This window comes from Bradyrhizobium sp. CCGUVB1N3, assembly GCF_024199925.1.
Classification (GTDB): Bacteria; Pseudomonadota; Alphaproteobacteria; order Rhizobiales; family Xanthobacteraceae; genus Bradyrhizobium.
The window spans coordinates 6525021-6582031 of sequence record NZ_JANADR010000001.1; the positions used below are offsets into that span (position 1 = coordinate 6525021).

At 65.1% G+C, this 57011-nt stretch carries 46 protein-coding genes and 2 pseudogenes (2 of these 48 cut by a window edge); 21 read left to right on the plus strand and 27 right to left on the minus strand.

The window, feature by feature from the left end:
* The 3 genes from NLM33_RS31150 to NLM33_RS31160 all read right to left on the minus strand — a co-directional run.
* Positions 1-51, minus strand: partial view of a hypothetical protein gene (locus tag NLM33_RS31150; protein ID WP_254101922.1) — the beginning only. The gene continues 375 nt to the left of window position 1, outside the view; only the first 51 of its 426 coding nucleotides appear in the window; the start codon lies at positions 49-51; its stop codon lies off the left edge, out of view.
* A gap of 257 nt (positions 52-308) precedes the next feature.
* Positions 309-1640, minus strand: a complete 1332-nt coding sequence (locus NLM33_RS31155) for an MFS transporter (RefSeq protein ID WP_254101923.1) — start codon at positions 1638-1640, stop codon at positions 309-311.
* Positions 1641-1971: 331 nt separating this feature from the next.
* Entirely contained in the window at positions 1972-3135 is a 1164-nt protein-coding gene (locus NLM33_RS31160; RefSeq protein WP_254101924.1) for a hypothetical protein, read from the minus strand.
* Positions 3136-3475: 340 nt separating this feature from the next.
* Between NLM33_RS31160 and NLM33_RS31165 the strand changes: the two genes are divergently transcribed.
* Positions 3476-4090, plus strand: coding sequence for a helix-turn-helix transcriptional regulator (locus NLM33_RS31165; RefSeq protein ID WP_254101925.1), 615 nt, complete (start codon positions 3476-3478; stop codon positions 4088-4090).
* Positions 4091-4133: 43 nt separating this feature from the next.
* Here NLM33_RS31165 and NLM33_RS31170 read toward each other — a convergent pair whose 3' ends face one another.
* The 4 genes from NLM33_RS31170 to NLM33_RS31185 form a co-directional block, all read right to left on the minus strand.
* The gene (locus tag NLM33_RS31170) at positions 4134-4382 is read right to left on the minus strand and encodes a hypothetical protein (RefSeq protein ID WP_254101927.1); all 249 of its coding nucleotides are present in this window, start codon (positions 4380-4382) and stop codon (positions 4134-4136) included.
* A 112-nt stretch (positions 4383-4494) separates the two neighbouring features.
* Positions 4495-4869, minus strand: coding sequence for an Hpt domain-containing protein (locus NLM33_RS31175; protein ID WP_254101929.1), 375 nt, complete (start codon positions 4867-4869; stop codon positions 4495-4497).
* 87 nt (positions 4870-4956) lie between these two features.
* A complete protein-coding gene (locus NLM33_RS31180; RefSeq protein WP_254101931.1) occupies positions 4957-5655 on the minus strand; it encodes a Crp/Fnr family transcriptional regulator in 699 nt (232 codons plus the stop codon).
* 203 nt (positions 5656-5858) lie between these two features.
* Positions 5859-6569 carry a Crp/Fnr family transcriptional regulator gene (locus NLM33_RS31185; protein ID WP_254101932.1) on the minus strand — a complete coding sequence of 237 codons (711 nt, stop codon included), beginning with the start codon at positions 6567-6569 and terminating at the stop codon, positions 5859-5861.
* A gap of 153 nt (positions 6570-6722) precedes the next feature.
* On the opposite strand from NLM33_RS31185, the pseudogene NLM33_RS31190 reads away from it, so the two are divergent.
* From NLM33_RS31190 to NLM33_RS31220, 7 genes and pseudogenes are all read left to right on the plus strand, one after another.
* Positions 6723-6842: pseudogene (locus tag NLM33_RS31190) on the plus strand (response regulator); the annotation flags it as partial.
* Between the two features lie 545 nt (positions 6843-7387).
* Complete coding sequence (locus NLM33_RS31195; RefSeq protein ID WP_254101933.1) at positions 7388-10243, plus strand: hybrid sensor histidine kinase/response regulator; 2856 nt, start codon at positions 7388-7390, stop codon at positions 10241-10243.
* 71 nt (positions 10244-10314) lie between these two features.
* Positions 10315-10788, plus strand: coding sequence for a chemotaxis protein CheW (locus NLM33_RS31200; protein ID WP_254101934.1), 474 nt, complete (start codon positions 10315-10317; stop codon positions 10786-10788).
* Between the two features lie 30 nt (positions 10789-10818).
* Positions 10819-11205 carry a response regulator gene (locus tag NLM33_RS31205; protein ID WP_027526396.1) on the plus strand — a complete coding sequence of 129 codons (387 nt, stop codon included), beginning with the start codon at positions 10819-10821 and terminating at the stop codon, positions 11203-11205.
* 47 nt (positions 11206-11252) lie between these two features.
* Positions 11253-12137, plus strand: a complete 885-nt coding sequence (locus NLM33_RS31210; RefSeq protein WP_254101935.1) for a protein-glutamate O-methyltransferase CheR — start codon at positions 11253-11255, stop codon at positions 12135-12137.
* Positions 12134-12448 (plus strand): PilZ domain-containing protein, encoded by a 315-nt coding sequence (locus NLM33_RS31215; RefSeq protein WP_212402411.1) that lies wholly within the window; start codon positions 12134-12136, stop codon positions 12446-12448. The genes NLM33_RS31210 and NLM33_RS31215 overlap by 4 nt, the downstream gene beginning before the upstream one ends.
* Positions 12449-12591: 143 nt before the next feature.
* Positions 12592-13095, plus strand: a complete 504-nt coding sequence (locus NLM33_RS31220; protein WP_254101936.1) for a response regulator — start codon at positions 12592-12594, stop codon at positions 13093-13095.
* 22 nt (positions 13096-13117) lie between these two features.
* On the opposite strand, the gene NLM33_RS31225 is transcribed toward NLM33_RS31220, so the two are convergent.
* The gene (locus NLM33_RS31225) at positions 13118-13450 is read right to left on the minus strand and encodes a hypothetical protein (protein ID WP_254101938.1); all 333 of its coding nucleotides are present in this window, start codon (positions 13448-13450) and stop codon (positions 13118-13120) included.
* Between the two features lie 151 nt (positions 13451-13601).
* Between NLM33_RS31225 and NLM33_RS31230 the strand changes: the two genes are divergently transcribed.
* Positions 13602-14237 carry a response regulator transcription factor gene (locus NLM33_RS31230; RefSeq protein WP_254101940.1) on the plus strand — a complete coding sequence of 212 codons (636 nt, stop codon included), beginning with the start codon at positions 13602-13604 and terminating at the stop codon, positions 14235-14237.
* Positions 14238-14412: 175 nt separating this feature from the next.
* Here the strand turns inward: NLM33_RS31230 and NLM33_RS31235 are convergent, their stop codons facing one another.
* The 3 genes and pseudogenes from NLM33_RS31235 to NLM33_RS31245 all read right to left on the minus strand — a co-directional run bounded on the left by NLM33_RS31235 (position 14413) and on the right by NLM33_RS31245 (position 19037).
* Positions 14413-17997, minus strand: coding sequence for a PAS domain S-box protein (locus tag NLM33_RS31235; RefSeq protein ID WP_254101942.1), 3585 nt, complete (start codon positions 17995-17997; stop codon positions 14413-14415).
* 31 nt (positions 17998-18028) lie between these two features.
* Positions 18029-18127 (minus strand): annotated as a pseudogene (locus NLM33_RS49735) (response regulator); the annotation flags it as partial.
* 193 nt (positions 18128-18320) lie between these two features.
* Positions 18321-19037 (minus strand): GntR family transcriptional regulator, encoded by a 717-nt coding sequence (locus NLM33_RS31245; protein WP_254101946.1) that lies wholly within the window; start codon positions 19035-19037, stop codon positions 18321-18323.
* 94 nt (positions 19038-19131) lie between these two features.
* Between NLM33_RS31245 and NLM33_RS31250 the strand changes: the two genes are divergently transcribed.
* The 5 genes from NLM33_RS31250 to NLM33_RS31270 all read left to right on the plus strand — a co-directional run bounded on the left by NLM33_RS31250 (position 19132) and on the right by NLM33_RS31270 (position 24368).
* Positions 19132-20151 carry an ABC transporter substrate-binding protein gene (locus NLM33_RS31250; protein WP_254101948.1) on the plus strand — a complete coding sequence of 340 codons (1020 nt, stop codon included), beginning with the start codon at positions 19132-19134 and terminating at the stop codon, positions 20149-20151.
* A 4-nt stretch (positions 20152-20155) separates the two neighbouring features.
* On the plus strand, positions 20156-20917 hold the full coding sequence (locus tag NLM33_RS31255; protein ID WP_254101950.1) for an ABC transporter ATP-binding protein: 762 nt from the start codon (positions 20156-20158) through the stop codon (positions 20915-20917).
* Positions 20918-20928: 11 nt separating this feature from the next.
* Entirely contained in the window at positions 20929-21792 is an 864-nt protein-coding gene (locus tag NLM33_RS31260) for an ABC transporter permease (RefSeq protein ID WP_254101951.1), read from the plus strand.
* On the plus strand, positions 21789-23525 hold the full coding sequence (araD, locus tag NLM33_RS31265) for an L-arabinonate dehydratase (RefSeq protein ID WP_254101952.1): 1737 nt from the start codon (positions 21789-21791) through the stop codon (positions 23523-23525). The genes NLM33_RS31260 and araD overlap by 4 nt, the downstream gene beginning before the upstream one ends.
* A 123-nt stretch (positions 23526-23648) precedes the next feature.
* Positions 23649-24368, plus strand: coding sequence for a ribonuclease activity regulator RraA (locus tag NLM33_RS31270; RefSeq protein WP_254101953.1), 720 nt, complete (start codon positions 23649-23651; stop codon positions 24366-24368).
* A 137-nt stretch (positions 24369-24505) separates the two neighbouring features.
* Here the strand turns inward: NLM33_RS31270 and NLM33_RS31275 are convergent, their stop codons facing one another.
* The 4 genes from NLM33_RS31275 to NLM33_RS31290 all read right to left on the minus strand — a co-directional run bounded on the left by NLM33_RS31275 (position 24506) and on the right by NLM33_RS31290 (position 30931).
* Positions 24506-26659, minus strand: a complete 2154-nt coding sequence (locus NLM33_RS31275; protein ID WP_371930144.1) for a S9 family peptidase — start codon at positions 26657-26659, stop codon at positions 24506-24508.
* A gap of 218 nt (positions 26660-26877) precedes the next feature.
* The gene (locus tag NLM33_RS31280; protein WP_254101955.1) at positions 26878-28065 is read right to left on the minus strand and encodes an alanine--glyoxylate aminotransferase family protein; all 1188 of its coding nucleotides are present in this window, start codon (positions 28063-28065) and stop codon (positions 26878-26880) included.
* Between the two features lie 130 nt (positions 28066-28195).
* Positions 28196-28921: a thermonuclease family protein gene (locus tag NLM33_RS31285; protein ID WP_254101957.1), complete on the minus strand. Its 726-nt coding sequence runs from the start codon at positions 28919-28921 to the stop codon at positions 28196-28198.
* 279 nt (positions 28922-29200) lie between these two features.
* On the minus strand, positions 29201-30931 hold the full coding sequence (locus NLM33_RS31290) for a hypothetical protein (protein WP_254101959.1): 1731 nt from the start codon (positions 30929-30931) through the stop codon (positions 29201-29203).
* 420 nt (positions 30932-31351) lie between these two features.
* Between NLM33_RS31290 and NLM33_RS31295 the strand changes: the two genes are divergently transcribed.
* Positions 31352-32200, plus strand: coding sequence for a caspase family protein (locus tag NLM33_RS31295; protein WP_254101961.1), 849 nt, complete (start codon positions 31352-31354; stop codon positions 32198-32200).
* Positions 32201-32372: 172 nt separating this feature from the next.
* Here NLM33_RS31295 and NLM33_RS31300 read toward each other — a convergent pair whose 3' ends face one another.
* The 4 genes from NLM33_RS31300 to NLM33_RS31315 form a co-directional block, all read right to left on the minus strand.
* Positions 32373-33269, minus strand: coding sequence for an efflux RND transporter periplasmic adaptor subunit (locus NLM33_RS31300; RefSeq protein ID WP_254101963.1), 897 nt, complete (start codon positions 33267-33269; stop codon positions 32373-32375).
* A 164-nt stretch (positions 33270-33433) separates the two neighbouring features.
* Entirely contained in the window at positions 33434-33571 is a 138-nt protein-coding gene (locus NLM33_RS31305; protein WP_254101965.1) for a hypothetical protein, read from the minus strand.
* 116 nt (positions 33572-33687) lie between these two features.
* On the minus strand, positions 33688-34803 hold the full coding sequence (locus tag NLM33_RS31310; protein WP_254101967.1) for a lactonase family protein: 1116 nt from the start codon (positions 34801-34803) through the stop codon (positions 33688-33690).
* A gap of 174 nt (positions 34804-34977) precedes the next feature.
* The gene (locus tag NLM33_RS31315; RefSeq protein WP_254101970.1) at positions 34978-35139 is read right to left on the minus strand and encodes a hypothetical protein; all 162 of its coding nucleotides are present in this window, start codon (positions 35137-35139) and stop codon (positions 34978-34980) included.
* A 339-nt stretch (positions 35140-35478) separates the two neighbouring features.
* Between NLM33_RS31315 and NLM33_RS31320 the strand changes: the two genes are divergently transcribed.
* From NLM33_RS31320 to NLM33_RS31330, 3 genes are all read left to right on the plus strand, one after another.
* Positions 35479-37578, plus strand: a complete 2100-nt coding sequence (locus NLM33_RS31320; protein ID WP_254101972.1) for a methyl-accepting chemotaxis protein — start codon at positions 35479-35481, stop codon at positions 37576-37578.
* A 372-nt stretch (positions 37579-37950) separates the two neighbouring features.
* On the plus strand, positions 37951-38895 hold the full coding sequence (locus NLM33_RS31325; RefSeq protein ID WP_254101973.1) for a LysM peptidoglycan-binding domain-containing protein: 945 nt from the start codon (positions 37951-37953) through the stop codon (positions 38893-38895).
* A gap of 168 nt (positions 38896-39063) precedes the next feature.
* Positions 39064-40320 carry a Spy/CpxP family protein refolding chaperone gene (locus NLM33_RS31330; protein WP_254101974.1) on the plus strand — a complete coding sequence of 419 codons (1257 nt, stop codon included), beginning with the start codon at positions 39064-39066 and terminating at the stop codon, positions 40318-40320.
* Between the two features lie 29 nt (positions 40321-40349).
* Here NLM33_RS31330 and NLM33_RS31335 read toward each other — a convergent pair whose 3' ends face one another.
* The 3 genes from NLM33_RS31335 to NLM33_RS31345 form a co-directional block, all read right to left on the minus strand.
* The gene (locus NLM33_RS31335; protein WP_254101975.1) at positions 40350-41216 is read right to left on the minus strand and encodes a hypothetical protein; all 867 of its coding nucleotides are present in this window, start codon (positions 41214-41216) and stop codon (positions 40350-40352) included.
* Between the two features lie 296 nt (positions 41217-41512).
* A complete protein-coding gene (locus tag NLM33_RS31340) occupies positions 41513-43960 on the minus strand; it encodes an adenylate/guanylate cyclase domain-containing protein (protein ID WP_254101976.1) in 2448 nt (815 codons plus the stop codon).
* A gap of 175 nt (positions 43961-44135) precedes the next feature.
* Positions 44136-46166, minus strand: a complete 2031-nt coding sequence (locus NLM33_RS31345; RefSeq protein WP_254101977.1) for an AsmA family protein — start codon at positions 46164-46166, stop codon at positions 44136-44138.
* 250 nt (positions 46167-46416) lie between these two features.
* On the opposite strand from NLM33_RS31345, the gene NLM33_RS31350 reads away from it, so the two are divergent.
* On the plus strand, positions 46417-47091 hold the full coding sequence (locus NLM33_RS31350; RefSeq protein ID WP_254101979.1) for a Crp/Fnr family transcriptional regulator: 675 nt from the start codon (positions 46417-46419) through the stop codon (positions 47089-47091).
* 13 nt (positions 47092-47104) lie between these two features.
* On the opposite strand, the gene NLM33_RS31355 is transcribed toward NLM33_RS31350, so the two are convergent.
* The 4 genes from NLM33_RS31355 to NLM33_RS31370 all read right to left on the minus strand — a co-directional run bounded on the left by NLM33_RS31355 (position 47105) and on the right by NLM33_RS31370 (position 53744).
* Positions 47105-50266, minus strand: coding sequence for an efflux RND transporter permease subunit (locus NLM33_RS31355; RefSeq protein ID WP_254101981.1), 3162 nt, complete (start codon positions 50264-50266; stop codon positions 47105-47107).
* Positions 50266-51195, minus strand: a complete 930-nt coding sequence (locus NLM33_RS31360; RefSeq protein WP_254101983.1) for an efflux RND transporter periplasmic adaptor subunit — start codon at positions 51193-51195, stop codon at positions 50266-50268. The genes NLM33_RS31355 and NLM33_RS31360 overlap by 1 nt, the downstream gene beginning before the upstream one ends.
* A gap of 158 nt (positions 51196-51353) precedes the next feature.
* Complete coding sequence (locus NLM33_RS31365; protein WP_254101985.1) at positions 51354-52028, minus strand: OmpA family protein; 675 nt, start codon at positions 52026-52028, stop codon at positions 51354-51356.
* Positions 52029-52151: 123 nt separating this feature from the next.
* A complete protein-coding gene (locus tag NLM33_RS31370) occupies positions 52152-53744 on the minus strand; it encodes a caspase family protein (RefSeq protein ID WP_254101987.1) in 1593 nt (530 codons plus the stop codon).
* Positions 53745-54105: 361 nt separating this feature from the next.
* On the opposite strand from NLM33_RS31370, the gene NLM33_RS31375 reads away from it, so the two are divergent.
* Positions 54106-54912, plus strand: coding sequence for an N-acyl homoserine lactonase family protein (locus NLM33_RS31375; protein ID WP_254105983.1), 807 nt, complete (start codon positions 54106-54108; stop codon positions 54910-54912).
* A gap of 112 nt (positions 54913-55024) precedes the next feature.
* Here the strand turns inward: NLM33_RS31375 and NLM33_RS31380 are convergent, their stop codons facing one another.
* On the minus strand, positions 55025-55567 hold the full coding sequence (locus NLM33_RS31380) for a MarR family winged helix-turn-helix transcriptional regulator (protein WP_254101989.1): 543 nt from the start codon (positions 55565-55567) through the stop codon (positions 55025-55027).
* Between the two features lie 109 nt (positions 55568-55676).
* Here NLM33_RS31380 and NLM33_RS31385 point away from each other — a divergent pair, with 109 nt between their 5' ends.
* A protein-coding gene (locus NLM33_RS31385; RefSeq protein WP_254101991.1) for an FAD-dependent oxidoreductase crosses the window boundary here: on the plus strand, positions 55677-57011 show its 5' portion. 279 nt of this gene lie beyond the right edge of the window; the window shows 1335 of its 1614 coding nt (coding positions 1-1335); the start codon lies at positions 55677-55679; the stop codon falls past the right edge of the window.

A 57011-nucleotide genomic window follows, 5' to 3' on the forward strand; every position in this document is an offset into this window, starting at 1 on the left:
AGCGCCGGCCAGCAATGCAGCCGCGGTCAACGTCGTTCGCACTGATCTCATTTGCGAGGTCCTTCCTTCTCACGTGATGTCGTCGCTGAACAGAATCGATTGGGCCGCAGGCTCGCTTTACCTCTCCCGCCTGCGGGGGAGGTCGCGCCGAAGGCGCGGGTGGGGGCTCTCTCCACTCGGGGGCTCTCCCGGTAAGACAGTCGACGCTCTCCTTCGTGGAGGCACCCTCACCCCAGCCCTCTCCCGCAAGCGGGAGAGGGAGCGCAGCTTCGTTCGCGGCTTGCAAAGAAGCTCAATCTCATCATGCCTCAGCCCACCCTATACTCGCCCGAGATGTTCTTGCCAGTGTAGTCGGTCATCGCCGCGGTCGCGATCAGGCTGATCACGGCGCACAGCGCGACATAGGCAGCGATGGCGGTTGCCGACTGGAAGGCGCCGAACAGCCAGGCCGCGATCAGAGGCGCAGGACCTCCGGCGATGACGGAGGCGAGCTGATAGCCGAGCGAGGCGCCGCTGTAGCGCAGGCGTCCGGTGAAGCTTTCAGCGATCAGCGCGGCCTGCGGGCCGTACATCATGTCATGCGGGATCAGCGACAGGATGATGGCGAGGAAGATGACCGGCTGCGATCCGGTGTCGAGCATGCGGAAATAGATGAAGCCGAACACGCCGGTCACGGCCGCGCCGATCATGTACATGTTCTTGCGCCCGATGCGGTCGGACAAATGGCCGAACAGCGGGATCGAGACGAAGGACAGCACCGAGGCTGCGAGCACCGCGGTGAGCAGGAAGTCGCGCGACACGTTCAGCGTCTTGACGCCATAGGCGAAGATGAAGGCGGTGAAGATGTAGAACGGCGCCTGCTCGGCCATGCGGGCAAAGGCCGACAGCAGGATCTCCTTCGGATGCTCCTTGATCACTTGCAGCATCGGCGTGCGCTCGACCTTTCGCTCCGCGACCAGCCTGGAAAACACTGGCGTCTCCAGAATGCCGAGCCGGATGTAGAGGCCGACGCCGACCAGGATGAGGCTCAGCGCAAAGGGCACGCGCCAGCCCCATGACAAGAACTGCTCGCCGGACATCTGGCTGAAGGCGAGCACGGCGAGGTTCGCGAGGAACAGCCCGCAGGGCACGCCGAATTGCGGCCATGAGGCGATAAATCCGCGGGAGTGATCGTTGCGCGCCCATTCCATCGACATCAGCACCGAGCCGCCCCATTCGCCGCCGACGCCCACGCCCTGGACGAAGCGCAGCACGGTCAGGGCGACCGCGCCCCAGATTCCGATGCTCTCATAGGTCGGGACCAGCGCCACCGCGAAGGTCGCGAGCCCCATCAGGAGCAGCGTGGCGATCAGCGTCGATTTGCGGCCGATGCGGTCGCCGTAATGGCCGAAAATGGCCGCGCCGACGGGGCGGGCGATAAAGCCGACGGCGTAGATCGCGAAGGCCTCGAGCGTGCCAACCCACGGATCGGAATGCGGAAAGAACAGTTTTGCGAAAACCAGGCCAGTGACGGTCGAATAGAGGAAGAAATCGTACCACTCGATGGCGGTGCCGATGGTGGAGGCGATCACGGCGCGGCGCAGCTGAAGCTGGTGCTCGCTGTCGGGCAGCGAGGCCGGGTCGACATGGGACAGGGACATGACGGGAGCCTTTCCTTGGAGGCCGCCCCCTACTTTGCATGGGGTTGTTTTCACGAAAAACATTCGAGGCGGCGTGACGGTTCCAAGGCCGCCGGGCAGCGTGGTTCCACATCCGGCCGTGGCGGTCCGCCGCAGGGCGACTGTGAAGCAGTTCACATGCGTCTTGCCGCACCTGCGCTATGAATGCGCTTATCCGGTGATGGGCTGCGTAAGGATCGCAGCGATGACGACACGGCGTATGATGGCTTGGTGGTTCTGGTTCGTGCTGTCGGGACGATTTCTCGATCGTTTCCTGAGCCTGCCGCGCGTGCCGCGGAACTAGCCGCAAAGCTCAGCTCTGCCCGATCAGCTTCCGGAACACGGCCGCGCCGTCCTGCACGGCATCGCGTCCCTTCCAGGCCAGATAGGTCAGCTTGCCCGCGAGCGAGTCGTGGTTGCGCAGGCGGCGCGAACCGAGGATGTGACCGACATTGTCCGGGAAGCGGCTGACCTCGGTGGCGACGAGCGCGGCGATCGCGTCCATCAATTGCTGGAGGCGAATGCCCCACTCGGACGACTCGATCTCGTCAATGCGGACCTTGAGCGCATATTCGACGTCATAGATTTCCGCGAGCAGATCGCGAGCGATCAGCACCCGGTTGTTTTTCAGCGCGAACCGCAGCGCGAGGCGCTTGTCGTCGATCCGGTCGAGCACCATCGGAACCGTGATGGCATAGGGCGTGGCGGCGACGTCGGCGGCGGTTTTGGTCGGCGCGGCCCTGGTCGCGAGGCGGATCAGGTGCCAGGGCGTCTTCAGCCGCCGTGCCACCAGCGCCAGCGCAAAGGGCAGCGCCTCGGGATTGGCCTTCCTGAAGGCATCGAGGCGCGCGGTGATCTGCTTCACCAGGCCGTCGTCGAATTTCGAGATCTTCTCGGGCAGCTTTTCGTTGAACTTCGCCAAAGCGTTGTGGGCGCGCAGCACCTGCAGCATCTTGGTCACGTCGTCGAAGGCGAAGCGCGAGGCGGTGTATTGCCCGAGCTTGGCGCGGGCGAGCTCGGTGCCGTCGGCCGAAGCGAGCGTGTTCTCGAGGACCTTGACGACCTTGATCTGGAACGCGGCCGCGGTCTTCTGCACGTCCTTCGGGTTATTGGCGGCGACCTGGTCGTTGATCGCCTTGATGTAGTCGCGCGCCATGGTCGGCAGCAGGTCGCGGCAGATCCACTCCCAGATCGGCGTCAGCGTGTTGCGCGAGATTCGCCCCATATTGGCGTGCTCGGGCGCGCCGTCGATCAGAAGCAGCTCGAGCGGAGCGAAGAAGGAGTTCGACGGATTGGGGGCGCGCGCCTGGGTCGATCCGTCCTTGCGGAATTCGGCGCGCAGCTTCGCCAGGATGTCGGGCGAGCCCGGCATATCGATGCCGCACAGCTCCAGCCGCTCGAGCTCGCTGAGCAGACAGCTCCGCGACAGCGGCGTCAGCCGCTGCAGGAATTCCCAGAGCTGTTCGACCTGGCTCATGGCACGCAATTTTTCGCAACTTTTCCGGAACTGTTACTGGTTCGTCGCGTGGAGGCATTTGCGCGCTCTCAACTGCGCTCCAGAGAAGCAAGTCACCGTTAATTAATTGGTAAAGTCGTACGGCGCGGCCGCCCGACGCCCGCCCTGACGTTAAGAAGGGATTTCGGGAGATGCCTGGGATTTAGGCAGAATTTGCAACCGATGCGCGGTCCGCGGGCCATCACGGCAAGCATGAATTGTGCCGACGCCGGAGATCTCGCACAAAACCGTCAAAATCACCGTAGTCTTACGGAACAAAAAGTTAACCACGATTCCCCCCGGGTTCCGCTAAACGAATCACATGGGGCATGAGAATGATCCGATCGCTGATTCGCGATCGTCGGCTTGGTACGAAAGCAGCACTTCTCCGCACGAAGAGCTCGAACTCGCCCGGTTGAAAGCCGCCCGTGCCAAGGCTTCCGAGGAGACCGCTGCTGCGATCGCCCGCGAGCTGAACGGCCCCCTGACCGCCCTTCTCCTCTACATGGGCGAGATCAAGCATCACAGCGACCAGCTTTCCCCGGTCTCCGCCGACCGGGCCTATTTGCAGCGCGTTGTCGAGAATGCGCTGGCGCAGACCGAGCGCGTCTGCACGCTGGTCAAGCAGCTTGACGGCGCGCCGCGGAACGGAGCGTCAGGGATCGACGACACCGAGGCGAGTGCCGGACGCGCGCCGCTCGCTTTGCGCCCGGCCGGCAGCGAGCTCTCCGGCCCGCATGGCTCGAAGCGGTTGACCAGGCGCGAACGCGAGGTGCTGCGGCTGATCAGCGAAGGCTATTCGAACAAGCAGGGCGCGCTGCGGATGCAGATCAGCCCGCGCACCTTCGAGAGCCATCGCGCGGAGGCTATGCGCAAGCTCGGGGCGCGCAACACCGCGGATCTGGTCCGCGCGGCGCTGCTGCATTCGATCGATTGAGGCGGGCTGTGACGGGCGGCGGCGGACTGTCTGCTGTGTCGTCTCAGTAATAGTCGTCCGCGAAGGGGCGCGCGCGCGAGTTCGGACGCCGCGGCTTCACCTCGTCCTTCGGCGCGCTCGGGATGATCGTGACGGTCCAGCGCTGCGGGATGCTCGATTCCTGTTCCAGCACGGAGCGCACGAAGCCGGTCACCGTCGCCTCGCCCGATTTCACCGTCGCCATGCGGCCGTTGAACTGGGCAATGCGGAAGCGGCGGACTTCCTTCTGGTCCGCAGTTTCAAAGGTGAACATGGAAACCCTCCTGGTCTCGCGCGACTATCGTCGCCTATGATTAGCCAAGTGTTGATTAGCCATGTGTGAAAATCCCAAGCCGTAGAAGTACGGCGGGATTTTGCGCGAGGGATCAGGCGTCCTCGTCGCGCGCCGCGGCGTAGGCTTTCGTCATCGCGTCCAGCAGCTTGCGATAGGCGACGTCATCGAGCGCCGCCGCGTTTCGCTCGAGCTGCTGGGCGAGCGCCGCGAGCCGCTGATAGCCGAAGGTACGCGCCGCGCTCTTCAGCGAATGGGCTTCGCGCTCGATCCGAGCGCGCTGCTGCGCGAGCGCAAGATCGCCGAACAGCTTCAGGCGCGCATCGGTCTCGCTCCAGAACACGGCGCGGACCTCGCCGGCCCCGTGTTCTCCGATCTCGCGCACCAGCGCCTGGAATGCACCGGGATCCCGCGCCGGCTCGGCGGCGAGGGAGGATTCGAAAGACGACCGGGCGGCAGCTTCGCGCATGAGACGGTTCTATCGGCCGAACGTCTACGCCGTGTAAATGTCATGCCTGGGGACAATACGCATGATCGGGCGGCAGCGGGCAGCGGATCATCGCGGCCCGAGCAACCGGTCGTACTGCGCCTTCACCGTGGCGTAGCATTCGCAGGCGGTCTGGCGCAGCCCGTCGAGATTGTTGATCTGGATATGGCCGCGGCTGTAGTGGATGAAATTGGCCTGTTGCAGCGTGTTGGCGACCAGCGAGACGCTGTTGCGCCGCGCGCCGATCATCTGCGCCAGATTTTCCTGGGTCAGCAGCAGCCTGACGTCGCCCGACAGGTCATGGATCTGCAACAGGCACCGCGACAGCCGCGACTCCACGGGATGGGCGGCATTGCAGCCGGCGGTCTGTTGGACCTGCGCATAGACCGCAAGCGCATGGCGCGTCAGCAAGGTCCGCAGGGAGGAACTTTGGTCGGCCGCGGCGCGCAAACGGTCGAGATCCATCACCGAGGCCATGCCGCCGACGAGCACCACCGCGCTGTTCAGCGCGCTCGCATCACCCATCGCCGACAAGGCTCCGAGCAGACTGTCGCGGCCGATCATCGCGACCTGCACATGCTCGCCCTTGGCGAGTTCCACGACCAGCGAGATCACGCCGCGATGCAGGAAATAGGCGCGCTTGAGCGCTTCGCCCGTCTCCACCAGTACGGTCTCATGGGGCAGATCGGTGATGCGTAAGTGCGGGCGGATCAACTCGTAATCATCCGCCGACAGCGCAGACAGGAAACCATTGGATGGACGCACCATCGTTTCCAAAGCTGCCTCCCGTCTTTCCCGGCCGGCGAAGCGCTGTCGTGCGTTCGCCATCCCTCGCACGGGTCCATGACGCCCATCATGTGCCTCCCGGGATATGTTGGCAATTGGACATATAGCGTCCTGAAGGTCGTAAGGAGCCTGTGTGCACGTCGGCATGCACATGAAGTTGCGTCACCACGACGCAGCCTGCCGGCTCACGGAGCGGATACCAGTAGCCGTGCATAGGCATTTTTCACCGCGCCGTGACACGCGCAGCATGTTGCCTCCAACGCATGCGCGTCGGTAATCTCGATGTGGCCTCGGCTGTAACGGATGATGCCGGCCCGCTGTAGCGAATGCGCCACCAGCGAGATCGCATTGCGCCGAACGCCGATCATCTGCGCCAGCAGCTCCTGTGTCAGCGGAACGGTTGCGCTGTCGCAGAGGTCGCGGGCGCGCAGCAGCCAGCGCGCAAGCTTGGCTTCGACCGGATGCAACGTGTTGCAGAGCACGGATTGTTGCGCGTGGGCCAGCAGCGCCTGCTCGTGGCGAACCATCAGGCGACGGAACCGCGGGCTTCTGTCGGCGATACGGCGAAACGCGGCGCAGTCCAGGCTCACGGCCGTGCCTGGAAACAACACGACCGCGTCCGCCAGTGCAGCCCAGCCGGCCAGTGCCGCGCCGCCGCCGATGACGCTGTCGCGGCCCAGCATCGCCACCTCGATCGTCTGTCCGTCTGCGAGATTGACCGTTATCGAGACCGCGCCGCGAAGCGGGAAGTAGACCTGCTTCGGCGGAGCTCCGTCCACCCCGAGGGACATCTCCCTGACCAGCTCGACAGTCGCGAGATGGGGCTCCAGCAGCGCGAAGTCCGCCGCATCGAGCGTCCTGAGCAATTGATTGGGCGGGCGACCGCTGGCAGTCATGCGAAATCAATCCGGCTGCTGTCCGTCATCATGCTGCACATGGTGCTTCGTGATGCAGTTGCACGGCTTGACCTAATGTACAACAAAGGTTGCGCGCGGGTCTATATGCACGTTATGGGGCAAGCACGTTGCCGCCCTCGAGCGCGCCCGGTTGATCTGATGATCGTCGACATCTTCATGCCGCACATGCGCGGCTTCGAGTCGGTCCGCATCTTCCACAAGCGCGCGCCCGCTATGCCGCTGATCGCGATGTCCGGCTATGACTTCGCTAATCGAACCACGTCGGCAAAACGTCCGGTCGCGCGGTTGGGTTAGCGCGCTCTCGGTCGACGCGCTCATGGGGTAAGGGTCTGTTTACCTCAAAGGCCCATCGCGTGCGTCGCGGTCGGGGCAGCAATCGCCCACCTCACGGGCGATGACGGATGCGGAAGATTTGATTCAACCCGCGCGGCGCCGGCATAGCGCCTTTCACCGCCGAGGCTTTCCTTTACAGCGCGTGCCGCGACATGCGGCGCGCCGACCGTTTGCGTCATCGCCGCGACGCCTGCGGCCGGTTTTGTCGAAAGCCGCCAGGGCGCTGCGCCAAACGACAAAGTTGTCTTCAATATCCGTATTAGCACGGAGGTCGAAATTAACGCGGCCGTGAAATGCGATGTCTAACGATTGAAGGGAGCGCACTGCGTCGATTGTGAGAAGGCGGATCGGCGTCACCACGACACATCCGCTTGGCGAAGATGCTGGTCGTGAAGGGCCGTCAGGCAAGTCGCGATCAAGGCCGGGAAGCCGGTGGCGAGTCCAAGGTTGGTAAGGCGTATTCCATGGATGATCTGTTGCGGGAGTTTTTGACGGAGACCAGCGAGAGCCTGGACACCGTCGACAATCAGCTGGTGAAGTTCGAGCAGGAGCCGAACAACGCCAAGATCCTGGATAACATCTTCCGCCTGGTTCACACCATCAAGGGGACGTGCGGCTTTCTGGGATTGCCGCGGCTCGAAGCGCTGGCGCATGCCGGCGAGACGCTGATGGGCAAATTCCGTGACGGCATGCCGGTGACCGCCGAGGCGGTGACGGTGATCCTGTCGTCGATCGACCGCATCAAGGAGATTCTGGCCGGGCTCGAGGCGACCGAAGCCGAGCCCGAGGGCACCGACCGCGATCTCATCGACAAGCTGGAAGCGATGGTCGAGCAGGGCATGGCGGCTATGTCAGCGTCGGCGCAGCCGATCGCGTCAGCGTCGGCGCAGCCGATGCCGGCGGCAGGTAGCGCTGCGCCCGTTGCCGAAGCCCCGCCGCTGGTGCCGGAAGTCCCTGTTGCGGCTGCGCCCGCGCCCGCAAAAGAGATGACCACGGGTTCGCTGATCGACCAGACGCTGGAGCGGCCGCTGCGTCCGGGCGAAGTGTCGCTGGACGAGCTCGAGCGCGCCTTCCGCGAGACCGCGATCGAAGCGCCTGCGCCCGCTGCCAAGGCCGAGGTGAAGGCGCCCGCGGCCTCTCCGGCAGCTGCGGTCGCCAAGGAAGCCGTCAAGGAAGCCGCCAAGGACGCCAAGGCGCCCAAGGAGAAGGCCGCGCCGAAGAAGTCGATGGCCGACGAGGGGGCCAGCGAAGGCGACCGCGTCGCCAACCAGTCGATCCGCGTCAACGTGGATACGCTGGAGCATCTGATGACCATGGTCTCCGAGCTGGTCCTGACCCGCAACCAGCTTCTGGAGATCTCCCGCCGCAACGAGGACACCGAGTTCAAGGTGCCGTTGCAGCGGCTGTCCAACGTCACCGCCGAGCTGCAGGAAGGCGTCATGAAGACGCGCATGCAGCCGATCGGCAATGCCTGGCAGAAGCTGCCGCGCATCGTCCGCGATCTCTCGAGCGAACTCGGCAAGCAGATCGAGCTGGAGATGCACGGCGCCGACACCGAGCTCGACCGCCAGGTGCTCGACCTGATCAAGGACCCGCTCACCCATATGGTGCGCAACTCCGCCGACCATGGCCTGGAGACCCCGGCCGAGCGCACGGCGAGCGGCAAGGGCGAGCAGGGCACCATTCGGCTGTCCGCCTATCACGAGGGCGGCCACATCATCATCTGCATCGCCGACAACGGCAGAGGCCTCAACACCGAGAAGATCAAGGCCAAGGCGCTCTCGAGCGGTCTCGTCACCGAGGCCGAGCTGGAGAAGATGAGCGAAGCCCAGATCCACAAGTTCATCTTCGCGCCGGGCTTCTCGACCGCGGCCGCCATCACCTCGGTCTCGGGCCGCGGCGTCGGCATGGACGTGGTGCGCACCAATATCGACCAGATCGGCGGCACCATCGACATCAAGAGCGTCGCCGGTGAAGGCTCGTCCGTCACCATCAAGATCCCGCTGACGCTGGCCATCGTCTCCGCGCTGATCGTGGAAGCCGCCGGCGACCGCTTTGCCATTCCGCAGCTCTCGGTCGTCGAGCTGGTGCGGGCCCGCGCCAACTCCGAGCACCGCATCGAGCGCATCAAGGACACCGCGGTCTTGAGGTTGCGCAACAAGCTGCTGCCGCTGATCCACCTCAAGAAGCTCCTCAAGATCGACGACGGCGCAGCCTCCGATCCCGAGAACGGCTTTATCGTGGTCACCCAGGTCGGCAGCCAGACCTTCGGCATCGTGGTCGACGGCGTGTTCCACACCGAAGAAATCGTGGTCAAGCCGATGTCGACCAAGCTGCGCCACATCGACATGTTCTCGGGCAATACGATCCTGGGCGATGGCGCCGTCATCATGATCATCGACCCCAACGGCATTGCCAAGGCGCTCGGCGCCTCCGGCTCCTCGGCCCATGACATGACCGACGAGAATGCCGGCCATCACATCGGAAGTGGCGAGCAGACCACCTCGCTGCTGGTGTTCCGCGCCGGCTCCAGCCAGCCCAAGGCGGTCCCGCTCGGCCTCGTCACGCGCCTGGAGGAGCTGCCGGCCGACAAGATCGAGTTCAGCAACGGCCGTTACATGGTGCAGTACCGCGAGCAGCTGATGCCGCTGGTCGCCATCGAGGGCGTCACCATCGCCGCCCAGGGCGCCCAGCCGATCCTGGTGTTTGCCGATGACGGCCGCTCCATGGGCCTCGTCGTCGACGAGATCATCGACATCGTCGAGGAGCGCCTCAACATCGAGGTCGGCGGCTCCAGCGCCGGCATTTTGGGCTCGGCCGTGATCAAGGGCCAGGCCACCGAGGTGATCGACGTCGGCCACTTCCTGCCGATGGCGTTCGCCGACTGGTTCACCCGCAAGGAGATGAAGCCGTCGATGGCCTCGCAGTCGGTGCTGCTGGTCGACGACTCGGCCTTCTTCCGCAACATGCTGGCGCCGGTGCTGAAGGCGGCCGGCTACCGCGTCCGTACCGCGCCGACCGCGCAGGAGGGCCTGGCTGCGCTGCGCGCGCAGAGCTTCGACGTCGTGCTGACCGACATCGAGATGCCCGACATGAACGGGTTCGAGTTCGCCGAAACGATCCGCTCCGACCACAATCTCGGCGCGATGCCGATCATCGGGCTCTCGGCGCTGGTCTCGCCGGCGGCGATCGAGCGCGGCCGGCAGGCCGGCTTCCACGACTATGTCGCCAAGTTCGACCGTCCCGGTCTGATCGCGGCGCTGAAGGAACAGACGGCAGGTGCCGCCGGCGCCTCCGAGCTGAGCCGGGCGGCGGCGTAGAGCATGATCCGGAAAAGTGTGAAGCGGTTTTCCGACAAGATCATACTCATAAAGAACCAGGGGAAACACAGATGAGCAGCAAGACGCAAAGCAGCGAAGGCGCCATGGTCGAATACGTCACCGCGATGATCGGCGGCCAGCTGTTCGGCCTGCCGATCTCGCGCGTCCAGGACGTGTTCATGCCCGAGCGCGTCACCCGCGTTCCCCTGGCCTCGCGCGAGATCGCGGGGGTCTTGAACCTGCGCGGCCGCATCGTCACCGTCGTCGACATGCGCGCCCGCCTCGGCCTGCCGCGGCCCGAGGACGGCAAGGTGCCGATGGCGGTCGGCGTCGACCTGCGCGGCGAGTCCTATGGCCTCCTGATCGACACGATCGGCGAAGTGCTGCGCCTGCCCGTGGACGGCAAAGAGGAAAACCCCGTCAACCTCGACCCCCGCATGGCCAAGCTCGCCGGCGGCGTCCACCGCCTCGACGGCCAGCTCATGGTCGTCCTCGACGTCGATCGCGTCCTCGAGCTCGAAACCAAAGTGCAAATGGCTGCGTGAGCCCAACAACATCGAAGCCGGAGAACTAAAATGAAGACATGTTTGGTCGTCGATGATTCCAGCGTCGTGCGCAAGATCGCGCGCCGCATCCTGGAAGGCCTCGAATTCGAAGTGACTGAAGCCGAGGACGGCTCGAAGGCGCTGGAGGTCTGCCGGCAGAAGCTGCCCGATGCCGTGCTGCTCGACTGGAACATGCCGGTCATGGACGGCTTCGAGTTCATGGGCCACATGCGCCGCCTGCCCGGCGGCGACCAGCCCAAGGTCGTGTTCTGCACCACCGAGAACAACGTCGCCCACATCGCCCAGGCGCTCAGCGGCGGCGCCAATGAATACATCATGAAGCCGTTCGACAAGGACATCATCGCCGACAAGTTCGCTGAAGTCGGTTTGATCCCTGTCGGACAAGCCTTTGCTTAAGTCTTCCTGGCCTGAGTGTTTCCGGTAATCCTGCGAGAGGCTGCCCAGTGACCCCGCCCGAGTATGAGTATCTGCGGAAGTTCTTGAGAGACCATTCCGGTCTCGACCTGTCTGCCGACAAGCAATATCTGATCGAGAGCCGGTTGCTGCCGCTCGCGCGCAAGGCCGGACTCTCCGGCATCGGTGACCTCGTCCAGAAGCTGCAAGCTGGATCGAGCGCGCTGATCACCAGCGTGGTCGAAGCCATGACCACCAACGAAACCTTCTTCTTTCGCGACAAGGTTCCGTTCGACCATTTCCGCGAAACGATCATGCCGGAGGTGCTGAAGGCGCGCGCGGCGCGCCGGAGCGTGCGCATCTGGTGCGCCGCCGGCTCGACCGGTCAGGAGCCCTATTCGCTGGCGATGTGCCTGAAGGAGATGGGTGCCGCGCTCACCGGCTGGCGGGTCGAGATCATTGCCACCGACCTGTCGCAGGAGGTTTTGGAGAAATCCAAGTCCGGCGTCTACAGCCAGTTCGAGGTGCAGCGCGGCCTGCCGATTCAGCTACTGGTCAAACATTTCAAGCAGACCGGCGAGACTTGGCAGATCAATCCCGAACTGCGGGCCATGATCCAGCATCGGCAGCTCAATCTGCTGCACGACTTCTCCCAGCTCGGCACCTTCGACGTGATCTTCTGTCGCAACGTGCTGATCTATTTCGATCAGGAGACCAAGATCAACATCTTCAACCGCCTCGCCCGTCAGATCGAGGGGGACGGCTTCCTGGTGCTCGGCGCAGCGGAAACCGTGGTCGGACTGACCGACACGTTCCGTCCGATTCCGGAACGGCGCGGCCTCTACAAGCCCAATGACGCGCGCGGCGCCGGCGCAAAGCCCGCGATCGCCGCGGCGCCTCCGAGGGCCGCTGCAATGGCAGGACTGCGCGTATGAGCGAGGATGGCAAGGGTGCGGAACGCGTGACGTTCAGTCGCGGCTATGATGTCTGCATCATGGCGATCGACGGGACCTGGCGTCGCGATTGCAAGCTCAACGCCATTTCCGACACCGATGCCATCCTTACGGTCGAAGGTTCGATCCAGGGCCTGAACCTCAAGGAATTCTTTCTCCTGTTGTCCTCGACAGGTCTTGCCTATCGCCGTTGCGAGCTGGTGCGCGTCAACGGCGCGGAAATGGACATCCAGTTCCTGCGCGGCAAGAACAAGAAGAAGCGCGCCGCCGCGGGCCATGACGCGACGGTTTGAGGACTGCGGCGTCCTCCCGTTCGCTTTCTTAATGCGTTGTGTCGGATTTGCTGGAAACATCCGGTTGAATTCGCGGCCTCCGTTTTACCTGGCCTAAGCGCGTGCGATGTATGAATCGCCGGTCTCAATCGCAGGACCCGGTAATGCCAAGAAGCTCCTTCTCCTCCCTCCCGTCGAACCTGTCCGATGCCGGCGAACGGCGCCCGCTGCAGCTTCTGGTCGTCGATGACGACGCGACGCAGCGCAGCCTGATCACGGTCGCAGCCAAGCAGGCCGGGCATGAGGTGACCGTGGCGCCCTCCGTTTCGGAGGCGATCAGCAAGCTTCGCTCCGGACGCTTCGACTGTGTGACGCTCGATCTCGTGCTGGAGGACGGCGACGGCATCGAGGTGCTGCGCGTGATGTCGGAGGCGAAATTCGCGGGCTCCGTGATCGTCATCAGCGGCATGGATGGCCGGCGCCGCAGCGCCGCCCGCCACTTTGCCCGCTCCGTGGGTATCGAACTCCAGAGCCTGCCGAAGCCGCTCGACCTCGCGGCGCTGCGTATCAGCCTCGCCAATCTCGGCAAGACCGCGATGGGTCTGCCGACGATGCACACCTGGGGCGGCGTCGCCACCGATGCCATCGTGGCGCGTCATCGCGCTTGAGACGCGCGGAATGCGCGCGGCCTCAGCCGATCAGGCGCTGCTGCCGCGCCGCCGCGGTCGCGGTTTCGGTCAATTTGCCGGAATCAGAGAGCGATTTTAAGGCGAGGCCGAGGCCGGCCCTGCACGCACCGAGCGCCGCGCTTGCCGTGGCGTAGCGGGGCGTGACATCATCCAGCACGAAGACGTCGGTGGAACCCGGCGGATCGCAGGCGTCCTCCAGCGTGATCGCGGCCTCGATCAGGCGTATGCTGGTCTCGATCTGCGCGATCAGAGAGCGAAGATCGGTAGCGATCAACTGACGGCTGTCGGAAATGGCCGCTGCGACACGCGGGTCGGTGCCAGCAAAATTTTGCATGGATATTCTCCGTCCCCAGTCATTAGGCACTACGCCGCTACTTGTGCGTTAACTTCATGTCCCGTACAAATGCGGGGTGGGCCGAATCCGTGCCGAACGCCAAAACGCTTGGCGCGGACACAAGTCTTCTCATGCCGGATGGACGTGGCACATGGCCGAAAAAACCTCCCGTGGCGAGATCTTCGTGGTCGACGACGACCCTGCTGTTCGCGACACACTGTCGATGGTGTTGAAGGCGGCGAGCTATGAGGTGATCTGTTTTGCCGACGGCGCCGCGTTGCTCGCGGTCGCGCGAAATCGCACACCGGCCGCGATCCTGCTCGACGTTCACATTCCCGGCAAGTCGGGCCTCGACATCTTGAGGGAGCTGCACGGCGAGGATTATCCCGCGCCGATCTTCATGATCTCCGGGCAGGGCGATATCTCGATGGCGGTCAGCGCCATCAAGAACGGCGCGCTCGATTTCATCGAGAAGCCGTTCCGCGGCAGCGAGATCGTCAACCGGCTCGACGAGGCGATCGGGGCTTATGCACGTCGGCAGGCAGAGAGCGCCTCGCCCAAGTTCGGCCAGCTCCACTTCCCTGGACGCGAGCCCCTGACCCGGCGTGAGCGCGAGGTGCTCGAGCAGTTCGCCGCGGGCGCTTCCAACAAGGAAGCCGGCCGCACGCTCGGGATCAGCCCGCGCACCATCGAGGACCATCGCGCCAACATCATGAAGAAGCTCGGCGCCCGGAACGCCGCCGACCTGATCCGTATCGTGATGACGGCCGCCCAGCGCGCGTCGTAAGGGAGCGCTCTCTCGTGCCCCGGACGCAGCGCGTCACGCGGTGATGCGCTGCTGAGCCGGGGCCCATGTCTCGGCATCCTGCGTCTCAGCCTACTGCACCATGCCTCGGTTCCGGCTCTGCGACGCAGCGTTGCACGCCGCATCGCGTCCGGGACACGCGCGCCTGCGCGCAGTCTCAGCCCTCGAGCGCCTTGCGCAGGATCCGCGCGAGGTCCGACTTGCGGTAGGGCTTTGCCAGGAGGCGAACGCCGGAATCCAATCGTCCGTGATGGATGATCGCGTTCTCGGTATAGCCTGATGTGTAGACCACCTTGAGATCGGGCCTGGTCTTCAGGATCTCGTCGGCAAGCTGCCGGCCGTTCATCTTGCCCGGCATGATCACGTCGGTGAACAGGAGGTCGAACGGCTTTCCGGCCGCAACGATCGCCAGCGCTTCAGCCGCATTGGCCGCCTCCAACGTCGCGTAGCCCAGCGAATGCAGCTGCGCCAGCACATAGTCGCGCACCAGGCGATCGTCCTCGACCACCAAAATCGTCTCGTCCCCGCCCTCGATCGCAGCCGGCGTCACACCCTCGCCGCTTGCAGTCGCCGTCATGCCAGGCGGCAGGTACATCTTGATCGTGGTCCCGTGTCCTTCCTCGCTGTAGATCCTGACATGGCCGGCGGACTGCTTGATGAAGCCATAGACCATGGAAAGGCCGAGCCCGGTGCCCTTGCCGGGTCCCTTCGAGGTGAAGAAGGGATCGAAGACCCGGTCCAGGAGCTTCGCCGGAATCCCGGCGCCGGTGTCGCTGACCGCGATCAGCACGTAGTGGCCGGGGCGGATGTCGTTGATGTTGGCGTAGGCCTCGTCGAGATAGGCCGCTCCCGTCTCCAGGATCAGCTTGCCGCCGTTCGGCATGGCGTCACGGGCGTTGAGCGCCAGGTTGAGAAGGGCGGTGGTGAGCTGGTTGGGATCGACGATCGCTACGCAGCTTTCCGTCTCGAACACGGATTCGATCTGGATCTGCTCGCCCAGCGTCGGGCGCAAGAGCTTGGCCGTGTCGACGATCAACGAATTGACGTCGATCTCGCGCGGTTGCAGCGGCTGCTTGCGCGCAAAGGCGAGCAGGTGCTGGGTGAGCTCGGCGCCGCGGGCTGCTGCCTCGTCGATCATCCTGGTGATGGCGGCGAGCTGCGGCTCCTTCTCGACCGCATCCGCCAGGATCTCGATCGTCCCGGTGATGACGGTGAGGATGTTGTTGAAGTCATGCGCCACGCCCCCGGTGAGCTGGCCGACCGCCTCCATCTTCTCGGCGTGGCGGATGCGCTCGTCGGCCGCGATCTTGTCGGTGAGGTCGCGGTAGAAGACGTTGAACAGCAGTCCTTCGCGACGGTTCAGCGCAGTGACGCTCAGCTCGGCCGTGAATTCCTTGCCGTCACGCCGGCGGACGATCATTTCGCGCCGACGTTCGAGGAGCCTGCCGTCTCTCGAGCTCACGAAGCCTTGCAGGCCGCCCCTGATCGTTTCGCGTTCGCTCTCGGCGACGATCAGGTCGATGTTGTTCTTGCCCAGCGCCTGGTCGCGCCGCCAGCCGAACAGCCTTTCAGCCTGCGAGTTCCAGGCTAGGATGGTGCCGTTCTCGTCGGTCTGAACGAACGCGTCGAGCGATGTCTCGATGATGTTGCGGGCGAGCTGCTCGCTTTCCCGCAGCGATTCCTGTGCAAGCCGGGCTTCGGTCATGTCGCGACCGACGAAGTAGAAACGCTTCATCTCGGCAGACCACGTCCCGAGCCAGGAGAGCCAGACCTCGTGCCCGTCCTTGTGGAGGCAGCGGCTGTCGGCGAGCTTGGGCCGATCGCCGCGCCGCAAGGCCCGCATGTCCTCGCGTGACCGCTCCAGATGATCGGGATGGATGAAGTCGGCGCCGCTGCGGCCGACCATCTCCTGCGGCTGAAAGCCGAGGATGGTTTCCGAGCTCGGGCTGATCTGGGCGACATATCCCCTCGCGTCCATGATCATGATCAGGTCCTGCGAGGCGTCGAAGATCAGCCGGCGCTCCTCGCGTTGCTGTTGCAGCGCGCGCTCGGTGCGTCTGGCTTCGGTGATATCGCGGGCCGAGCCGGACGCGCCGATGATTGCGCCGTCGGGACCCTTGATCGGCGACAGGCTGAGGGCGATCTCCACGGGGCTGCCGTCCTTGCGCACGCGCACCGTCTCGAAGCGTTCGATCGGCTCGCCGCGCGCGATCCGTCCCAAATAATCCTTACCCTGCTCGCGGCGGTCCGGAGGCACGATGATCGAGGTATGCTTGCCGATCGCCTCGTCCGCCGAATAGCCATAGAGCCGTTCCGCCGCCGGATTCCAGCCGGTGATGATGGCGTCGAGCGACTGCATGACGATCGCATCGTCGGACGACTCGACGGCGGCGCTGAAGAGCTGCTCGCGCTCAGCATGATGGCTTCGTGCGGCTTCGGTACGGCGGTGCTCGCGAACCTCGCGTTCGAGAGCCGCGGTCTTGGCCTGCACCTCCGCGACCATGCGCGCGAAAGCCCGTGCCAGTGCGCCGGTCTCGCCCGGCGCATCGACAGGGATGTCCGCCGGCCGCCCGCTGCCGATTGCCTCCACCGCCGTCGTCAGACGCCCGATCGGACGAGTCAATGAGCGGGCCACGAGCACCGCAAGCGAAGCCGCGGCGAGGACCGCAAGCACGCCGACCAGCAAGGATGTTTTTTGAATGGCCGCCGGCACGCGGCTGAATACGGACGGGGGAATGGTCTCGATGATTGCGACCCACTCCTTGCCCGCAAGCAGCGCCGGCGCGAGCGCCGCGCCGCTTGGCCGGCCTGACCTGTCGGTCAGGAGCTGCGTGGATCCTTCCGTCGTTCCGATCAGGGCCGTAAAATATGGAAAGTCATTGCGCCAGTTGTCGGGCCGGCCATGCAGTGAGCCGAATTCTCGTGTGCGATTGGGATGGACGAGATAGTCGCCGCGCGAATTCACGACGTAGATCTGCCCTCCCGAGCCGGAAGCCGAGCGAATGCGCTCGAGAGCCGGATGCATGTCGATATTGGCGATGATGATGCCGAACGGCTTGCCGTCCGGTGTGAACAGCGGCGCTGCAACCCGCAAAGTCGGCATGTGAGAGGCCGTGGTCCCCCCCTGGCGGGTCGCGAGATCGATCGGCGACACATAAATCTCGCCGGGCGCCAGGCGAATCGTTTCCTGAAAGTAGATTCGCTCGCTCTTGTGCTCCAGTTCGCTGTTGGGAACGATCCGGGCTGCTCCATTCGGGCCGGATCGGTCGACGCGGACCAGCTCGCGCTGGTCGTCGTCGACACCGATGACTCGAAATTGCGCATAGCTGGGTTTGGCCTCGATCTCGGCCGCGAGGCGCGTTGCGATGCGCTCGCGCCAGGTCTGCTCCGAAACGCCGTCAAGAGCGTCAATGCCGCCGCCGATATGGGCGCGGATCAGGCCATTGATGCCCGCGGCGGAGCGATAGCCGAGGAGATCGCCGCGAGCGCCCGCAACGTAGGATTCGAGATTGGTAGCCAGCAGGTGTGACTGGGCTTCGACGCGTTCCAGGACCCGTGGAATGACCGCCTGCGTGAGGTTGCGATAGCCGAGCCAGCCGACTGCGGCCACGGTAACCGCCACCAGCAGGATCATCGCGATGGCCAGCCGCGTTGCGAGCGTCATGGGGATTCCCGAATGGCCGCGCGTGTTCTGGCCCGGAACAGAACGGAGGTCTTTGTCATCGGCGGCCGGTGCTGACATCCGGATTCCCCCGCGATGCCATCTGCGTCGCGTCCAGGCAGATCGTCGCGCGATGGCCGGCCCCCTCCAGCAGCAGCCGGATCGTCATCTGCACGGCCGGATCGTCATCCACGATCAGGATGTTGGCCAAGTTCCAGTCCCCCGAGCCCGGTCCAGGTCGACCCTGTCGGTCGAAGCAGGGAATAGGAAATTGTTGCGCGGATTCCGCGCAACCTGCAAGCGCTTCGCGACGATGGAATGGGCCTTGTGGCGCGGCTCGGACGTGACCGTCCTATATGCATGATTGCATGCATAATATCATACAGCCTGCGGCTGCGCCGCGTCTAGTCGCTGAGATACTCCGGATGGCGCGTCCGGATCCTGTCGAGCTCGCTGAGCGTGCCCGACAGATGCGTGCGCAAGTGCTGCTGCGCGGCATCGGCGTCGCCGGCTTCGATCGCGCGGGTGATCAGTCTGTGGTGTCGCACGATGTTCTGGGCCTTGCCCGGCGAGGGCAGGTGTAACCGCCGCAAACGGTCGATATGTCCGCTGCGGCTGCGCACCAGCGTCCAGAGCTCCTGCTTGCCGGCGGCCGCGTAGAGCTGGGCGTGGAATTCATTGTCGCCGGCGATGAAGCTCTCGAAGTCTCCGGCCCTGGCGAATTGCTGCTGGAGTGCGATCGCCTGGTCCAGGCGGATGATCAGGGCTTCGTCGTGGCTTTCCGCAAGCAGTCGCACGATTTCGAGCTCCAGCGCCTGGCGCAGGAAATGCGCCTGCTGGGCGCGGCCGACATCGACCCGGCTGACCACCGTCGCATGCTGCGGAAAGACGTCGACGAGCCCTTCTTCCTCCAATCGCATCAAGGCGTCGCGGATCGGCGTCGAGCTGACGCCGAATTGCGCGGCAAGATCGGCGCGCGACAGCGGCGAGCCCGGCGGCAGCTCCAGCGCGAGAATGGCGTTGCGCAGCCGCTCGAACACCTGTGGCGCGGCCTGCCGGGCGCGGTCGAGCCGCCTGCCGGGGCGGGACGCCGCGCGGGGCCCGGTATGGGACACTTCCATGGCTTGCTGTCCGGAGCGCTTGCCTTTGATGCACTAATGCATTAGTGCATCAGTAACGCCGCGCGTCAATGCCGGCCAGAGGAAACGAACAACAATGATCAAGCAGGTCCAGCACGGCCTCGCCGCCGTCGCCACGATCGTCGCCCTGGCGCTGTCGGCGCCCCCGGCAGAAGCGCAGCAGAAATCCGAGATCGCGCTGTCGCGGCAGCCCGGCATCTTCTACATGCCGAGCCACATTATGGAGAAGCTGAAGCTGATCGAGAAGCACGCGGCTTCGCTCGGTGTATCCGGCGTTACCACAAAATGGATCACCTTCTCCGGCGGCGGCGCGCAGACCGACGCGCTGCTCGCGGGCGGCGTCGACATCCTCAACACCGGCACCGGCAATCTCCTGCTGCTGTGGGATCGCACCCGCGGCGGCGTGAAGGGCATCGTCGCAACGTCGGCGCAGCCGATGACGCTGATCAGCCGCGACCCCAACATCAAGTCGATCAAGGACTTTGGCCCGACCGACAAGATCGCGGTGCCGACGGTGAAGGTCTCGACCCAGGCCATCGTGCTGCAGATCGCAGCCGCCGAAGCCTTCGGTGCCGATCAGTGGTCGAAGCTGGACGCCAACACGGTGCAGCTCGGCCATCCCGATGCCTATGCCGCGCTCGCCAATCCCAAGCACGAGGTGCACAGCCATTTTTCGATTCCGCCGTTCAGCTTCCTGGAGCTGAAGAACGTGTCGGGCGCGCATGTGGTGCTGAATTCACCCGACGTGATGGGCGGGCCGTTGAGCCAGGCGCAGTTCTTCACCACGACCAAATTCGCCGACGCCAATCCAAAGATCATCCAGGCCGTGCGCGACGCGACCAAGGAAGCGCAGGATCTGATCCGCAGCGATACCAGGCAGGCGGTCGAGATCTACAAGGAGATCACCGGCGACAAGACCTCGGTCGAGGAGCTGCTGGATCTGCTCAAGGAGCCCGGCATGATGGAGTGGAATCTCGAGCCGCAGGGCACGATGAAGTTCGCCGCGCACCTGTTCAAGACCGGCACGCTGAAGATGCAGCCCAAGGCATGGACGGACTATTATCTCCCCGTCGCGCACGACCTGAAGGGCAGCTGAGCCCATGGCGCTGCTCGATGTCAGCGGGGTGACGCTGCGCTACAAGACCTCGAGCGCCGTCGTGACGGCCACCGAAAAGGTCTCCTTCACCGTCGACAAGTCCGACCGCTTCGTGCTGCTCGGACCGTCCGGCTGCGGCAAGTCGACCCTGCTCAAGGCGGTCGGCGGCTACATGGTGCCGAGCGAGGGGCGGATGACGATCCAGGGACGCAATATCGTCGGTCCCGGCGCCGACCGCATGATGATCTTCCAGGAGTTCGACCAGCTCCTGCCCTGGAAGAGCGTGCTCGCCAACGTGATGTTTCCGCTCCTGACCGCGCGGCGGCTGCCGCGCAAGGAGGCCGAGGCGCGTGCGCGGGCCTATATCGAGAAGGTCGGCCTCACCCGCGTGGTCGATGCCTACCCGCACACGCTGTCGGGCGGCATGAAGCAGCGCGTCGCCATCGCCCGCGGCATGGCGATGGAGCCGGACATTCTCCTGATGGACGAGCCGTTCGCCGCGCTCGATGCGTTGACGCGGCGAACCTGCCAGGACGAATTGCTCCAGCTCTGGAGCGAGACCAAGTTCACCGTGCTGTTCGTGACCCATTCGATCGCGGAGGCGATCCGGATCGGCAACCGCATCCTGCTGCTGTCGCCGCATCCCGGGCGCGTCAAGGCGGAGGTGGTCGATGTCGACAAGGTCAGCAATGACGACGGCAGTGCCGGACGGCTGGAGAAGGAGATTCATGATCTCCTGTTCTCATCCGCCGTAACGGCGCATTGAGGGAGCTTCTCATGGGCGAAGCGAGAATCTTGCTGCGAGCCGCGCCGGCTGCGGACGCCGTCAGCGCCGGGGAGGTCGAACGCAAGCTGAGCGTGGCCGAGCTCTTGTGGAACGACGGTTTTGTCCGCAAGGCCGTCATCATCCTGTTTCTTGCGGCTGTCTGGGAGGCCTACGGCGTCTACCTCGACAATCCCCTGCTGTTCCCGACGCTGCACGATACCTTCGTCACGCTGATCGAGCGCGTCAAGGACGGCACCATTCCGATGCGCGCCTGGACTTCGCTGAAGGTGCTGTTCATGGGCTATTCGGCGGGCATCGCGCTCGCTGCCATCTTCACGGTGCTCGCGATCTCGACCCGCATCGGCACCGATTTCCTGGAGACGGTGACAGCGATGTTCAACCCGCTGCCGGCGATCGCGTTGTTGCCGCTGGCGCTGATCTGGTTCGGGCTCGGCAATGGCAGCCTCGTCTTCGTGCTGATCCATTCGGTGCTGTGGCCGGTCGCGCTCAACACCCATTCCGGCTTCAAGAGCGTGTCCAACACGCTGCGCATGGTCGGGCGCAACTACGGCCTGCGCGGATTGCCTTATGTCGCAAGGATCCTGATCCCGGCCGCTTTCGGCTCGATCCTCACGGGCCTCAAGATCGGCTGGGCTTTCGCCTGGCGCACGCTGATCGCGGCCGAGCTGGTGTTCGGCGTGTCCTCGGGGCAGGGCGGGCTCGGCTGGTTCATCTTCGAGAATCGCAACCTGCTCGACATTCCCGCGGTCTTCGCAGGACTGTTGACCGTCATTATCATCGGGCTCTTTGTCGAGAACCTGATCTTCCGCGCCATCGAGCGGAATACCGTCCAGAAATGGGGTACCCAATCATGACCAAGAAAAAGACGCCCGATCAGCTCCGCAGTGCGCGCTGGTTCGCCCCTGACGACCTGCGCTCGTTCGGGCACCGCTCCCGCACCATGCAGATGGGCTATGCGCCGGAGGAGTGGAAGGACCGGCCGATCATCGCCATCCTCAACACCTGGTCGGATGCGCAACCCTGCCACATGCACTTCAAGTCGCGCGTCGACGACGTCAAGCGCGGTATCCTGATGGCCGGCGGTCTGCCGATCGAATTGCCGGCGCTGTCGCTGTCGGAATCGCTGCTCAAGCCGACCACCATGCTCTATCGCAACCTGCTGGCGATGGATGCGGAGGAGCTGTTGCGCAGCCATCCCGTCGACGGCGTCGTGCTGATGGGCGGCTGCGACAAGACCACACCGGCGCTGCTTTTGGGCGCCACCTCGATGAACATCCCGGCGATCTATCTGCCGGCAGGTCCCATGCTGCGCGGCAACTGGAAGGGCAAGACGCTGGGCTCCGGCTCCGACGGCTGGAAGTACTGGGACGAGCGGCGCGCCGGAAGGATCTCCGACAAGGACTGGGTCGACATCGAAGCCGGCATCGCCCGCAGCTACGGCACCTGCATGACGATGGGCACGGCGTCGACCATGACGGCGATCGCAGAAGCGATCGGCATGACGCTGCCCGGCGCCTCCTCGATTCCCGCCGCCGACGCCAACCATATCCGCATGGCCAGCGAATGCGGCCGCCGCATCGTCGAGATGGTGTGGGAGGATCTGACGCCGAAGACGATCCAGACGCGCAAGGCGTTCGAGAACGCCATCGCGGTCGCAATGGCGATGGGCTGTTCGACCAATGCGATCATCCACCTGATCGCGCAGGCGCGCCGCGCCGGCCAGGACATCGGCCTCGACGATTTCGAGAAGGCCAGCCGCAAGGTACCGGTCATTGCCAACGTGCGGCCGAGCGGCGATGCCTATCTGATGGAGGACTTTTTCTATGCCGGCGGGCTGCCGGCGCTGATGGAGCAGATCAAGCAGCATCTGCATCTGGATTGCATCACGGTCACCGGGAAGTCTCTTGGCGAGAACATCGCGGGCGCCGAGGTTCACAATGACGACGTGATCCGCTCGGTCGACAATCCCATCTACAAAGAGGGGGCGCTCGCCGTGCTCAAGGGCAATCTTGCGCCGGACGGTTGCGTGATCAAGCCGAGCGCCTGCGCGCCGCGCTTCCTCAAGCACACAGGACCAGCGCTGGTATTCGACGACTATCCGTCAATGAAGAAGGCGGTCGACGATCCCAATCTCGACGTCACCGAGGACCATATCCTCATCCTGCGCAATGCCGGGCCGCAGGGCGGGCCGGGCATGCCGGAATGGGGCATGCTGCCGATCCCGACGAAGCTCGTGAAGCAGGGCGTGCGCGACATGGTGCGCATCTCGGATGCGCGCATGAGCGGCACCAGCTATGGCGCCTGCATCCTGCACGTCGCGCCGGAATCTTATGTCGGCGGCCCGCTCGCGCTGGTGAGGAACGGCGACCGCATCACGCTCGACGTCGCCGCACGCACCATCAATCTGGATGTGCCGGAGGTCGAGCTCGCCAAACGTCGTGCGGAATGGAAGCAGCCCGAGCGCCGCTTCGAGCGCGGCTATGGCTGGATGTTCTCGAAACACATCATGCAGGCCAACGATGGCTGCGACTTCGATTTCCTGGAGACCGGCTTTGGCGCGCCGATCGGCGAGCCGTCGATTTACTAGTTCACCGTCGTTCCGGGATGGTCCGAAGGACCAGGCCTCCGAGCGCAATTGCGCTTCGGGGAATCTCGAGATTCCGGGTTCGATGCTGCGCATCGCCCCGGAATGACAACAGAGGACGCACCAATGACAAAACTCAGCGACGCCACCCGCAACAAGCTCAAGTCTGTCTCCACCGCCACCGTCGCCACCGCCTTGTTCAAGCGTGGCCTGCGCATCCAGATGATTCAGGATGTGCACCCGCTCGGTGCGGACCAGCCGACCATGGTCGGCGAGGCGTTCACGCTGCGCTACATGCCGGCGCGCGAGGATCTCAACACCATCGAGGTGTTTCGCGATCACTCGCATCCGCAGCGCAAGGCGGTGGAGGATTGCCCGCCCGGTGCCGTGCTGGTGATGGACAGCCGCAAGGACGCGCGCGCCGCATCCGCCGGCGCGATCCTGGTGACGCGACTGATGAAGCGCGGCGTCGCCGGCGTCGTCACCGACGGCGGCTTTCGTGATTCCGCGGAGATCGCCAAGCTCGGCATTCCCGCCTACCATCACCGCCCGAGCGCGCCGACCAACCTCACGCTGCACCAGGCGATCGAGATCAACGTCCCGATCGGCTGCGGCGATGCGCCGGTGTTCCCCGGCGACGTCATTCTTGGTGACAGTGACGGCGTGATCGTCATCCCCGCGCATCTCGCCGACGAGATCGCCAACGAGACCTTCGAGATGACTGCATTCGAGGACTTCGTCACCGAGGAAGTCGGCAAGGGCCGCGGCATCTTCGGGCTCTATCCGGCCACTGATCCGCAGACGCTGACCGACTTCGCAGCCTGGCGGAAGGCGAACGGAAGGTAGCAGATCCGAGAGTGGCGCCATAACTTCCGCTGTCGTCCCGGCGCAGGCCGGGACCCATAACCCCAGGGAGGAGTTTGGCGAAGACTGGTAGTTAAAAGGTCTTCCTGCGGTACTGCTACCTGCGATTCACCGAAAGATCACGCGGTATGGGTCCCGGCCTGCGCCGGGACGACCCCGGGGAGGGTTTCGGGCAAAGCCATCGCCTCTGTCATCCCAACTGCCCACAGTGCAAACGCATAGACGATAGCCACCTCATCCAGGCGGTCGAAGCGGCCGGAGGCGCCGCCGTGGCCGGCGCCCATGTTGGTGCGGAGCAGGACCGGGCCGCCGCCGCTCATGGTGGCGCGCAGGCGCGCGATCCATTTGGCGGGCTCCCAATAGGTGACTCGGGGATCAGTAAGCCCGCCCATCGCCAGGATCGCGGGATAGTCCTGCGCCGCGACATTGTCATAGGGCGAGTAGGACAGGATGGTGCGAAAATCCTTCTCGCTCTCGATCGGGTTGCCCCATTCCGGCCACTCCGGCGGCGTCAGCGGCAGCGTGTCGTCGAGCATGGTGTTGAGCACATCGACGAACGGTACCTCGGCAACGATCCCTGTGAACAGCTCGCCGGCGCGGTTTGCGACCGCGCCCATCAGCATGCCGCCGGCCGAACCGCCGTGGCCGACGATGCGTTTCGCGCTCGTATACCTCGCCGCGATCAGCGCGCGTGCGCTCGCGGCGAAATCGTCGAACGTGTTGGTCTTCTTCTCGCGCTTGCCGTCGAGATACCAGCCCCAGCCCTTGTCGGCGCCGCCGCGGATATGGGCGATGGCGTAGACGAAGCCGCGGTCGACCAGCGACAGGCGGTTGGCGTTGAAGGAGGCCGGCATCGCCGCGCCGTAGGAGCCGTAGCCATAGAGCAGCAGCGGCGCCGTGCCGTCGAGCTTGAGCCCGCGGCGATACAGGATCGAAACCGGCACCTCGGCGCCGTCATGCGCCTTCGCCATGATGCGGGTGGTGACGTAGTCGGCCGCGTCGTGGCCGGACGGAATCTCCTGGCGCTTGCGAAGCACGCGCGAGCGCTTGGCCATGTCGTAGTCGTAGACCTCCGACGGCGTCGTCATCGACGAATAGGAGAAGCGCAAGTTCGTCGTCTCGAACTCGTAGGAGCCCATCGTGTCGAGCGAATAGGCGGCTTCGTCGAAGGCGATGGCGTGCTCTTCGCTGCTGCCGAGATCGCGGATCACGATCGCCGGCAGCGCGTTGGCGCGCTCCAGCCGTACCAGATGGCCGGCATAGAGATCGATGTCGATGATGTAGATGCTGGGGCGATACGGGATCAGATCGCGCCAATTCTTGCGCTCGGGCGACGCGAGCGGCGCGGTGACGATCTTGAAGTCGATGGCGTCATCAGCATTGGTGAGGATGAAGAGCTCGTCGCCGCGATCGGCGAGCGAATATTGCACGCCCTCCTGCCGTGTCGCGACCAGTCGCGGCGGCGCGTCCGGGTTGGCGAGATCGATCAGCCGTTGTTCCGATGTTTCATGGTCGCCGCCGGCGATCACGCAAAAGCGCCCGCTGGTGCTCTCGTGCAGATGGGTGAACCAGCCGGAGTCCTGCTCCTCATAGATCAGGATGTCGTCGGCCTGCTTCGTGCCGAGCCGGTGCCGCCACACCTGCATCGGCCGGTGATTGTCGTCGAGCTTCACATAGAAGAAGCTCTTGGCGTCCTTGCTCCAGACCACGCCGCCGTCAGTCTCCTCGACGAGGTCGTCGAGATCAGCCCCGGTTGCCCAATCGCGCACGCGGATCGAAAAATATTCCGAGCCCTTGGTGTCGGCGGTCCAGGCCTGCAGCTTGTGATCTGGCGAATGCCGGCTGCCGCCGAACCTGAAATATTTGTGGTCCTTTGCGAGCGCATCGCCGTCGAGCACGATGTGGCTGTCGCCGCCATTGCGCGGCATGCGGCCGAACAGCTCATGCTGCCCGCCTTCGCGGAACTTGCGGAAGTAGGCGAACGCGCCGTCCGGCGAGGGCACGCTCGAATCGTCCTCCTTGATCCGGGAGCGCATCTCGCGCACCAGCGTCTTCTGGAGGGCTGCGGTGTGGCCGAGCAGGCTCTCGGTATAGACGTTCTCTTCGTCGAGATATTTGCGGATGTCGGGATCGAGCACGGCGGGATCGCGCAGCACCTCCTGCCATTTCGCATCCTTCAACCAGGCATAGTCGTCGCTCACGGTGATGCCGTGCCGGGTGAAAGAATGCGGCCGGCGAGGAGCGACGGGGGCGGCTTGGACTTTGCGGGCGATGTCGGTCAAATCGATCCTCGACTCATGAGTGTGCCTCGCCCCTATATCGGATCGAATGTGGGGGATTTAAAGAAGTAGCAAACACCGCGCTCGTGTCCCGGACGCGGCGCGGCACGAAAGTGACGCGACGCAGAGCCGGGACCCATTGCCGGCATCTGGGCCCCGGCTCAGCAGCGCATCACTGCGTGCTGCGCTGCGTCAGGGGCACGAGATGGGTATTACGCCCCGACCTGCTCGCCGAGATATGCGACCGCCGCCTCCAGGCCGCCCTTGCCGTGCGGGATCTTCAGCGCGTTGAGGCCGACCTCGATCACGCCGAGCGTGCCGAGCAGCATCGGTGCGTTGACGTGGCCCATATGGGCGATGCGGAAGGCCTGGCCCTCGAGATCGCCGATGCCGGTGCCGAGCACTACGCCGCATTTGTCCTTGCAATAGCGCTGCAGCACCGCGGGATCATGTCCATTGCCCACGGTCACGGTCGTCACCGTGTTCGAGCGCTCGCTGTTCTCCAGAATATTGAAGCCGAGCACCTGTCCCTCCGACCACACCGCGACCGCGCGGCGCGCGGCTTCGCCGAGCAGGCTATGTCGACGGAACGCGTTCTCGAGGCCCTCATCGTGCAGGAGGTCGATTGCCTGGCGCAGCGCGAACAACAGATGCACCGGCGCGGTGCCGGCATATTTGCGATAATGCTCGGTGCCTTCGCGCTCGCTCCAGCTCCAATAGGGCGTCGCCATGTTCGCCTTCTTGTGTGCCTCGAGCGCGCGATCATTCGCCGCGACGAAGCCGAGGCCGGGCGGCGTCATCAGGCCCTTCTGCGAGCCGGACATCGCGACGTCGATGCCCCATTTGTCCATCTCGAACGGCATGCAGCCGAGCGACGCCACGGTGTCGACCATGTACAGCGCGGGGTGGCCGCTCGCCTTGATCGCCTTGCCGATCGCCTCGATGTCGTTCTGCACGCCCGAGGCGGTGTCGACCTGCACGACGACCACGGCCTTGATCTTGTGCTCCTTGTCGCGGCGCAGGCGCTCCTCGACCTCGTGCGGGCGCACCGCGCGGCGCCAGTCACCCCTGAGCACCTCGACCTCGGCGCCCATCAAGGATGCCGCATGGCCCCAGCCGATCGCGAAGCGGCCGCTTTCCAGCACCAAAAGCTTGTCGCCGCGCGACAGCACGTTGCTGAGCACGGCTTCCCAGGCGCCGTGGCCATTGGCGATGTAGATGTAGGACTTGCCCTTGGTCGCGAACAGCTTTGAGAGGTCGCCGATCAGGCTCTCGGTCAGATCGGTCATCTGCTTGGAGTAGATGTCGATCGCCGGACGATGCATCGCCCGCAGCACCTCGTCGGGCATCGTGGTGGGCCCGGGGATGGCCAGAAATTCCCGGCCCGCGCGAACGGTCATTGTTGTTCTTCCTTATGTGATGAAGACGATCTGGAGGGTCATCGGCCTACGCTTGTACGCGCCGTGGGGCCCTAAGAAAAGCACGTAAAACGCAGGATAATCATGCAAGAAGCCGATCGTCCGGACGTCGCTATCGCTTCGTCTCGCGGCATCCGGCGGCTTCGGCTTCCTCGACGGAGCAGAACCAGCGGGTGCCCTTGCTGATCTTCATCTTGATCTGCGCGTACCAGCGGCTGGTCGGCTGGTGAAAGATGCATTCGCCGGCGCTGTTGACGTTGCCCTTGATGGTGCAATCCGGCGAGGGCGCGACGGCGCCCGACGCCGAGGCGAGCAGGATCGCATGCGCCCCTTCGGGCGGCTTGGTGGCGCCGAGGATCGCGGTCTTCTTGTTGCGCACGCGCCAGTCCCACGGCGCGATGAAGGCGCCCTGCCACATGCCGGCCTTGGCTTCGCGCGCGGCAGCTTCGTCGGCTTCATAGTCGTGGGAGATGCGGGTGAAGGCCAGCGCCCAGCCGTTCCGCACCAGCCATTTCTGGATGTCCTCGCCATCGACCTCGCAGCGCGCCACCGTGCGGCCGCGCCGGTCGATCGACCGCGCATGGCAGACCCAGTTCTTGCCCTCGGCGTATTTGGCGAGCTCTTCGCGCGCTGCCAGGCCGCAGGTCCAACGCTCGCCCTTGGTGTTGAGGCAGAGCTGGTCGGTCGACGGCGCGTCGATGCCGCCGAGGCGGACGCGGGTGTTGCCGATCTGGACGGAATCGCCGTCACGGACCTTTGCCGTGCCCGTGATGTCGGCAGCCTGTGCCAGCGACGGCAAGGCGAGGAGGAAAATCAAGCCAAGAAATGTTCGCGACATGCCGGTCCGCGTCTGATGAAAAATCCCGATAAGCAGCGCAATTGTGGTCGGTATTTGGCCGCCGGGCCAGCCGCTGCCTAACGGATAGGCTTTCAACTTCCCGTCATCGTGATTCGAGGCTCCGTGTCCCGGACGCGGTGCGGCGTGAAACGCCGCTCCGCAGAGCCGGGACCCAGAGATCTCGGGCGCTTTCTCGGTGGCATGGGCCCCGGCTCAGCAGCGCACCGCTGAAGAAGCGCTGCGCTGCGTCCGGGGCACGAGAGAGCGGGAGTTGCACCGCTACCCCCGCCCCGCCATCACCTTCCGCGCCACCGCCAGGCCCATCAGCACGAAGGCCGACGTCACCTCCGGCCCGCCGACCAGGATCCGCGTCGGGGTCTTCATCTTGTTCCATTCATAGGCGCGGAACGGGCCGCGGCGGCCGCCTTCGCCAAGGGCTCTGAGGATGCAGTTCAGCGCCGGCGCGAAGGTCTTGGGATCGGCGCCGAGATGGCCGAGCGCGATCAAGGCGAGGGCCGCGTCGAATGCGTTCATCTCGGCGACGAGCATCTCGCCCTGGACATAGCCGAGCACGCGGGCGCGGATAAAATCGAAGGTGCCGTCGGGATCGATCGCGGCCTGGGCTGCCAGCGGCAGCGACAGGAAGGCGGCGTAGCAGCGGCCGAAATAGGCGCTGTAGAGCTCGGGCAGATAGTAGATGTGCGAGCGCGGATTGGCGAAGCTGCCGCTCGCCGCAAGCCGCTTCTGGAAGGCGATGATGCGATGTACGGTGGCAAGCCGCGCCGGAGTCTCCAGGATCTTCCAGCGCTTCAGATTGCGGAAGGACACTTCGAGGATGTCGAGGTTGAGCGTCGGATCGAGATCGTTGCCATAGGGCCGCTCGCCGGCGAGATTGTCGATCCAGGTGGCGACGCCGCCTTCGTAATCGATATTGTCGTTGAGCGGCACGGTAACGCGCGGCTCGTTGACGCCCTCGCGCACCTGATAGCCGGCGTAGAAGTCAAGCAACGGCTGGGCGAGGATCGGATCCTCGCAGCCGGCCTGTGTCGCCGCCGAGAACGAGCACGCCGTGGTGTCGCAGTCCGGCACGTAGACGCCAAAGCCGAGGTCCTGCTTGATCTGCGCGAAGAAGCGGGAGAAGCGCGGATGCGGCGGCGGTGCCAGCGCGGTGATGACGTCGAAGCGCGCGCCGTCGCTGCCCTTCACCTCCTCGCGGCTGATGTTGATGCAGAAATCGACCATGTCGGCGATCGCGGTCTTCGCGGCAGCGGCGTCGGCGGGCGAGGCGAGGCCGGTCTCGCCATAGGCGAGCAACGCCTCGATGAAGAAGGCGTCGTAATAGGCCGAGCGGTGGCGGATCTGCACCGGCTCCCACATCGGCTCGGCGATGCCTCTCCAGGGCGGATTGATGATGGCGCCTGCGCTCGAGCGCGCGATGAAGACGCGCGCCAGGTTGAACAGCAGCGAGGAGTTCTTGTAGCCGCGCGAGTTCAGGCCGGTCAGCGCCATGATCAGCTCGCGACCGCGCAGGTCGGGATCGCCGATCAGGTTGAAAGCGGCATAGGTCGGCAGAAAGCCGTTCTGGCGGTAGCTGCGGAGCAGATGATGTGCGCAGTCGCGGATCACCTTGTCGATCTCCGCCAGCGCCGGCGCCGTACCGTTGAACGGCATCGGTGGCGGCTTGGGGTGGTCGAGCGTGATGGTGTCGAGCAGGTCGGCGACGGGACGGCCGACCGCCTCCCAGTCGGGCTCGGCATCGTCACGGGCGCGGGTCAGTGCCGCGCGCAGCCGGGTCAGCCTCGTCTCATCGCGCAGCTCGGGCAGACCGGCGCGACGGAGCAGCGCCCGCAGGGCCGGATTGCCGAGCGCGGTCTTGTAGAACTTTGCCAGATGCGGATCACCGGTAGCCGGGCCCGCCAGCACGGGATCGCAGACGTCGTAAAGCGAGGGGCCGTCCTTCCGTGCCGTCAGGGCGCGGAAGGCGTGACCGGCGAAATAATGAAAGCTCATGGATTACCTGGTCGCGCGGGGCCTTGCCGAGGTTCACCGCACGCCGTCCCGGCAGCGCGCCAATGCCCCCGCAAGTGATTGAAAAGTGTCACGAATTCGCAGGGAACACAAATGTGACCGATATCACAGAAAAAGCCGGCATAAAAGCGGCCGGATCGGCCCTCAAAAGGGGGCCGAGCGACGAAAAAACTCGCATCCGTGGCGCTTCATATTAACTAGTATATTCAGTGGTTTAGCTAAAAAGAGGGGCAATCTATTGCCCCGGGGGCGATATCCGGTTAAGGGTTTGTTTGGTGCGGCGCCGCAAATTGCGCGCAATTCGGGGACACATCCCCGGCCAATCCCTCAAACCTAAAGACGCCATCGCGCTACTCAAACAAGTACGCGCGCCGCGATGGCTCCTGACAGGAATGAACCGAGATGAATGTAAGGCAGCTCGACATTTCCCGACGCACCATTGCGGTCGCCGCCGCTCTGATCGGCACGGTGTCGCTGGCGATCGGTGCCCACGCTGCCCTGAACATGCGCGCCCTCGATGCCGCCAAGGCGGTCTCGACCGCTGAGGTCACCGGTTCCGTCGGCCACACCTCGCGCCTCGCCCTCGTCATCGGCAATGGTCATTATCCCGACGCCAATGCGCCGCTGGCGCAGTCGGTCAACGACGCGCGCGCGCTGTCGTCCTCGCTGCGCAAAGGCGGCTTCGACGTCGACATGGTGGAAGACGCCAGCAAGGACGACATGGTCCGCGCCGTCAGCCGCCTGAAGTCGAAGATCACGCGCGACAGCGTCGTCATGCTGTTCTTCGGCGGCTACGGCGTGCAGGCCGGCCGCGAGAGCTACATGCTGCCGGTCGACGCCGTGATCTGGAAGGAAAGCGACGTCCGCCGACACGGCGTCTCGATCGAGAGCGTGCTCGAGATGATGAAGGAGCAGGGCGCCAAGGCCAAGCTCGTCGTCGTCGATGCCTCGCGCCGTAACCCCTATGAGCGCCGCTTCCGCTCCTACAGCCACGGGCTTGCGCCGATCAGCGCGCCCGACAACGCGCTGATCCTCTCCTCCGCCTCGCCCGGCAAGGTCGCCGACGACGGCAAGGGCGAGCACAGCGTGCTGGTCAGCGAACTCCTGAACAACCTCAATGCGCAGGGCAGCGCTGAAAGCGTCTTCAACAAGACCCGTGTCGCGATCTCCCGCGCATCCGAAGGCGATCAGGTCCCGACCGTCTCCTCCTCGCTCCTGGAAGACGTCCAGTTCGACCAGGCCGGCGGTTAGTTCTTCACATCCTGTAAGGTCTCGTACCCCGGACGCGGCGCATCATGAAATGATGCGCTGCTGAGCCGGGGCCCATGCCTTTATGCGGAGCTTTCGGGAGAGATGGGTCCCGGCTCAGCGCAGCAGCGTTGCACGCTGCAGCGCGTCCGGGACAAGAGCCCTTCTTACGCGTCTACTTCGTCTCCGCGCTCGCCATCACCGGGCGAACGGGATCGCCTTCGCGCAAGAGCGCGCCGGCGCGCGCGACGACGATGTCGCCTTCATTGACGCCGTCGCGGATCTCGATATTGCCGCCGGACATCAGCCCGATCTCGACGCGCTTGGTCTCGACGCGGTTGCGGCGGATGATCTGCACGACGGTGCCCGCGGGGCTGTATTGCACGGCGGTGAGCGGGACCGCGACATTGCAGCTTTGCCCGGTCTTGATCAGCGCGCGCGCGCTGGAATTCAGCAGCAGCCGCCGCGGCGTCGAGATGCCGATATAGACCATGCCCTGCTGGATGTTCGGCTCGACCGTCGGTCCGATCTTGCGCACCTTGCCGTCGATGTCGCCGGCGCCCGCGACACGCACGGTGGCCGGCTGGTTCACTGCGAGCTTCTTGATGTCGGCGGTGGCGACGAGGCCGACGAGGTCATATTCGCTGCGCGCCACGATCGAGAACAGCGCTTCGCCGCGCGCCGAGGCCGGCGCGCCGATCTGCGCGGTCGAGGCCGAGATCACGCCGGCGACCGGCGCGGTCACTTGGACTGTGCCGCCTTCGGGCAAGGCCAGCCGCGCCAGCACCTGGCCGGCGGTGATGGTGTCGCCGGCTTCCGCCAGCACCTCCGTCACCTTCAATCCGGGACGCTCGGGCCGCACCGAGGTCTCCTCGCGCGCGATGATCGTGCCGCTGGCCTCCACGATGTCGGAGAAACAGGACTTTGCCGCCTTCAGCACCGTGACCGCCGGTCCCTTGGGCGCCTCCTCATCGGCAGCGCGGGCCGGGGGGAGGCCAAGAAAAAGGCCAAGCCCCAGTAAGGTGGCCGCGGGAAACAGGGCTTTGCGAGGTTTGCGGGTGCAATGACGCATCGGACTAATCCACGGGATCAAACGCTTCTCTCGATAGCAGATGGCGGGGGCACAGACCATGGCGCCCCGATGCCAAGGCGGGATGGATTGCCGCAGGTGCGTCCACAGCAAGCCTTTGATTAGTCGCGGGATTGAAGATCAGGTTCGGCGCCTGGTGCGATCCGTCAGCCGCGGCGTTCGCCGAGCAGCCTGCCGGTCGTGCGATTGATCAGGTGCAGACGCGCGCACGCCGGACACGTCACCGAGTCGTGCGTATCCTTGGCATCGGTCGGCTCGGCCATAAGCCGATGCTGAACGTTCATGCCGGTCTGCGGGCATTTGAAGACAATATGACGGTCCATCGCGTGCCGGAATATGACGGCAACGAGCCGCGACCGAAACTACGGATGATTGCGTAGGTCGGTCGCGGCCGGCGCTCTCACGGCAGGCTGATGAACTCGACCCAGTTCGGCTTCTTGCCGGTCGGATAGGACTTCAGCTTGGTTAACGCGCCGCTGGTCTGGTCGATCGCGTAGACCGTCAGGCCGTCGGACAACTCGCCGACGGCGGCGACATAGCGTCCGGTGGGATCGATGTTGAAGCCGCGCGGCTGCTTCTCGGTCGGCACCGTGCCGACCGTGCTGAGCTTGCCGCTTGCGGGATCGATCTTGTAGGCCGTGAGCGTGTTGGTGGTTCGCTCCGAGGCATAGAGGAAGCGGCCGTCAGGTGTGACGTGGATGTCGGCGGCCCAGGGCTTTCCGGTGAACCCTTCCGGCAGCGCCGTGGTCCGCTGGATCTCGCTCCACGCGCCGCTCTTCGCGTCATAATTGAAGGCTGCGACGTCGCCGTTCAGCTCGTGGATCAGATAGACATAGCTGCCGTTCGGGTGGAACACGAAGTGCCGTGGGCCTGATTTCTCCGGCAGCTTGTGGATCGGCGGATCGCTCGGCGTCAACTCGCCGGTGGTGGCATTGAAGGCGAAGGCCAGCACCTGGTCGGAGCCGAGATTGGTCGCGAACGCAAAACGGTTGTCGGGTGAGGGGATAAAGGCGTGCGCATTGAGCCCGGTCGGGATCACCTGCTTGGGTTCGCCGACGACGCCGGTGTCCGACAGCGGGTTGAGCGCGACCTTGTTGCCGCCATAGGAGGCGCTGAGCACGAACTTTCCGGTACGGTCGGTCATGACATAGGCCATGCTGTCGGCGAGCGGCCCGTTGCCGATGTGCTTGAGCGTGCCTGTCTTCTGATCGATCGCAAAGCTCACGGCCGAGAACGGCTGCGAGCGGACGCCGGCGATCAGTACGCGGTGATCGGGCGTCACCGCCAGCGGCGTCGAAGAGCCGGGCTTCTCGATGCCTACGAATGGCGCGGTCTGCACCGGGCTCATCTCGCCCCTGTCGTCGATGCGGAAGACCGAGATGTCGTTGCTGTCGGCATTGCCGACATAGGCAAATGTGTCGGCCATGCCGGCGCGAACTCCGAATTGGGTGGCGAGAATGACGGCGCATGCCGCAAGCGGCAATTGCAGGGCCGTACGGCGGGTCGGTCGAGACATCAGGCTTTCCTCCAGCTTTCCAAAATCGCCCTTGCCGTCCGGCACGGCTTTTCTTGGTTGCCGCGAGGATACAGGGCTCCCCGCCATTCCACCAAAATCCACTTTGGATCGATCGATGTCGAATTTGTATCGGTCGGCGTCGACACAGCCGGCCAGCCTAAATCTGCGCCATGCTCAAAAACGAGCCAGCGCGATGCGGACGTGGTGATAAAGCAGCACGCCGATCAAACCGATCGCAAGCCGCAGCCGACCAACAAGAGATAGTTCAGCAAGATATTGGCCCCAGGATAGTGGCCTTGGGTGCGCCGACACGCCGCAGCAGAAGAGGAACGGCATCGTCGTTCGGCTGTTCTAGAATTCCTGCGTGTGGCGGAGGCTTTTGCGGAGGCTGACGTGTTTTGGATTTATTGGGACACCGCCTGGTCGATCATCATCAGCGGGATCATGTTCGCGACCATCGTCGCGCATCCCGACGCCGAGTTCGCGGAAGTGCGCGCGGCAAAACGGTCCTGAGGGTCGGCGCTACTTGCGGGCTGCGTGTCTCCGTAGTTCTGCGGAGTTTGCACCGCCGCGCGTCATTATCTGATGCGACGGCCTTTGCCGGTATCGAGGTGAACCAAATCTTAGGAGCGCGACGGTAATTTTCTGCATCTTTTTAAAGGATGCGGCCTCACAATGAAATTGTTCGGCAATCCCTCCATTCGTTCGGTTCTCGGCGCCATCATCGGCATTCTCGGCCTGTTTCTGATCGCCCAGCTCGCGACCGGGCTTTATGGCGCCGTCGAGCGCAACGCCGCAGCGCAGAAGCTCGAGCGCTTTGCCGGCACCGACCAGCAGCTGTTTGCGAACCTGCTCGGCTTTCGCCTGGAGCGCGGCACCTTCCTGTCGGCGCTGCTCGCGGAGGGGCCGGCCAACGCCAATGCCGACACCCGCATCGCCACCAACCGGCAATTGTCGGAAGCCGCCTATAAGAGCGTGCTCGAGCGTCTCGACGGCGTGACCGATTCCCGTCTCGCCGGTGCCCTGAGCCGGCTGGTCGCAATCCATGACGCGCTCGTGCCGCTCCGGCCCAAGGCGGAAGCCGCCATCCACCAGGCGAAGGCCGAGCGCGACACGAAGCTCGCCGACGAATTCCGCAAGACCGCGCAGGATTATCTCGACGGGATTCTGTCGCTGACGGGCGAGCTCGAGAACGCGCTGAAGCTCAGCGATCCCGTGGTCGATCATCTCCTGGGGGTGAAGCAGTCGGCCTGGGCCGCGCGCAATTTCGGCGGCCTGATCGCGATCCGCCTGGAAGCCGCTGCGGCCAGCGCCAAGCCCTGGAGCCCCGCCGACATGGTCGGCGCCGCCGAGGATACCGGCCGTGCCAAGCAGGCCTGGAGCCAGGTGCTGGATGCGGCCGGCCGCACCGACGCGCCCGCCAGCCTCACCGATGTGATCGCGCGCTCCAAGCAGGGCGAAGCCGCTTCCATGGTCGAGCGCCAGCAGGGTTTCATCAAGGCGCTGAGCAACAACCAGACGATCGACATCAAGATCGAGGACCTCGCCAAGCTCAACACCGCGATCCTCAACTCCAGCGTCGAGGCCGGCCAGGTCGCACTGGCCGAGATGGTCGCGCGCGCCGGGCAGCAGATGAGTTCGGCGAAGTGGAGCCTGGCGTCCAACGGCGCGATGATGCTGGTCGCGCTCGCCATCACCGCGTTCGGCTTCATCCTCGTCAACCGCCGCGTCAGCGTCCCGATCCGGAAATTGACCCAGGCGATGCAGCGCCTCGCCGAGCGCGACTATGCGATCGAGCTCGCCGGCATCGAGCGCGGCGACGAGATCGGCGAGATGTCGCGCGCGGTGTCGGTCTTCAGGGAGAACATGATCGCGGGCGATCGCCTCGCCGAGGAGCAGGCGGCCGAGCAGGGCCGAAAAGAGCGGCGCCAGCTTGCCGTCGAGCGGCTGATCGGAGAGTTCGAGAAGACGGTCACGGAATCGCTGCATACGCTCGCCTCGGCGTCCGGCGAGCTGAACGCCACCGCGCACTCGATGTCGTCGACCGCCGAGCAGGGCTCGTCGAAAGCGGCCTCCGTTGCGTCCCTGTCGGGCGACGCGTCGTCCAATGTGCAGACCGTTGCCGCCGCCACGGAAGAGCTGTCGGCCTCGATCGCCGAGATCAGCCGCCAGGTCGCGGAATCCTCGAACATCGCCGGGGCCGCCGCGGCGGAAGCCGATCGCACCAATGGCGAGGTTCAGGCGCTGGCGGACGCGGCCCAGCGCATCGGCGATGTCGTCGAACTGATCACGGGCATTGCCGAGCAGACCAACCTGTTGGCGCTCAACGCCACCATCGAGGCCGCGCGCGCCGGCGAAGCCGGCCGCGGCTTTGCCGTGGTCGCCGCCGAGGTGAAGAATCTCGCCACGCAAACCGCGAAGGCGACCGAGGAGATCACCGGTCAGGTCGCCGCCATCCAGGGCGCGACGCGTTCATCCGTGACCGCGATCCAGTCGATCGGCACCACCATCGAGCGCGTCAACGAGATTGCGGCCGCGATCGCTGCCGCGGTCGAGGAGCAGGGCGCCGCCACGCGCGAGATCGCCCGCAACGTGCAGCAGGCCTCCCAGGGCACCACGGAAGTCTCGCGTCACATCTCCGGCGTCTCGCAGGCCGCCGGCGAGACGGGTGCGGCCGCTGGCGAGGTGCTCGATTCCGCCAAGATGCTGGGGCGCCTGTCGGACGATCTGAAGCGCGAGGTCGACCGCTTCGTCGAAGATCTCAGGGCGGCGTAGCGCGACTCCGCTCCACTCTTCGTGCCCCGGATGCCACGCAGCGCGCCGCGCTTTTGCGGCGCGATACGATGCTGATCCGGGGCCCAGAGTTCCCAACCCTCACGTCATGTTCGCACGCAACAAGACCCTCCGGGCGCAAGGCCCGGCGCGCACGTGATGCATTTTGAGCTGACACCATCAGCGATTGCGACAACCCGTTGGCCGAAGGTTTGATCCTATTCGGGAACGCGCACCATTGCGGTCCTATCGGTCAGAAGCTGTGACCGATTGCCGATAGCCCATTTGCCGACTTGATGCGGGAGCGAATTGAGCGCAGTTTGCGGACGTGATTTGTCGTGAAGAGGCTTTGCTTTAAAGGGGCTTTGGGATTTCATGGTGATCGCGTCGAAAGCGACAATTGCCGTTTGCTCGTTCCTGCTGGTTGCGGCCGGCGGGGCCGCGATCGTCGTCGGTACCGGCGGGCTGTGGCAGGCGGTGCGCGGCGGGCCCGAGGTCAAGGTCGCCGACGGCAAAGCCAAGGTCGAAGCCAAGCCGGAAGCCAAGACTGCGCTCGCGGCGCCGAGCGCGCCGTCCGTCGCACCGTCAGCGGCGCCCAGCAATGACATCGCCACCGCGCTCGGCAAAGCCCAGACCGCGCTCGCCGATCTGCCGGCGCCAACGGCTCCGCCGCCGGCTACCAGCGAGGAAACCGGGCCGCGATTCGACGTCGCCCGCGTCGATGACGACGGCGAGGCGGTCATCGCCGGCCGCGCCGCGCCGGGCGCGCGCGTCGAATTGCTGCGCGACGGCGAGAGCCATGCCTCCGCGGTCGCCGATGCGTCCGGCCTGTTCGTGATGACCCCGCCGAAGCTGCCGCCGGGCAGCTACAAGCTCAGCCTGCAATCGACGGCACCGGACGGGAGCGTAGCGAAATCAAGAACCGACGTTCCCGTGACGCTGAACGCCATGGCCCAGCCGCCGCGCGCCACAGCAGCGCGCACCGATGTCGCCAAGGTCGCGAAAGAAACGCCAGCCAAGGAAACGTCTGCCAAGGATGACAGCTCGGCCGCGCCGCCGAGCACCGCACAATCGGTTCTGGCGCTCGCTGCCGCACCGCCCGTCGAGAGAGGTCCGTTGCGTTCCAAGGCGGAGACGACGGGTTCGATTACCGCCAGCCGCATCGTCATCCGGGGCGACAGCCTCTGGCAGATCAGCCGCCGCGCCTACGGCGACGGCCTCAGCTACGCCCTGATCTACAACGCCAACCGCGACAAGATCCACAACCCGGACCGGATCTATCCCGGCCAGACATTCGTCTTGCCGCGCAAGGCAAGGTGAGGGGTTCTCGATCCCGCAAATTGTAGGGTGGGGTACCTGGGCGCGGGAACTTTCTGTTCCACCGCGCGTCATCCTCATTGCGACGAGATGCGGCTTGGCGCAGGGGACTTGACGCAGGCGACTTGGCGCAGGGGACTTGGCGCGAAGGAGGGAGCCAAGGTGACCATCATGTCGAAATCCCGCCTGGGAATTGCGGCCGCGGGGATCGTGCTGGTCATTCTCGCGATGCTGCCTGACGTCGCCGAGGCCGGCTTCCGCCTGCGGGTCGGCGGTCCGCTCGGCGTCGCGCGCTTCGCGATGGCGAGCGTGCTCGGGGTTGCCGGCGTCCGCCATATGCGCATGGCCGCGCGGCACGGTCGTGCCCGGATGGCCGCGCTGCGCCCGCAAGACCTCCGCTCCACCGCGGACGCGGTCCGCCCGACGGTGCGCGCTCAGCTCACGGCGGTTGCGGCGCTCGCCGGCTGGCGCGGTGGCCGCGCCGAGCAGGGCTGGTGGCAGCACGCCGACGGCACTTATGGCTGGGTCGGCCCGCTGTTCTGGCCGTTCGCCGATGACGACATCACTGACTTCACGATGCGCGGCGACGGCACGGCGCTGTGGGCCTATGGCTACGGCGATCTCTATGCCGCGATCTTCGCGCCCTACGCCCCGACCGAGCTCGCCGCCTATACGGCGCCCGGCCGCCGTCATCGCAGGGTCCCCGAGCTCCAGCAGCTCTGCGATACCGGCGATGCCGTAGGCCTTCCGATCGATGCGATCCTGCGCACGGTGCAGCCCAACGAAGTTCAGCGCGCCGGCCTCGACGAGCTCGCCACCGCCTGGGCATCGGCGGGCGCGACCATCCGCGCCTCTTGCCCGACTGAGGTGGCCGCCAATGCGCTCGACCGCTTCGCGCTGATGCAGCGTCGCCTCGAGGCGATGATCAACGCAGTGGATGCGGTCGCGCCGCGGCTTGCAAAGTTCTACGGCCTGCTCGACGACGAGCAGAAGTCGCGGCTCAATGCGCTCGGCAAGGACGGCCGCGCGAACGCCGCCGAGACCAAGCGCAAGGAGATGCAGGCCGCAGCCTGCAAGGCGCCCAGTGAGCCCCCGAGCGATGAGCAGGCCCAGCGCCAGTACGAGCAGCTCGTGAAGCAGCAATGGCCGGCGGACGACATCGCGACCGCCCTTCGACTCGACGACACCAAGCGCGCCGCGCTGGAGGTGCTGCAAGACACCACCATGGGCACCATGGAAGCCTTGCTCCCCTGTCCGCCGCAGAACCTGCGTACCCCGCAAGCCCGCCTCCAAGCCGTGAAGGCGCGATTGGATACCATGCTCGAAGCGGTGAAGAGCGTCGGCGATGCGCTCGACGATTTCGAGTGGGGCCTCTCCGACGAGCAGAAGGCGCAGTTCGAGGCGATGGGGCTGAAGCGGGGCGTGTGATCAGCGGAGGGGAGAGCCGCTGTCGCGTGCTACCCGCACGCCCAGTCGAACCTCATGTCCCTGAAATCGAGCTGCGCATTCCCGCCGCCGAAATTATAGCCGCCGAAATACTCCTCGAACTCGACGTAGAACGGACTCATCTCCGGCACCGCCTGGCAGGGCCGCATGGTGCCGCCGAGATGGTTGGGCGCGTGGTCCTTGCTCCACTCGTGCAGGCGGAAATTGTCACGGCTCACGACGCCGCCGGCATAGTAGTAATAGGGCTGGTAACCGGTCGGCGGCCCGCGCTTGACATGGGCGTCCTGCGGGCCTTTGCCGGCGTTGGGATCGCTGGAGCGCGGCGTCAGCACGATCGCGCGGTTCTCGGCGAGATCGGCGCGGGGAATGCTCGCCAGCATCTTCTTGGCGTAAGCCGGTGCGGATTCGTGAAACGCGCTCGCGCCGCCGACGTCGAGCCAGCGCGGCCGCTCCGCGGTCGCAAGGCTCAAGGGGTTTGGCGGGGTCGCGAAGGGGCCGGCATATTCGCGCGCCGTCAGCAGCAGCGCGGCATATTCGTAATCGAGAATATCCGTCATGCGGGCGAGGCGCGAATGTGAAGGCCGTGCCAGCACCGCCTCGCGGACTTCAGGATCGTCGGGCGCGCCGCCGTCATTGTGGTCGGGAGCGGTGGCGAAGAACGATACCGCGACGATGTCCTCGCCATGCACCCGATAGTCGTCCGGCAGCTTCAAGGTGAAGCCGTGCATCAGCGGATAGCCGGAGACGGGATCGAGCGGCCATTGTTCGCTCGTGATGCCCGGCGGCAGGCCGAACACCCAGCCATGGTCGCTTTGCCGATCGGCGGGGCGATCCAGCATCTGCAAATCATAGGCGCGCGAAGGCGGGGCAAGCGTCACGATCGTCTCCGTCCAAACTTGAGCCTCGTCACCGAGGCGATGGTTAGTCGTGAGAAGGAGAGATGTGGTTCGTGGGAGGGGGAAATCTCATGGTGCCGTTGCTGGCGCATCGATCTCAGCCGTCGTCCTGGCGTAAGCCAGGACCCATAACCACAGGGAGAAGTTTGGCGAAGACTATTCGTCCGGTACAATGACCATCCGCGATTGATAGATTCCGCGGTATGGGTCCTGGCTTTCGCCAGGACGACGCTGGGGGACGATCTTGCGCTCTTCACGGCTGAGGGAGCCGCAATAGCTCACATCCTCCGCCGCGCCGCCAATGCATCCACGACGTTGTCGACCTCCTCGCGCCAGCTCAAGATCTCCATCGCGAGCACGGGGTGGTTGAAGCCCTTGAGCTGGAGATCGTCGAGCGGGCGGGCTTCGACCCAGGGCTCGACGATGCCGTAGACGCGCCGCGCGACCACGACCTGGCCGGCCTTGGCCTCGTCGCACAGGCGCGAGGCGAGGTTGGTGACGCTGCCGATCGCGGCATATTCCAATCGCTGCTCGAAGCCGATCTGGCCGAGCGTGGCATAGCCGAGCGCGACGCCGACGCCGAAGCCGAGCGAATGGCCGCGGTTCTTCCACTTCTCGGTCAGCTTGGCGATCGCATCGCGCATCTCGACCGCCATCTTCACCGCGCGCTTGGTGTGGTCGGAAAATTGGATCGGCGCGTTGAACAGGATCATCACGCCGTCGCCAGCGAAGCGGTCGAGCGTACCCTCATAGCGGTGGATCAATTCGCCGAGCGCTGCGTGGTATTCGCGCAGCACGTTCATCGCCTCTTCCGGCTCGGTCGTTTCGGTGAACGAGGTGAAGCCGCGCAGATCGCAGAACACGACGGTGACCTCGCGGCGGTGACTGTCGAGCAAGGCGTCATGGCCGTCGGAGGAGGCGATGAGCTGCGCGACCTGCGGGGCGAGGAAGCGTTCGAGGCGCTTGATGCGGCCGATCTCGCCGAGCTGCTTCTCGACGCGTTCCTCCAGCGAGCGGTTCCAGTTGCGGAGCTGCTCGGTCTGCTCCTGAAGCTTCGCGGCTTGCTGCTGTACCGTCTCATGGGCGGCCGCAAGCTCGCGGCCCTTGTGATCGACCTCGGTGAAGAGGCGCGCATTGCGCATCGCCAGCACGGCCTGGTGCGCGAAGGTGCGCATCAATCCGGTGAGGCTGCTTGCGAACTCGCCAGCCGCGCGGCGCAGCACCACCAGCGAGCCGAGCGTGCCCTGCTGGTCGACCAGCGGCACCACGAGCACGGAGTGGAAGCCGGCATTGACGGCGACATCGCGCAAGGGCTGCTCGGCCGCCTCGTCGAGATCGGGAAGCGCGATGGGCTCGCCGCTCCGCGCGGCGTCGCTGAGCAGGCTCGTGCCCTCGTCGATGGTGACGTGCGCGCCGTCGGCGGACTTGTCGATGCCATTGGCCTCGACCAGGTTGAACCGGTGCTTGTCGGCATCGTAGCCATAGATCAAGACCGCATCGGCATGGGTGATCTCGAGCGCGCGGGCGGCGATCGTCGGCAAGACCGCATCGAGATCGAGCGAGGAGGCGACCGCGCGGCCGACCTCTTCCAGCACCTTGAGCTCGTTGATCGACTGCGCGAGGTCGCGCGTGCGCTCTTCAACCTTCGTCTCCAGGCTCGAATAGGTCTCCTGGATCTGGTTCGCCATGCTGTTGAACTGATTGGCCAGCCCCTCCAGCTCGTCGGAGGTGCGCACGTCGATGCGGTGGCTGAAATCGCCCTCGCCGAGCCGGTGTGCGCCGGCGCTGAGCGCGGTGATCGGGATCAGCATGCGACGCGCCAAAAGCGTGCCGGCGAGGATCGCGACCAGCAGGCCCATGCCGATCAAAAGTCCGATCCGCACCAGCTGGTCGCGGATCGGGGTCAGCGCCTGTGCGGTCGGCTGCTCGAACAGCACGGTCCAGCCGAGCTTCGGCACCTCGCTTGCGGCCGTCAGCACCGCATGTCCGTTGAAGTCGGTGCCGGAGGACGCGCTGTCGCGGTCGGAAGCGATCGCGGCTGCGACCTGCGGCAGCTTCGAAAGGTCGGCGGCGACTTCCGGCCCCTTCGACGCCGCCGCCAGCACTCTGCCATGCGAATCGACCACATAGGCAAACGCAACCTTGCCGACCTGGGCGTCGGACAGGAAGTCGGCGAGGAAGCCGAGGTCGACCTCGGCCAGCGTGACGCCGGGCTTGAAGCCGGAATGCGCGACCGAGATCGACATGAACGGCTGCTGGTCGACGAAATGAGCCGGCGCGTAACTGGTGCCGCGGGCGACGGCGTCGGTGAAGCGTATGTCGCGCGCATAGTCCGTGCTGCTGCCGCTGGAGACCGCGCCGCGCGACACGCGCTGCACCACATGGCCCTCGCCGTCGAGCTGGGTGAGCCGGCTCACGGCCGAGACCTGGTTCAGGAGCTGGACATAGTCGGCGCGACGCTTCTCGATGGTGTCCTGCGAGGCGCGCGTCACCCAGCTGATCTGGCGCTCGAGATCGGACATCGATTGCTCGATGCGCTTGGAGACGGCCTGCGCCTTCTCCTCGAGGCCGTCGGTCAGACTTGTCCTGGTCGCCCGGTAGGAGATCCAGGTCTCCATCGCGCCGTTGACCGCGAGCACGAACACGACGAGGCCGACGAGGGAGACGACATATTTGGCGAACAGGCCCTCGCGGAAAAACCAGCTCTTGTCTTTCGCTCCCGTCATCCAGATCCTCACGCGCCGCGGCCGACGCTGGCGCTGCAGGCCGTTCTAGCACAGTTCAGCCGCCATGGCGGCAAGCTCGGCCGGCGTGGTTACCCGTTGTGGGCGAGGAAAGCCTTCCCGAGGCCCGAATTGTCGCAGCAAACCGAGTTTTTCCGAGGCGCGCCGCCCGCAAAAATCACCGGTTAAAGAGCTGGCGCAGCACGTCATTCATCGGCTGGCTATCCTGCTGCTCGGCGGACGGGTCGGCCTGGGCAGGCGGCGCGGGCGAGGCTTGAGGTGCCGGTTGTGTCGGCGATCCCGGCAGGCTCCGGGTACGGCCGGTGCTGGTCCCGGCGGCGCCGCCGGACAGGCCCTGCTGGATCAGATTGCCGATCGCCTCGCCCAGCGCCCCGCCGAGCGGATTGTTTTGCGACGGCTGTCCCTGCTGATTGCCGTTACCCGCGGCTGCGCCCGGCGCAGCGCCGCCGAGACCGAGGCTGCCCAAAATGTTGCCGAGGCCGGCGCCGTCGGGACCGAACAGGCCCTTGCCCATCTCGCGCAGCTTTGCATAGGCGGCCTCCGGATTGTCGAGCACACCCGCCATGTCCGGGTAGATTTTTGGCTGCGACCAGGAGCCCTCGATCATCACGGGAATGCCGAAGCCGACGGGATCGGAGGCGCGGCCCTGACCCTCGGTGGTCATCACGAGTTTCGGCTCGACGCGAAAACCCATCATCTTGGTGTCGAGCGCGATCGTGCCGGCGCCGGTGACACGCACCAGCGGGCCGACGAGATTGAGATCGGTCGTCACCGCCTGTCCCTTGTCGATGCGGAACGAGGCGGAGAGCTGCGTCAGGTCCGTGCTTTGCTCCTGGCTGTCCTGCCAGCCGGACAATGTGGACGTGGTCAGCGAGCGGATCATCTGCGCGACGTTGATGCCGCGGATGGCGCCGTCCTGGAAATTGGCGAACACCGTGCCTTGCATGTTCGCCATCAGCGCGCGCTGGCTGGCGCCTGCCGAGCGCACCGCGATCTTCGCCTGCAGCTTGCCGTCGAGCCGGTCGAAATCGGCGAGCCCCTTGAGCAGCGGCAATGCACGCACGCCGACGAGGTCGGAGTGCATGGCAAAGCCCGGTGCGCCGCTGGTCGCATCCAAGATCACCTCGCCGGAGACCTGGCCGCCATAGGCGCCGAGATTGGCGGTGCCGGCCTTCAGCACGCCGCCGGCAAGCTTTGCATCGAGCGCAAGAGGCGCGAAATGCGCTTCGCCGATATTGGCCTCGGTCGCCGAGACCCTCATCTGCGCGTCGACATAGTTGAGCCCGGAGACGCTGATCGGTGCATCGCTCCAGGGCTGGGCGGCGGCACCGTCGGCGGATTTCGACAGGGGAATGTCGAGCCGCTGGAGGTCCAGATCGAGCTTGACGAGCGGCTTGCTGGCGATGTCGACCGAGGCCCAGCCGTTGAAGGCGCCGTCGCCGAGCGTGCCGTTGATGCCGTTGATCATCACGACCGAGCCGTTCAGCCGCGCCTCGGCGTGGCCGCTGAGTTGCGATTGCAGCAGGCTCGGCGCGTCGATGGCGAAGTCGAGCGGAATTGTCTGCCGCTCGACCGGTGCTGCGGGCACCAATGACTTGACGTCGAACTTGATGCCGTGATCGCCGGCCCGCGCCGTGCCCTTGAAATTGACCTTGCGATCCGCATTCACGGTCGCGTCCGCGTTGATCGCGCTGAGCCGGCTTTCGACACGGTCGCGCGCGACCGAGAACGCCACTTCGCCGTTTGTGATGGTGGCATGCTCGATGCTGGCGCCGCCTGCGTCGAACGACATCGCCGGCTTCGCTGCGGAAGCACCTGTCGGCATGCGCTCGCGCAACAGCGGCTGGTAGAGCACGGGGTGGGTGATGAGGAGATCGGAGATCTTCGGCTGTCCCGACCACACGCTCGAGAGCGACATGTCGGCCTGCACGCTGTCGACGGTGAGGCGGGCGATGCCGGTGCGGTCCTTCGGATCCTGCAGCGTGAGGTCGTTCAGGGTTACGTTCAGCGTCGGCCACAGGCTGACCTTCGTGGTGCCGGCGATCGTCAGGCGGTAGCCGGTCGCGCTTTCCACCCGCGAGGTGATCGCCGAGGTCAGGAATCCGGAGGGGATGCCGATCACCAGCAGAAGCGTGATGACGATGATGACGGCGGCGACCGCAGCGCCGGCGAATTTCACTGCTCTCATGTCGACTTTCCAAAAGGATAGCGGTGTCGAACCCGGCCAGGCCCGATCACCCGTCCGTTGCCCGTCAGTCTATCCCGGGAGGGGAAACCGCTCCAAGCGGCCAAAAATAAACAGGGGTGCTGCAAAGTTATGTGACTTATGACACACTTCTCTCCGCGGGTTTTCCGTGACTCTGATGTTCGATGGTTCCAAGGGAATTGCCAAGGGTACTACCAAGCGCACGACCAAGGGATCTGCAAAGGGAATTGCGATGAGCAAACAGGCCGAATTTGCGGTCATTCTGAAAATGAATCCGATGTTCGCCGACCTCGGTACGGACGAACTGCAGCGCTTGTCCAATCTCTGCCACACCCAGCATTTGGCGAATGGTGAAGTGCTGTTCCAGAAGGGCGATCCCGGCGATGCGCTGTTCGGCGTCCGCCGCGGCCAGGTCCGGATCGAAACCGGCGCCTCCGACGGCAGCCGGCTGACGCTGAATTTCATGGGGCCGGGCGACCTGTTCGGCGAGGTCGCCGTGCTCGACGGCCAGAACCGCACCGCGGATGCGACCGCGGGCGAGGCCAGCGAGCTGTTCGTGCTGCGACGCGAGGATTTCCTCGCCTTCCTGGAGCGCGAGCCAAAGGTCGCTGTCAAGATCATCATGCTGCTGTGCCAGCGCATCCGCTGGCAGAGCGAGCGCATGGAAGAGTCCATGCTCCAGCCCCTGCCGGTGCGGCTTGCCCGCAGGCTCTGCGCGCTCGCCGCCGATTTCGGTTCGGAGGTCCATATCTCGCAGGAGCAGCTCGGCATCTTCGTCGGCGCCGCCCGCGAAAGCGTCAACCGTCAGCTCCAGGCCTGGCGCAAGGAAGCGATCCTCGACCTGCAGCGCGGGCGGATCCTTCTCAAGAACATGACCAAGCTGACGTCGATCGCGAGGAATGAGTAGGGCTGGATAAACCCTACTCTGCCGCCGGGTGCACGATGTTCTTCGGCATCGGGGTGGCTTCCGCAGGCGTAGCTCCGGCTGACGGCTTCGCGTCGTGCTCGGCCTCCGCATCGGCGCTGTGCACGATCAGGCGCTTGCCGAAGCGCCAGATCAGGGCGCCGATGTCGTCCATCACCATGAACATCGCGGGCACGAACACCAGCGACAGCACGGTCGAGAAGATCAGGCCGCCGATCACCGCGAGCGCCATCGGCGAGCGGAACTCGCCGCCGGCGCCGACCGCGAGCGCACTCGGCATCATGCCGGCGACCATCGCGATCGTGGTCATCACGATCGGGCGGGCGCGCTTCATGCCGGCGTCGATCATGGCTTCATCGCGCGGCTTGCCTGCGTGGATCGCTTCGATCGCAAACTCGACCAGCATGATCGCGTTCTTGGTCACGATGCCCATCAGCATCAAAATGCCGATCCACACCGGCGTGGTGAGTTGCTTGCCGGTCACGAGCAGCGCCGCGATCGCGCCGCCGATCGAGAGCGGCAGCGAGAACAGGATGGTGATCGGCTGGAGGAAGGTGCCGAACAGCAGCACCAGCACGGCATAGACCATCATCAGGCCGGCGGTGATGGCGGTGGCGAAACCATCCGACAGCTCGTTCAGGCTTTCGGCGTCGCCGGAGGGGCTGACCTTCACGCCCTTCGGCAGGCTCTTCATCACCGGCAGCTCGTAGATCTTCTTGGTGGCATCGCCGAGCGCCGCGGAACCGACGAGATCGGCGGCGACGGTTGCCTGGCGTTCGCGGTCGTAGCGGTTGATGCTGGTCGGGCCCTGGTCGAGCTTGACGTCGGCGATGACCGAGAGCGGCACGCCGCCCTTCTCGCCGTGCTCACCGAGCGGCACGCGCAACTGCTCGAGCGTCTTCAGATTGCCGCGCGCGGCATCTTCGAGCTGCACCCGGATCGGTACCAGGCGGTCGCCGACGTCGAATTTTGCGAGCGCAGGCCCGACATCGCCGATGGTCGCGACGCGGATGGTCTGCGACAGGCTTTCGGTCGAGACGCCGAGGCGGGCTGCGAGCTCCGCGCGCGGCTGGATGCGCAGCTCGGGACGTTCGAGCGCGGTTTCCGAGATGACGTTGGAGATGGTCGGGATCCGCTTCATCTGCGTCGCGAGCTCGCTTGCGACGTTGTTGACGATGTTGGCATCGACGCCGGTGACGACCAGCGAGATCGCGCGCAGGCCATTCTCGTCGAGGAACCAGAACCGTATGTCGGGGATGTTCTCCAGCTCCTGGCTGATCGAGAACTCGAGCTCGCGCTGGGTGATCTTGCGGTCGTGCTTCGGAGTATAGTTGATGATCAGGGAGGCGCGCCGCACCTCCTGCGTGCCGGGCGGGACACGCCCGCCGTCGACGAAGATGCTCTTCACCTCCGGCCGCTTGCGCAGTTGCGCGACGATGTCCTCGGTGACCTTCTCGGTATAGGAGAGCTGGGTGCCGGGCGGCAGCTCGATCGCCAGCAGTGATCGCGCGCTGTCCTGCGCCGGCAGGAAGCCCTGCGGCAGCAGCGTGATGCTCCAGATCGAGGCGGCGAAGATGCCGAACCCGATCAGCACGGTGATGAAATAGTGCTTCACCGACCACGCCACGATCTTGTGATAGGTCCGCAGCACGCGGCCCGGCGGCGGCTCCTCATGATTGTGGTGCTTGAGGAAATAGGCGGCCAGCATCGGTGTCACCAGGCGCGCCGCGAGCAGCGAGAAGAACACCTGCACGGAGACGGTGATACCGAATTGCTTGAAGAACTGGCCGGCGATGCCGGACATGAAGCTCGCAGGCGCAAAGATCGCGATGATCGTCAGCGAGATCGCGATGACCGCGAGACCGATCTCGTCGGCAGCTTCGAGTGCGGCACGATAAGGCGACTTGCCCATGTTCATGTGGCGCACGATGTTCTCGATCTCGACGATGGCGTCGTCGACCAGAATACCTGTCGACAGCGTAATGGCGAGGAAGCTGACGAGATTCAGGGAGAAGCCGAGGAGGTCCATCACCCAGAAAGCCGGGAAGATCGACAGCGGCAGCGAGATCGCGGCGATCATGGTGGCGCGCAGATCGCGCAGGAACAACAGCACGATGACGACCGCGAGAATGGCGCCTTCGAACAGGGTCGAGATCGCCGCCTCGTAATTGCCCTTGGTGTATTCGACCGAGGTATCGATCAGCTTGAGGTCGACGTCGGGATAGGCGTTCTTGAGCGCATCGATGCGCTTCTGCACGGCGGCGGCGACCACCACGTCGCTGGCGCCCTTGGAGCGCTTGATGCCGAGCGCGACCACCGGTTCGCCGTTGAAGCGGGCGAAGGTGCGGCGGTCGGCGATGGTATCGGTGACGGTGCCGAGATCGTCGAGCCGGACCTCGCCGCCGCCGAACAGCGGGATCATGGTGCCGGCCAGATCGCTCAGCGTCTTGGCGCCGGCGAGCGTGCGAATCGCCTGATCGTTCTTGCCGATCTCGGCGCGGCCGCCGGCGACGTCGACATTGGTGCCGCGCAGGCTCTGGCTGACATTGACGGCCGTCAGCCCCATGGCCTGGAGCCGGTCCGGATCGAGCGAGACCAGAATCTCGCGCTCGACACCGCCGATGCGCTCGACCTGGGCGACGCCGCGCACGCCCTGCAGCGCGCGCTTGACCACGTCGTCGACGAAATAGGAGAGCTGTTCCGGCGTCTTGCCGGGCGAGATCGCGGCATAGGTCACAATCGGCAGACCGATGACGTCGACGCGCTGGATCAGGGGCTCGGTGACGTTCTGCGGCAGGTTGGAGCGCACCCGCGTCACCGCGTCCTTGACGTCGTTCAGCGCGCGGTCGGTATTGGTCTCGAGCGCGAACTGGATCGTGGTCACCGACAGGCCGTCGGTGATCTGCGACGTGATGTGCCGTACACCTTCGACGCCGGAGACGGCGTCTTCAACCGTCTTGGTGACCTGGGATTCAAGCTCGGCGGGAGCTGCGCCGAATTGCGACACCGCGACCGAGATCACGGGGATGTCGGCCGACGGCAGCCGCGTCACCGCGAGCTTGGTGAAGGACACCCAGCCCAGGATCAGGAGGATAATGGAAAAGACGACCGACGGCAGCGGATTGCGGATCGACCATGCCGAGATATTGAGAGCCATCAGCGTACCCGCGATCGATCGAGTTCATCGGCGAAGACGGTCTTGATCTGGTCGCCGTCATGGAGCGAAGAGCCGGCGTCGGCCACGACGATTTCACCGACGTCGAGACCTTCCAGGATTTCCGTTGCGGTGTCGGACGTCAGCCCGACCCGCACCCGTCGCGTCTCGACCGTGTTTCCTTTGACCACCTGGACGGTGAGATGGTCAATGGCGGTCTTGGGAACCGCAACGCCGCAGCTGCGCTTGGCGTCGATGGAGGCGCGGGCGAACATGCCGACCTTCAGCGATGGATTGTTGGCGACGCTGATCCGGACGCGGCCGAGCTGCGTGGCGCGGTCGATCTCGGGCGAGACCAGCCGGACGCGCCCGATCAGGTCGGGGGCGTCGTCCCGGCTGATCCGCACCGTCGCGCCGGGATTGAGTTTTGGCATATGCACGGCCGGCACCTGCGCATCGAGCTCGATCTCGCCGCCCACGGCGATGCGGAACATCGGGCCTGCCTGCGGCGAGGCCGGGGCGCCGACGACGGTGCGGACTTCGGTGACGAGCCCTGCGGCCGGCGCCTTGAGCGAGATCGGTCCTTGCGGTCCCGGCCGCGCCGGCTGGCCCGGCGTCTGCGGAGGCGGGCTCAGCCGCGCCAGTTCCTGATTCTCGGTGACGGTGGCGCCTTCGGCGACGAAGAGGTCGGTGACGCGCGATCCTTCCTGGTCGGCGGTCACCACGGCCTCGCGGCGCGGCACGAAGAAACCGGTCACGCGCACCAGATCGGAGAAGCAGGCATTGGTCGATTTGGTCACGACCACGACGGCTTCGCCCGGCGTCTCCTTTGCTTCCGGGCGGTGGCGGTTCTCGAACCAGTAATAGCCGACGCCGAGCACGACGATGAATGCCACGGTTCCCGCAGGCTTGAGATATTCGGTGATGTTCATCGCCGGATCATCCTGCCTGGCTGATAGCCCGCGAGCTCGCGGCCGCTATTGGAAGAGTTTCCCCGAAACGAAGCTGCGTCCCGCAAGGTTTGCGGGACGCGCGTCGGACACACGAATTTACAGACATTACGACCGGTCACCTGAACAATGTGTCGCCTTCACTTGGACGCGGTGGTCTTGTTTTCCATATTGACGACCTGCACCCGGCGATTGACCTCCGCCATCGGCTGGCTCGGATCCTTCAGCTTGCTCTTGCCATAGCCGACGGTGACGAGATCGGCTGCGGAAATGCTGTACTTGTCGACGAGATAGCGCTTGATCGAGTCAGCGCGGCGCTCCGACAGGTCCTGGTTGTAGCCCTCGCCGCCGGCGGCGTCGGTGTGGCCGGCGACGACGAAGGTCGAGCCCTTGAGGTCGGGATTGGTCAGCGCGCGGCCGAGCGCCTGCACGGACGGCATCGACTTGGCGCTGATGTTGGCCGAGTTGTAGTCGAAGGTGATCTCGAGATCGATATTCGGCTTGTCCTTGGCGGCGGTTGCGATTTCCTCGCGTTCGGTCACCGAGAGCGAGCGTGTGGCGCGGCCGCGGACGCTCTGCAGCAATTTGGTCTCGGCGGCGCTCGGCGCCGGATCCGTGGTTTGCGGTCCGATCGAGAGGCCGCGCGTCAGGGGCTTCTTCGGCGGCGCCAGCGCCCGCACGATCTGGTCCTCGGTGACGTTGTTGCTGGTATCCTTGTCGTCGCCCGCGAATGCGCTTCCCAGCGGCAGCGTCAGTGCGGCGCCGATCGTGAGGACCGAGAGGATCGCGGTCACACCCTTTGCAGCCAATCTCATTGCCAGTCCCTCCTGCAAAAAATTCCTGCAACAAGCCCGGAAGGGCCCCTGCGGCATCCTTGCGTTGGTCTCCGCGGGGCTCTCGGGGGTTCGAGGCGCGGCGCCCCGAATCTCAAAAAAATATCAACGTACTCCGTAACTTGCGAACTCCTGGACGATGTTCGGATCCATCGCCTTGGCGTTCGCAATGTCGAGTGCGCCTTCCGAGGCCGAGCCATTGCGCTGCTTGGCAAGCCCCCGACCATAGAGCGATGAGGTCAGGCGCGGGTTGATCTTCAGCGCCGCATCGAAATCCGAGATGGCGTTCTTCACCGCCCCCGATTTCAGGTTGACCAGGCCGCGGCTGTCCAGCGCGTCGACGAAGTTCGGGCGCAGCCGCAGGGCCTCGTTGCAATCCTTCAGCGCGCCCTGGAGGTCGCCGATCACGGTGCGGGTCCAGCAACGGTTGTTCAGGGCCTCGACGTCCTTGGGATTGATCCGGACCGTGTCGTCGAAATCCTTGATCGCAAGGTTATAGGCGCCCTTGCTGGCATAGACTTGGCCGCGCCGGTAGAGCGCGTTCACGTCGTCGGGGTTGGCCGCAATCTTGGCGGTCAGGCTCTTGATGGTGGGATCGTCCGCCAGCGCGGCCTGGCTCGGTCCGGTGTCGGTGTTGCCGCCGGTATTGGGGCTGGTGCCGACGTCGGCCGGCTTCGCCGGCGGCTGTGGCGCGGGAATAGCCGCATCAACCTGCGGCTTCGGTGACGGTGCAGGGGCCGGCGCGGGCGAAGGTGCAGGGGCGGGAGGCGAAGCAACATTCGCTTCGACCTGCGGCTTCGGCGGTGCGGGCGGCGCCGGGGCAGCGGGAGTTTGTGCAGGAGTTTGTACAGGTGTCGGCGCGGGCGGCGGGTTGTTTGCAATCACTGGTGGCGTGGGTGCGGGCGGAGCCGGCGGCTGCGCCGTGGCCGTCGGTCGCGATCCGCCGGCGCCGGGAATGAACGAGAAATCCTCGGCCAGCGAGGACGAGATCCATGGCACCTGCTCGTTACGCGAGGCGCGGGTGACGCCCATCTTGGTGCGGTTCAGCGTTTCCTCCGCCATCAGGTCGGGGACACGGATTTCCTTCAAAAGTTCCTGGACGAACAGGCTGTGGTCACCGCCGGCGTCCGAGGTCACCGAGCTCAAGGCCGCCGAATACATCACCAGCGTGCCGTTCGGCGCGATCACCGGAGCGAGGCCAGCGGAGAAGCTGCGGAACCGCCGCTCGAACGGATTGCGCCTGGAGGCATCGATCAGCGCGATCTTGACGCCGGCGCCACGAGTGTTGATCTCGCCGAGCACGGTCTCGATGCTGAAGCCGTCGCGGCGCACGTCGGACTCGGTCCAGATCTGGGCGTCGACCGGGATCATGTAGCTCTGGCGCGCCGACTGGATGCCGAAGCCGCTGTAGAACACCAGCACGACCGCGCCGGGCTTGACCTTGCCATAGAGCTTGTCGAAGGCGCGGCGCATGCCATCGCCGGTCAGGTTCTCGCCGATATCGACGGTAAAGCCGTCATGCTTGAGCTCGTCGGCGACGTCGCGTGCGTCGTTGATCGGCTCCTTCAGCGGGCTGTCGGCGTCCGGATATTTGGCATTGCCGATGACCAGCGCATAGCGGTCGCCGGCGGCAAAGGATGGGGCGGTCAGGACGACCGAGTACATCAAGAACAGAAGCGAAAGAAAGCGAATCTTCATAACGAGCGCGGTCCAGTCAAAAAGGCGCCGTTCGCAAGCTTTGCGCCGCGGCGACCTTAACTTACGCAATTTGCATTATCAAACCGGGGGGTGGGGGCGTCAACCGCTTGGAGACACGGCATTATCGCGACAATTGACCGCGACGCTGCGGGAAAGACGGAAGGGACGAAAGCGGCTGTCACGGTATCGCTCGATCGAAGGGGGCCCGGCGGACATACCTCTTAGCGCGGCCATCGCGACAAAAATGTGATCGGTCTCACATGGGGGCGCGCGAGAGGTGCGTTTGACCTTTGAGTCCGGCGGTGGCTTGCTGCGTTTCGCGACCGATCTCTGGGCTCCCCTCAACGAAAAAAGTGCAACCATGGGAAACCTCTACGAAGTCTACGCGCTGCGCTATGCAACGATGTCGCCCCGCACCCCCCACATGAACTTCCTGTCGCCGGATCCGCATGAGAGCGCCGCGCAGGATCTCGATTATTTCGTCTGGCTGATCCGTGGGGGCGGCCGCGATATCCTGGTCGATACCGGCTTCAATGCCGAGGAAGCCACCTTGCGCGCCCGCAAGCTGACGCTCAATCCGGTCGACGCGCTGGAGCGTTTTGGCGTCAAGGCCTCGGCTATTGCCGACATCATCGTGACGCATCTGCACTACGACCACGCCGGCAATCTCGATCGCTTTCCGAATGCGCGTTTTCATCTTCAGGAGCGCGAGATGGCTTACGCAACGGGCCGCTGCATGTGCAACGGCTTATTGCGACATCCGTTCTCGGTCGAGCACGTCACGCAGATGGTGCGCCATGTCTATGGCGAGCGCGTCAGCTTTTATTCCGGTGACGGCGAGGTCGCGCCGGGCGTGACCGTGCACCGCGTCGGCGGCCATTCCGACGGCTTGCAGGTGGTCAGGGTGGAGACCGCGCGCGGGTCCGTGGTGCTCGCCTCGGACGCTGCGCACTACTACGCCAATCTGCAGCGGCGCAGCCCGTTCCCGATCGTCTACAATGTCGGCGACATGGCCGCAGGCTGGGAGACGATCGAGCGCCTCGCCGGTCATCCCGATCGCTTCATCCCCGGACATGATCCGCTGGTCACCGAGATCTATCCGCGCGCCAGCGACAAGGTCGATGCCTGGGCGCTGCATCTGCCGCCGACCCGGTCGTTTGCGAAATGACGCTGTAGCCCCGTCATTCCGGGGCGCGCGTTAGCGCGAACCCGGAATCTCGCGCCGCAACTTCTGGATTCCGGGTTCGCCGCTGTCGCGGCGCCCCGGAATGACGGAGTAATCAATACGCCTGCTTCGCATCCGCCTCTTCGCTGGTCTGGATCAGGTCGAGGCTCTGCTCGATCTTGCCGAGCAGTGCCGACAATTGCTTGCGCTCCTGCGCGGAGAGGCAGGCGAGGATTTCATCCTCCCGCCGCAACAATTGCGGGAACAGCTCCTCATAGAGCGCGCGGCCCTTCTTGGTCAGCTGCAGGCGGAATTCGCGGCGGTCGGCTTCGTTCTCGACCCGCTCGATCAGGCCGTCATTCAGCAGCGCGGTGACCGCGCGGCTGATGGTGGACTTATGCGTGCGGGTGCATTGCGAGATGAACTGCGCGCTACAGGCATCGTTGCGAAAGCCCAGCGTGGCGAGCACCCGCCAGGCCGGAATGTCGAGCCCATGGCGCTCCTGATACTCGACCGCGAGCGCGGAACTCACCTCCGCCGCCAGGCGATTGAGGCGGAACGGCACGAATTTGAACAGATCGAGCCGCGCCTTCGGCCTCCGAGAGGCCTCGTCCGCTTCCTTCGCCCTCAGCGCGGTATCGCCCAATGTCCTCGCCAAAAAGTCGCTCCGAATGCCAGTTGACGGACGGCGGCGGCCGGTCCAAGATAGTTGCACGTGAGACTATCTAGCAGATAAGTCCCTTCCTGACCAGAGCCGAGGTTAGCGCATGGCGCAGGCAAAAACCCAGTTCGGCTATCGCCGCCACCCCGACCAGGATCGCCCCGGCCAGACTCCGGCCGAGCACGCGATCGTGGTGGTGGGCGCCGGGCCGGTCGGGTTGTCGCTCGCGATCGATCTGGCGCAGCGCGGCCAGCGCGTGGTGCTGCTTGACGATGCCGACCGCATCGGCGAGGGCTCGCGCGCGATCTGCTTCTCGAAGCGCTCGCTGGAATATTGGGACCGGCTCGGCGTCGGCGACCGCATGGTCGAGAAGGGCGTGGTGTGGAGCGTCGGCAAGATCTTCCACGGCGAGTCCCAGCTCTACCAGTTCAACCTGTTGCCGGAAGAAGGTCACAAGCGGCCTGCCTTCATCAACCTCCAGCAATATTACGCCGAAGCCTATCTCGTCGATCGCATCGGGGATCTGCCGGAGATCGACCTGCGCTGGCGCAACAAGGTGACGGCGCTCGAGCAACGCAACGATTCCGCCCTGCTGACGATCGAGACGCCGGAAGGCGCCTATCGCCTGCACGCGCAATACGTCATCGCCTGCGACGGCGCGCGCTCCTCGCTGCGGCAGATGGTCGGTGCTGAGTTCGCCGGCCAGGTGTTCGAAGATCAATTCCTGATCGCCGACGTCAAGATGACCGCGGAATTCCCGACCGAACGCTGGTTCTGGTTCGACCCGCCGTTCCATGCCGGCCGGTCGGCGCTGCTGCACAAGCAGCCCGACGACGTCTGGCGCATCGACCTCCAGCTCAATCGCTATGCCGACCCCAGCGTCGAGAAGAAGCCGGAAAACGTGCGGCCGCGGATTGCGCGCATGCTCGGGCACGACAAGTTCGATTTCGAATGGATCTCGCTCTATAAATTCCAGTGCCGACGGATGGATCGCTTCATCCATGGCCGCGTGATCTTCGCCGGCGATTCCGCGCACCAGGTCTCGCCCTTCGGTGCCCGCGGCGCCAACTCGGGACTTGAGGACGCGGAGAATCTGTCCTGGAAGCTCGATCGCGTGCTGCGCGGCCAATCGCCGGCGACCCTGCTCGAGAGCTACCACGTCGAACGCGGCATGGCGGCGGACGAGAACATTCGCGAATCGACCCGCTCGACGGATTTCATGGCGCCAAACTCGCATCAGGAGGCGCGGCTGCGCAAGGCCGTGCTGTCACTTGCCAAGGAAACCGAGTTCGGCAAGCGCATGGTCAATGGCGGCCGGCTCTCGGTGCCTTGCAGCTACGACTCGCCGCTGTCCTCCGCCGACGCGGAGGCGTGGAGCAGTGGCCCGCGGCCCGGCTGTTCCATGCCGGATGCGCCGGTCACAACGCGTGCGGGCGAGGGC

Excerpts from the sequence above, each read along its gene's own strand:
- NLM33_RS31365 (WP_254101985.1), bottom strand. The coding sequence starts at position 52,028 with ATGAGATTGGCTGCAAAGGGTGTGACCGCGATCCTCTCGGTCCTCACG.
- NLM33_RS31360 (WP_254101983.1), bottom strand. The coding sequence starts at position 51,195 with ATGAACATCACCGAATATCTCAAGCCTGCGGGAACCGTGGCATTCATC.
- NLM33_RS31180 (WP_254101931.1), bottom strand. The coding sequence starts at position 5,655 with ATGGTGCGTCCATCCAATGGTTTCCTGTCTGCGCTGTCGGCGGATGAT.
- NLM33_RS31260 (WP_254101951.1), top strand. The coding sequence starts at position 20,929 with ATGGGCGAAGCGAGAATCTTGCTGCGAGCCGCGCCGGCTGCGGACGCC.
- NLM33_RS31305 (WP_254101965.1), bottom strand. The coding sequence starts at position 33,571 with ATGAACGTTCAGCATCGGCTTATGGCCGAGCCGACCGATGCCAAGGAT.
- NLM33_RS31295 (WP_254101961.1), top strand. The coding sequence starts at position 31,352 with ATGAATGTAAGGCAGCTCGACATTTCCCGACGCACCATTGCGGTCGCC.
- NLM33_RS31340 (WP_254101976.1), bottom strand. The coding sequence starts at position 43,960 with ATGACGGGAGCGAAAGACAAGAGCTGGTTTTTCCGCGAGGGCCTGTTC.
- NLM33_RS31170 (WP_254101927.1), bottom strand. The coding sequence starts at position 4,382 with ATGTTCACCTTTGAAACTGCGGACCAGAAGGAAGTCCGCCGCTTCCGC.
- NLM33_RS31325 (WP_254101973.1), top strand. The coding sequence starts at position 37,951 with ATGGTGATCGCGTCGAAAGCGACAATTGCCGTTTGCTCGTTCCTGCTG.
- NLM33_RS31290 (WP_254101959.1), bottom strand. The coding sequence starts at position 30,931 with ATGAGCTTTCATTATTTCGCCGGTCACGCCTTCCGCGCCCTGACGGCA.
- NLM33_RS31230 (WP_254101940.1), top strand. The coding sequence starts at position 13,602 with ATGGCCGAAAAAACCTCCCGTGGCGAGATCTTCGTGGTCGACGACGAC.
- NLM33_RS31330 (WP_254101974.1), top strand. The coding sequence starts at position 39,064 with ATGTCGAAATCCCGCCTGGGAATTGCGGCCGCGGGGATCGTGCTGGTC.
- NLM33_RS31370 (WP_254101987.1), bottom strand. The coding sequence starts at position 53,744 with ATGAAGATTCGCTTTCTTTCGCTTCTGTTCTTGATGTACTCGGTCGTC.
- NLM33_RS31235 (WP_254101942.1), bottom strand. The coding sequence starts at position 17,997 with ATGTCAGCACCGGCCGCCGATGACAAAGACCTCCGTTCTGTTCCGGGC.
- NLM33_RS31205 (WP_027526396.1), top strand. The coding sequence starts at position 10,819 with ATGAAGACATGTTTGGTCGTCGATGATTCCAGCGTCGTGCGCAAGATC.
- NLM33_RS31155 (WP_254101923.1), bottom strand. The coding sequence starts at position 1,640 with ATGTCCCTGTCCCATGTCGACCCGGCCTCGCTGCCCGACAGCGAGCAC.
- NLM33_RS31270 (WP_254101953.1), top strand. The coding sequence starts at position 23,649 with ATGACAAAACTCAGCGACGCCACCCGCAACAAGCTCAAGTCTGTCTCC.
- NLM33_RS31285 (WP_254101957.1), bottom strand. The coding sequence starts at position 28,921 with ATGTCGCGAACATTTCTTGGCTTGATTTTCCTCCTCGCCTTGCCGTCG.
- NLM33_RS31245 (WP_254101946.1), bottom strand. The coding sequence starts at position 19,037 with ATGGAAGTGTCCCATACCGGGCCCCGCGCGGCGTCCCGCCCCGGCAGG.
- NLM33_RS31315 (WP_254101970.1), bottom strand. The coding sequence starts at position 35,139 with ATGCCGTTCCTCTTCTGCTGCGGCGTGTCGGCGCACCCAAGGCCACTA.
- NLM33_RS31160 (WP_254101924.1), bottom strand. The coding sequence starts at position 3,135 with ATGAGCCAGGTCGAACAGCTCTGGGAATTCCTGCAGCGGCTGACGCCG.
- NLM33_RS31355 (WP_254101981.1), bottom strand. The coding sequence starts at position 50,266 with ATGGCTCTCAATATCTCGGCATGGTCGATCCGCAATCCGCTGCCGTCG.
- NLM33_RS31185 (WP_254101932.1), bottom strand. The coding sequence starts at position 6,569 with ATGACTGCCAGCGGTCGCCCGCCCAATCAATTGCTCAGGACGCTCGAT.
- araD (WP_254101952.1), top strand. The coding sequence starts at position 21,789 with ATGACCAAGAAAAAGACGCCCGATCAGCTCCGCAGTGCGCGCTGGTTC.
- NLM33_RS31310 (WP_254101967.1), bottom strand. The coding sequence starts at position 34,803 with ATGTCTCGACCGACCCGCCGTACGGCCCTGCAATTGCCGCTTGCGGCA.
- NLM33_RS31195 (WP_254101933.1), top strand. The coding sequence starts at position 7,388 with ATGGATGATCTGTTGCGGGAGTTTTTGACGGAGACCAGCGAGAGCCTG.
- NLM33_RS31165 (WP_254101925.1), top strand. The coding sequence starts at position 3,476 with ATGGGGCATGAGAATGATCCGATCGCTGATTCGCGATCGTCGGCTTGG.
- NLM33_RS31350 (WP_254101979.1), top strand. The coding sequence starts at position 46,417 with ATGAGCAAACAGGCCGAATTTGCGGTCATTCTGAAAATGAATCCGATG.
- NLM33_RS31215 (WP_212402411.1), top strand. The coding sequence starts at position 12,134 with ATGAGCGAGGATGGCAAGGGTGCGGAACGCGTGACGTTCAGTCGCGGC.
- NLM33_RS31300 (WP_254101963.1), bottom strand. The coding sequence starts at position 33,269 with ATGCGTCATTGCACCCGCAAACCTCGCAAAGCCCTGTTTCCCGCGGCC.
- NLM33_RS31375 (WP_254105983.1), top strand. The coding sequence starts at position 54,106 with ATGGGAAACCTCTACGAAGTCTACGCGCTGCGCTATGCAACGATGTCG.
- NLM33_RS31250 (WP_254101948.1), top strand. The coding sequence starts at position 19,132 with ATGATCAAGCAGGTCCAGCACGGCCTCGCCGCCGTCGCCACGATCGTC.
- NLM33_RS31220 (WP_254101936.1), top strand. The coding sequence starts at position 12,592 with ATGCCAAGAAGCTCCTTCTCCTCCCTCCCGTCGAACCTGTCCGATGCC.
- NLM33_RS31320 (WP_254101972.1), top strand. The coding sequence starts at position 35,479 with ATGAAATTGTTCGGCAATCCCTCCATTCGTTCGGTTCTCGGCGCCATC.
- NLM33_RS31175 (WP_254101929.1), bottom strand. The coding sequence starts at position 4,869 with ATGCGCGAAGCTGCCGCCCGGTCGTCTTTCGAATCCTCCCTCGCCGCC.
- NLM33_RS31255 (WP_254101950.1), top strand. The coding sequence starts at position 20,156 with ATGGCGCTGCTCGATGTCAGCGGGGTGACGCTGCGCTACAAGACCTCG.
- NLM33_RS31200 (WP_254101934.1), top strand. The coding sequence starts at position 10,315 with ATGAGCAGCAAGACGCAAAGCAGCGAAGGCGCCATGGTCGAATACGTC.
- NLM33_RS31280 (WP_254101955.1), bottom strand. The coding sequence starts at position 28,065 with ATGACCGTTCGCGCGGGCCGGGAATTTCTGGCCATCCCCGGGCCCACC.
- NLM33_RS31225 (WP_254101938.1), bottom strand. The coding sequence starts at position 13,450 with ATGCAAAATTTTGCTGGCACCGACCCGCGTGTCGCAGCGGCCATTTCC.
- NLM33_RS31345 (WP_254101977.1), bottom strand. The coding sequence starts at position 46,166 with ATGAGAGCAGTGAAATTCGCCGGCGCTGCGGTCGCCGCCGTCATCATC.